Origin of the sequence: Pseudomonas sp. IPO3749 (assembly GCF_013386605.1) — a bacterium.
Classification (GTDB): domain Bacteria; phylum Pseudomonadota; class Gammaproteobacteria; order Pseudomonadales; family Pseudomonadaceae; genus Aquipseudomonas; species Aquipseudomonas azotoformans_A.
Genome location: NZ_JACARN010000035.1, coordinates 1 through 57,671 on the forward strand (window position 1 = coordinate 1; position 57,671 = coordinate 57,671).

Consider the following 57,671-nt stretch of genomic DNA (forward strand, 5'->3'; position numbering starts at 1 on the left):
CCGTAAGGGCGGAACCATAAGCCGCCATCACCCAAACAACGGATATGCCCTCAAAAACCCAGGCTCAACCCCGCCCATTCCCAATCTGCCAAACAAACGGCGGCTCCACCCCATTAACCACCCAATCCCCCACAATCCGCGCCTTATAAATCACCGGATTATGCGACGACACCGTCCGCGCATTCCGCCAATGCCGATCCAGCGCCTTCCCCTGCCGCACATCCGACGCCCCCAGCGCATTAAACAACTCACTGGTCGCCCGCTGAATCAACCCCGACACCACCACCTGCGCCGTAGCCGACTCAATCTCTGCCGCCACATTGGCTAAACGCTCAGCAGCCTCATCCCCCCCAAATCGCGCCACATACGCCCGTTGCGCCGGCAGCGTCGCCCTCAACGCACTCGCCTCAGCGGCATACACCAGCGCCGCCACTTCCCCCACCACCTGGAGAACCTGCGCATCCTGGCTCACATGCGCCGCATTACCATGACTGTAGATACGCTTACGGCTGCGTACCTGATGCGCCACATCGCGCAAGGCCGCACGCCCAATCCCCGCCAAACTGGCGAGCAACACCAACTGATAGAACGCCGTCTGGTATTTAAACCGGCTGGCAAAGTCGATGACGTTTTCCGCATCCACCACCGCGTCGGTAAAGCGCGACGTGCCGCTGCCGGTAGTGCGCTGGCCAAAGCCGTCCCAGTCATCGCTGTGCACCACCCCAGGCTGACGGGCGCGGGTGGCGGCAATCACATCGCCACCGGTGTCGCTGCGCTGGGCATACACGTCGATCCAGTCGGCGAAGATGCTGCCAGTGCTGTAAAACTTCTCTCCGTTGAGCTTCCAGCGGTCGCCGTCAGGGCTGACCTGGGTGACCACATCGCCGATCGCCACGTTGCCAATCTCGGTCCAGGCGCAGCCGACGATATCGCCGTCCACGAACCGCTTGAACCACAGATCCCGGCCAGCGCTGGGCGGCGCGTTCAGGCGGTCTTCGGCAAATGCGAAGTGCCCGCGCAGGGCCTGGGGCACGTTGGAGTCGGCTTCGGCCAGTTCGATCAGCAGTTCGAACAACTGCGGCAGGGAAGCACCGCCGCCGCCATATTCCACCGGCACGCGCACCGCGCCAAAACCGGCTTCCTTGAGCCACTGGATCGGTTCATGGGGCAGGATGCGGGACTGTTCGCGCTCTACGGCACCGTCGGCGATGCGTAGGAAAATCGGACGGAAGCGCGCGGCCAGCGTTGGATAGTCGACGCCAGTGGACAGTGGGTTGATGACGTGTTGTTCGGTCATGGGCAAGGTTCCTGGGCAGTGATCAATCCAAGGGGGATTGCACACTCCGTGCCGGGTATCTGCGCCCGTATTCATGGGCTAAAGCGTTCAGCCACTGTTGCCCTGGCAACAGCTGATCGACAAACCCGCACACTCTGCGACATCAATGCCGGCACGCAGTATTGTGTGCAACGCCCCTGGCCTGGGCGTTTCCCCGGTCTGGCACGCTTGCTGCTCAAGCCCTCGTTACATCCCTTTTGTGCGAGGTAACGCGAGATGAGCCAGCAAGCCGTGAAATTTGCCTACTGGGTGCCCAACGTCAGCGGTGGGTTGGTGGTCAGCAAGATCGAACAACGCACCCACTGGGGCATCGACTACAACCGCAAACTGGCGCAACTGGCGCAACTGGCGGAAGCGGCCGGCTTTGAATACGGCCTCACCCAGATCCGTTTTACTGCCGGCTACGGTGCCGAAAACCAGCATGAGTCCGTGGCATTCAGCCATGCGCTGCTGGCCGCGACCACCACGCTCAAGGTGATCGCCGCGATCCTGCCGGGCCCCTGGCAACCAGCGTTGGCGGCCAAGCAACTGGCGACGATCGACCAACTCACCAACGGCCGTATCGCCGTGAATATCGTCAGCGGTTGGTTTAAGGGCGAGTTCCAGGCCATCGGCGAACACTGGCTGGAGCACGATGAACGTTATCGCCGTTCCGAAGAGTTTATCCGGGCCCTCAAAGGCATCTGGACCCAGGACGATTTCACCTTCAAGGGCGACTTTTACCGCTTCAACAACTACACCCTCAAGCCCAAGCCATTGGGCCAACCGGAGGTGTTCCAGGGCGGCAGTTCGCGGGCCGCGCGGGACATGGCGGCGCGCGTGTCGGACTGGTACTTCACCAATGGCAACACCCCGGAAGGCATCAAGGCCCAGGTCGATGACATCCGCGCGAAAGCGGCGGCGAACAACCATTCGGTCAAAGTCGGCGTCAACGCCTTCGTGATCGCCCGCGACACCGAGGAAGAAGCCCGCGCCGTGCTGGCAGAGATCATCGACAAGGCCGACCCGGAGGCGGTGAACGCCTTTGGTGATGCGGCCAGGCAAGCGGGCAAGGCGTCACCGGAAGGCGAGGGCAACTGGGCCAAATCCAGTTTTGAAGACTTGGTGCAGTACAACGATGGCTTCAAGACCAACCTGATCGGTACGCCCCAGCAGATTGCCGAGCGCATCGTTGCGCTCAAGGCGGTGGGGGTGGATCTGCTGCTGGCGGGCTTCCTGCACTTCCAGGAGGAAGTCGAGTACTTCGGCAAACGTGTGTTGCCGCTGGTGCGCGAGCTGGAAGCCAAAGCGGCGATCAAGCAGGTGGCGTGAGCAGGGTTTTTTCCAGACGTATTGCCGCCGTCTGGTCTTCGTAATAGGCATCGATAAAGGCAAAGCGCCGATAACCGTTGCGCTCATAGAGGCTGAGAGCGCCGGGGTTGTCGGTGCGCACTTCCAGGCATAGGCGATTGCAACCCTGTGCCACGGCGCTAGCTTCAACGCGGCTCAGCAACTGTCTACCCAGCCCCATGCCACGCGCAGGCTCGGCAATGGCGATGGAATACAGACGCGCCAACGAGGTGCCACGGCGAAACAGCACCAGCGCGTAACCGAGCAATTGCCCGGCATTTTCCGCCACCAGCAACTCGCCGTGGGCGCGGCTGATCATCCACTGGAAACTGCGCCGTGACAGCCTGTCGGTGGTGAAGCAGTGCTGTTCCAAGGCCAGTAATTCAGGCATATCCAAGAGTGTTGCAACGCGAAAGCAAAGAGCCATATGACCGCCGTAAAAGTTGCGTAACGAAACGGGACTTCTCTAAAAGATCGTGCTTAATAGAAAAGGTCGAGTTCTCTAAAGCGGATCAAATATTATGTCGGCGGTACAAGGTCATTGGCGTGAAGTATCCGAGCAAACCCTCGCGGCGACAATAACCAATAAAGGTTATTTTTCCGCCCCCCCAAAAGGCAACAGTCAAGTCGTGATCATTGTCGAGCGCAAGGAAGATTGGGCCTCTTACTTCCCCAGCGAAGACATCGTCACTGCCCAGGAATACCTGGAGCAGACCCGCGAAAATGAGACCGGCAAGCGCGTACAGGTGATCAACCTGTGCCGCAGCTACAAGTACCTGGGACACGGTTATTACTGCTCGCTGCTGGCCGAAGCCCGTGGGCATAAGGTGATTCCGTCGGTGCGCACCATCAGCGAACTGACGAAGAAGTCGTTGTACGGCCTGGCCCTGGACGACCTGGATAAAACCCTCGATAAAGCCTTGAGTCATCACCTTTACAGCAATACCGAAGGATTTACCCTGACACTTTATTTTGGCCGGACCAATATAGAGCCGTTACAGGATTTGGCCCGTCAGTTGTTTGAGGCCTTTCCGTGTCCGATCCTGTTAGTGGAGTTCAAGAAGAATAACGGTTGGCATATCGAAGGCGTTAAATCCGGCGTATTGCACAAGTTACGCGATGATCAAGAGGATCAATTCGCCCACGCCCTGGATAACTTCAGCCGCAAGATCTGGCGCCAGCCGCGCTCACGTCGCCTGGCCCGTTATGACCTGGCCATCTTGCACGACCCCCAGGAACAGCTGCCGCCATCCAATGCCAAGGCCCTGGAGAATTTCATCCGCGTCGGCAAGGGCCTGGGCATCGATGTGGAGTTGATCGAACGCAAGGATTATTCACGCCTGGCTGAATACGACGCCTTGCTGATCCGCGAGACCACCAGCGTCGACAACCACACCTACCGTTTCGCCAAGAAAGCCGAAAGCGAGGGCCTGGTGGTGATGGACGACCCGGCGTCGATCCTGCGCTGCACCAACAAGGTCTACCTCACCGACCTGCTCAACAGTCACCAACTGGGCATGCCCGCCACCGAAATCCTCTACAAGGAGCGACCGGAAGACTTCGAACGGGTCGGTGAGCGTCTGGGGTTCCCGCTGGTGCTGAAGATCCCCGACGGCTGTTTTTCCCGTGGCGTAATCAAGGTCGAAAGCCAGGAAGCCTTGCTCAAGGCCACCGCCGAGTTGTTCGAGCATTCGGTGCTGTTGCTGGCCCAGGAGTTTTTCTACACCGAGTACGACTGGCGCATCGGCGTGCTCAACCGCAAGCCGATCTTTGCCTGCCAGTACTTTATGTCCAAAGGGCATTGGCAGATCTACAACCACAAGGCCATCGGCCAGGCCATCAACGGTGAATGCCGCACCCTGGCGGTCCACGAGGCGCCCAAGGCGGTGGTGGAACTGGCCGTGAAGACCGCCAACCTGATCGGCGATGGTCTCTACGGCGTCGACCTCAAGCAGTCCGGCGACAAGGTGGTGGTGATCGAAGTCAACGACAACCCCAACCTGGACGCGGGTATCGAAGATGCCTACTTGCAGGACGATTTGTACGGTTTGGTGCTGGAGGAGTTCGTGAGGCGCCTGGAGTTGAAGCGTCAGGGCCAGGTCTGGTGACCCGGCGATGATCCAGCGTTTCGAACTGATCGATGGCAAGCTGCACAGCGGGGAGCGTGACGATGCCCCAATCCAGTTGTTCAACAACCCTGACCTGGCCGAGCGCGAGTGGCTGCGCGACCACCATAAGCTGGACGAACACGCCCTGGCCTCTGCGCTGGACCCCGACGAAGTCTCGCGCATCGAGTTTCACCCGGACAATCTGTTCCTGATCTGGAAACGCCCGGAGAACTACTCCGGTGGCGGCAACCTGGTGTTCGAGGTGTCGTCCTGCGGCCTGCTGTTTTCACCGGGCCGCCTGCTGGTGATCGCCACCGACGAAACCCCGCTGACCGGCCTCGGCAAACGCCGCCCGCTGCACACGCCGCTGGATGTGTTGCTCGACTTGCTGCTTAACAACATCCATCACTACCTGGGCCATCTCAAGGTGATCAAGCTGGTCGCACGGGAATTGCAGCAGCAGTTCAATGCGTCCATGAGCAACCACCACCTGATGCAGATGTTCAGCCTCAGCGAAAGCCTGATCTATTACATCAACGCGCTGCACAGCAACGGCGCGGTGCTGTCGCGGTTGCGCAACCATGCGGAGAAGGAGCATTTCGGCGCAGAGATTTTGGCGCTGATCGACGACCTGATCATCGAGAACCACCAGTGCTACAAACAGGCGGAGATCTATTCCAACGTGTTTTCCGGGCTGATCGACGCCCGCGGCAACCTGATGAACAACAGCATGAACAACCTGTTGCGCAAGCTCACCTTGATCAACGTGGTGTTCCTGCCGCTCAACCTGATTGCGAGCATCGGCGGCATGTCGGAGTTCAGCATGATGACGGCGGGGACGCCGTGGTGGGTGTCTTACCCATTGTTTCTGGCGGCGATGGGGCTCGGGGCTGCTTTGATGGTCGTGGGGCTGAAGCGGATAGCGGGCGGCGCCAATGTCGTCTAAACCCTGTAGGAAGGTTGTAGGGTCAGCACTTCAAACCCATCCGCCGTCACCGCCACGGTATGTTCCCACTGTGCCGACAGGCTGCTGTCCTTGGTCACCACCGTCCAGCCATCCTTCAGGCTGCGCACTTTCGAGCTGCCCTGGTTGAGCATCGGCTCCACGGTAAACACCATGCCTTCGCGCAGTTCCAAGCCGGTGCCGGGGCGGCCGAAGTGCAGGATTTGCGGCTCTTCATGCATCTGCCGGCCGATACCGTGGCCGCAATACTCGCGGACCACGCTGTAGCCGTTGGCTTGCGCGTGGCTCTGGATAGCGTGGCCGATATCGCCCAGGCGCGCGCCGGGCTTGACCTGGCGGATGCCGGCCCACATCGCTTCGAAGGTTTTCTCGACCAGGCGCTGGGCCTTGGGCGCGACGCTGCCGATCATGTACATCTTGCTGGAGTCGGCAATAAAGCCACCTTTTTCCAGGGTGATGTCGATGTTGATGATGTCGCCGTCCTTGAGGATGTCCTTGGCGCTGGGCATGCCGTGGCACACCACCTCGTTGATCGAGGTGTTGATGGAGAAAGGGTAGTCATACTGGCCCAGGCTGGCGGGGCGGGCCTTGAGGTCGTTGCGGATGAAGGCTTCGACGGCGGCGTCCAGCTCCAGGGTGGAGCGGCCGGCGGCGACAAAGCCGTCGAGCAGGGTGAACACCTGGGCCAGCAGGCGCCCGGCTTCACGCATCACGGCCAGTTGGGCGGCAGTCTTGATCATCAACTGCGCCCTCGGATCAGATCGGGCTTGTCCAGCAACAGCTTGTTGATCAGCTCGTTGTAGGGCAGGTGGGGGTTGAGCTCGGCGAGCAGGCCGATCTTGATCCAGAATTCGGCCTGGGCATTGATGGAACGGTCCATCGCAGCGCTGGCCAGGCGCAGTTGTTCGTGCAGTTGGTCGGTGATCTTGACGATGCCCATGGGGTTCACTGTGCAGGTTTGATATACAAAGCGTATACGTTTCGTATGCTTGGAGTAAACCTTTTGTTGACGAGTCCCGTCGCGGCCGGTTAATTTCGTGACATGACCTTTCAAGCCTTTCGCAGCCAGCCAAGCATTATTACCGCCATTCCTCATTTGGCGGGATAGCGCACGGCTGTACCCAAACCCGCCCTAGAGGCGGGTTTTGTTTTTCCGTCTCCCGGGCCCCGAACAAGAAGCCAGGAGATACCCATGAGCACCTGTACCCCTACCGCTGACACAGGCTTGCTTGAGCACTATGTAAAGAAGATCCTCGCCGCGCCGGTCTACGACTTGGCAGTGCGCACGCCGTTGCAGGCGGCACCGGCGTTGTCGGCATTGTTGGGCAATCAGCTGCTGCTCAAGCGCGAAGATCTGCAACCGACGTTCTCGTTCAAGATCCGTGGTGCCTACAACAAATTGGTGCACTTGAGTGACGAGCAAAAGGCGCGCGGCGTGGTCACGGCATCGGCCGGCAACCATGCCCAGGGTGTGGCGCTGGCAGCCAGGGAATTGGGGATCCAGGCGCGGATCGTCATGCCCAGCACCACGCCAGAGTTGAAGGTGCTCGGCGTACGCTCCCGCGGTGCTGAAGCGGTCCTGCACGGCGAGAGCTTCCCTTTTGCCTTGGCCCACGCGCTGCAACTGGCCGAAACCTCAGGTTGCACCTTTGTCTCGCCCTTCGACGATCCGGAGGTGATCGCCGGACAAGGCACCGTGGCCATGGAAATCCTGCGCCAGCAACAAGGGTCCCTGGACGCGATCTTCGTGCCGGTGGGTGGGGGTGGCCTTGTCGCCGGGATCGCCGCCTACGTCAAATACCTGCGACCCGAGGTGCGCATCATTGGCGTCGAGCCTGAGGGCTCCAGTTGTCTGCTGGCGGCGCTGCGGGCGGGTGAACGCGTGGTGCTGCCCAGCGTCGACGGGTTTGCCGACGGCACGGCGGTGGCGCAAGTCGGCGCCTACGGGTTTGAAATCTGCCGGGACTGGGTGGATGACGTCATCACTGTCAGCAACGATGAACTGTGCAGCGCGATCAAGCTGATCTACGACGATACCCGTTCTATCACCGAGCCTTCCGGAGCCTTGGCGGTGGCAGGAGTGCGCAAGTATGTCGCCCGCCATCGACTGCGCGGGAAGACCCTGGTGGCAATCAATTCCGGGGCGAACATCAACTTCGATAGTTTGCGACATGTTGCTGAAAGGGTGGCTGCGCAAGGCGCCGTTGCCGTCGAGGCCTACAGTTAAACGTTTAATCGCAGCGGTTCGACGACGATTTAAACACGGCCGATTTACATATATAACCTGGCGCGCGGCTTATGAGGAAAAGTTACAACGAGGGCTGATTTTGCCGAGTAGGCTTGGGTGTTGTAAGCGTCTTCCAGGGTCGGCAAGACGCGACGAGCGAGCGCTCGTCGGACACATAAAAATCTGTTGGCAGTCTCAAGAAAGGAGAGGTTGACCATGCTTTCGGAATTAGAACTTCGCAGCATTATTGAAGGAAGTTTCCTGCCCAAACGGTGCGAATGCACCAAAGCCGAAGATGCTTCGCTGACGATCAAGGTCTACGACGACCGCGACCGTGACCGGGTGGATTTGGAAGTCAAAGGGATCAACGCGGACAAACTCGACAGCAGTCGAGCCATTTGCAACCTGATCACCGGGTTGCGTGAAGACCTCAAGCACAGCCATGCACCCGCCCTGCAAAGAGTGGGAGGGCGCGGCTACTACTAGGTAGATGCCTGGGGTTGGATGACCGAAGACCTGTGGGCCTGGATAAACGCCAGGCCCAATACGGTTTCCGTTGCCACTGCCAGCAGGATGCCGGGTCCGGCATTGCCGTTTATCCACTCACTGAACCCCAGTACCGCCAGCACCCAACAGCCAATGGTAAAACCGCAGGTCATGGCGCGTCGTGTGTCGCAAGGTGGTGCGTGGCGTGCGCGGTAGAACATCACGCCGATAGCCAGAAACAGTACGGCGTTACGCCGAGCCACCAGGCCAGTGGCATTTGAATATTCCACGCTCCACAGCCATAGCATCCATTCGGGGCGCAGGCCCCATGTCAGCGCCAGGGCAAAACAGAGCACGGCGGTAAAGAGGGCGAGCGTATGAAAGCGCAGCGGCATGGCGAATCCTTTCGGCACGGTTAACAGGTGCAAAAGGATACCGCGTGCACACGCGTTACGCCGCCCTTAATCAACATCATGTTCAGTTCTGGAACAAACAGGCCTCGGATAACTTCTTGTAGCTCACGTGCTGCACTTCACCGGCCTTGTCCAAAAACTTGATTTCGGCCTTGATGACCTTGCATTCACGGGTATCCGGTTCGGTCATGGCAATCACTTTCTGGATGTCCATGGGCATGCCGTACCGATAGGGCACAGCTTTGGATTCAGCCTGGGCCATGGCCGATACAGTGGTGAGGGCGAGGGTGCAGCCGAGCAGGAATACGTTGCGCATTTTCATGAGGTTTCTCCGTCAGTGGTCCGGTTCATCAGCGTGATGAGTCGGCGGCCGCACCTTCAGCCGATGGCCATCGAGGTGCGGTCGGAGCCACTGTTGTCTCCCAACCTTAACCATTGATTAAATTGGGGTTTTTGAGAAAAGTCCTACATGTTTTCGGATTGAATTCCCGCTGTATCGTCTGACGGCTTACGGCTCAGTTCTGGAAGTCGCAGGCCTCCGACATTTTCCGATAGCTTACGTCCTCAACCTTGCCCGCCTTATCCAGGAACTTGATATCCGCCTTGATGACCTTGCATTCATCGGTGGGTGTTTCGTTCATGGCCAGGACCTTGTCGATGTTCATTGGCATGCCGTACTGGTAAGGCACCGGTTTGACAGCGGCGCCTGGATCATCGGCCTGGGCCAGGCCGGATACTGCGGCCAGCGCCAGGGCGCTGCCGAGTAGTAATGTGCGCAGTTTCATGAGGGTTCTCCGCAACAAGTGAGTACAACCTCACTCTCGACTTGCGCGATTAACCATCGATTAATGTTTGCGTGGCTGACAAAACCTTCATGTTTACCAGCTCATGCGAACCCCGGCATTGCCGCTGACACCCTCCATCGCGTTGCCGTCCAGGTGGGTGTTGTAGTCTGCCGCGAGGTAGACGCTCACCGAAGACGACAGCCGCGCAACCACGCCGACTCCCACATCCGCCGTAGACGCTTTGTGATCGCTCTTGATGCGGTCCACATCATCGTAAGTCACCGTGTCGCTGCCACCGAACGTGCGCCAGGCATTGGCGCGCAGGTAAGGTTCGACAGGGGTGTTATTCACCAGGTAGCGCCCTTTGAGGCGGGCACCGAGGCGGCCGGTCCAGTAATCCTGGGAGTCGAACGATACCCTGGAAATACCGTCGTTCTGAGTGTCCAGGTCGATAGTCTGGCGGATGACCTGGGCCTGGGGTTCCACCACCCAATGCTCGGAAACGGCAATCGGGTAGCCGGCTTCGGCGGACAGCGCCAGCGCATGGCCCTTGGTGTCCATCTTTATGCCGCGCTCGGACTTGTTGTCGCCGTCCAGGCGCGTGCCCATCGCAACCAGCTCCACATACCAACCGGTCGGATCGGTGAGCGTCCAGTAGGCGCCGAAGTGATCGCCATCAAGTTTGACCCGTCCGGAACGATTGTTCTGCCAGCCCATCGAGAAACCTTTCACATCCCCGCTCAGGCGACTCTGGCCGATAAACAGCCCGAAGCGCTGGGTCTGCCCACCGCTGGTGTCGGATGCATACAGGTCATGACCCACCTGAAAGCCCCTGACCGTACCGTCGAAGCTCGGCGCCACGGTGCCCGACCAGTGCTTGTTGAAGTCGCTGCCATAGGCACGCCCCCAACCTGCCGGCACCGCACCGGTCTCGGTCAGCAGGCTTTGCTCGCCCTGGCGATCATGAAAGGTGCCCAGCGCTTGCAGGGTCATCAACTGGGCGGCGGGCACCACCACCGAATACACCGGCACTTCCAAGCGGTACAGCGGGATGGGCTCGGCACCGGCAATGGCGGTCGGCAGCGCCGGGTTGCTCGCGGCGGATTCCGGCGAGTTGCCTGCCGCCACCTGGCTGGGCGGCGGGGCGGGAGGCTCGACCGGCGCGACGGGTTGCGAAGTGGGTGGTTCCACGGGCGGCTCATCGGGGTCGACCACCGGCGGTGTCGCTGGAATGGGCGGTACGGGCACTACCACCGGTGGTGTCGGTGGCACCGTTGGCACCGCTGGCGGTTGCACGGCAACCACCGACGAGCGCAGGTACCAGTTGTTTTCGGTACCGGCCGTCACGCCGCCCTTGAACAGCAAATATTCATAGGCCCCGGCCGAGACCGAGCGCTTCAACGAGAAGGCATCGGTGCTGCTCACTGCGCCGTTGAGCGCCTGCACCACCTCAATCCCGTTGTTGCGGGTAAAGCCCCCGACGCCGCCAAGATTGCTCACGGCCAATTGGGTATGGCCACTCAGCGTGCCACCGGACACCACCAACTTGTCCGTCGCGGAGTTTTCATCGCCCAGCACGGTTTGCAGCCATAGCTGGCCGTTATTGCCCACGTAATTGCCATGCACCGTCAGTACGTCGTTGGCGGTGGCGCTGCCGGTGGTCATGTCGATCTTGCCGGCGTTGTTCAGGGTCGCCAGTTGGCCGGCGAGATAGGGCCGCACGCTGCCTTGGGTCACCGCCAGCGTACTGCTGCCGTCAATGTTCAAGGTGCCGGTAGTGCTTGCGCTGTCACCCAGGAAAAAATCTCCTGCCAGGTCCAAGCGCGAATTGTTGGTGAGATTGACCGTTTCCCAGCCGATATAGCGGGACGCCGTGCTGGACGTGGTGCCGTCGAAGGTCAGTTGATCGTTGTTCAGGCCGCCGTCGATAGAGGGCGTGGCCGCCAGCAGGCTTTCGCTGAGGCCGCGCAGCAGCGCGGTATCGTCGCCATCGCCCATCAGCACCGCCGATTTGATCTGGCCAGCATTGAGCCAGTTGAACCTGTCATTGCCGACGCTGGCGCGGATCTCGCCCTCGATCACGCCGCCACTGACCGTGATGCTATCGTCGCCGCCGCTGGTGCTGATATTGCCGCCGACGCTGCCGCCGGAGATGATGATCGTATCGGTACCGAAGGCGGTGACCAGATTATCGAGGATCGCGCCTCCAGACATGTCGTAGATGTTGTTGTCCAGCTTCATGTCAACGCGGCCGATGGTGCCGCCGGTTTGCTGCGCTACATCGCCGTCCTCGAACGCGTTGACGATGATGCCGCCCGTCATCAGGAAGGTGTCACGGCCGTCGCCCTGGGCCAGGGACTGGATTTGCCCGCCGGTCATGATGAAGTCATCGATACCGGCGCCTTGCTGGACAGCGCCGGTGATCAGGCCGGAATCGATCCGCACGGCATCCGTTCCCGGACCGAAGACGACGTTGCCGTTGATGGTGCCGCTGCCACCTGCTGGCAGGGTCAGGCTGTTATTGCCCAGGAGATCGGTCAGGCCGGCACTGGTGCCGCTGTCGCAAATAAATGTGTCGTTGCCCGGGCCGGGAGTGAGTACGCAAGCGGCGTAGGAGTGTTGTGGTGTGGTGTACTGCAGTGAGAGGAGGCCGACAGCTAAAACGGCGCGGGTTGAAAAACCGTTGCTCTTTTGCATGGGTCTGTCCTGCATCTATTGTAATTACTGCTCCTGTTGGGGTTTAGCACAGTTTTCCTACATGGCAATGTTTATATAAACGCGCGCAGGCCACGGAATACGTGGCCTGCGTGGTGGCACATTGGTCATGTTGCTGCCGGGTTCAGCTCACCTGATGGCGGTAAGGCAGGTCCGGACCGGTCTTGGTGCAGGTCAATGCAGCGGCGCGAACGGCAAAGCCCAGCATGCCATCGACCTGTGCCCGCGTGAGCTGTTGCAGGCCCTCTACCGAGTCGAGCCGCTGCTCGGTCAACCAAGCAATCAGCGCGGCCTGGAACGTATCACCCGCTCCCACGGTATCGGCCATTACCACCTTGATTGCCGGTGTGGACCAGTGGCCATGTTGACGGCTGAACACACTGGCGCCATCGCCGCCACGGGTGAGGAACACCAATTGGCAACGGTGTTGCAGCCAGCCCTGTAGCACGCTTTCTGGCGACTGCTCGGGATAGAGCAGGTGCAGGTCTTCGTCACTGACCTTGATCAGGTCGGCATGCTTGACCAGTTCCGCCACACGGTCGCGCCACAGTTGGATATCCGGCTGCGGGTTGAGCCGCACGTTGGGGTCGAGGCTGATCAGGCGCTTGCCGCTTTCACGCTTGACCAGGCTCAGCAGGGTGTCGCCGATGGGTTGCACCACCAGGGAGAACGAGCCGATGTGCAGGCCACGGATATCATCGCTCAGCTCGGGCAGGTGAGCGACCTCCAGCAGTCGGTCGGCGCAGCCTTCACCCCGGAAGTTGTACTGCGGTGAGCCATTGGCGCCCACGGCGACCATCGACAAAGTGGTCGGCGCGGCGAATTCCACCAGAAACTGTTCGCTGACGCCTTCACCCTTGAGTACCTGCAACAAGCGGCGGCCGAGGAAGTCGGTGGACAGCCCACCGAACAAGCCCGCCTCGACACCCAGGCGGCGCAAGCCTACGGCAACGTTGAACGGCGAACCGCCGGCAATCGCCTTGTAATTGACCTTGGACGCCTGCCCGCTGGCATCTTCCTCGCTGAAAAAATCAAACAGCGCTTCACCACACACCAGATACATAGTCGTTCGCTCTTAAAGGGTTGCCACAAGTTGCTGATAGCGCTCGTAGGCGTGTTGATACGCGCTGACGCTGGCCGCCACCGGCAGCGTGCGGCTGGCCGGGTCGACGCTCACACATTTGTCGCACAGGCTGGCCAGCGACTCGCCGGACTGGCTCCACGCCACCTGGATCGCCGCGCCCAGGGCGGCGGCTTCACTTTGTTCGGTGCAGACCACTTCGGTGTTCATGATATCGGCGACCATCTGCCGCCAGACCGGGCTTTTCGAGCCGCCGCCGATCAAGCGGATGCTCTGGCTTTGCAGGCCGGTCTGGCGCAGCAGGTCGAGGCCGTAGCGCAGGCCGAAGGTGGTGCCTTCGACCACCGCGCGGCACAGGTTGGCGCGGGTCAGGTTGGTCATGGTCAGGCCGTGCAGGCTGCCGGTGGCGTGGGGCAGGGCGGGCACACGTTCGCCGTTGAGGAACGGCAGCATGCTCACGCCGTCCGCGCCAATCGGCGCTTGTTCGACCAGGGCGTTGAATGAGGCCAGGTCGAGGTCGAACAACTCGCGGATCACCCCGGTGGCGTTGGTCAGGTTCATGGTGCAGATCAACGGCAACCAGCCACCGCTGGACGAGCAAAACGTCGCGACCGACGCCTGTGGGCTCACATTGGGCTGCTCGGCAAACGCGTACACAGTGCCCGACGAGCCCAGGCTCATGGTGATCACGCCAGGAGCAATGTTGCCGGTGCCGATGGCGCCCATCATGTTGTCGCCGCCACCGCTGGAGACGATGGCGTTGGGGTTGATACCCAGCCGTTCGGCAATCGCCGGAAGAACGGTGCCGACGCTCTGATCGGCCTCAATCAGCTGCGGAAGGGCCTTTTCAAGACGACCGCTCGGCTCGATGTGCCTGAGCAGCGCCACATCCCACTCACGGCTGCGCACGTTGAAGTACCCGGTGCCCGACGCATCGCCGTATTCCGCGACGGCGCGGCCGGTGAGCCAGTAGTTGAGGTAGTCGTGGGGCAGCAGGATATGCGCGATGCGCGCAAAGATGTCCGGGTGCTGTTCGCGGGTCCACAGCAGCTTGGACACGGTGTAGCCCGGTGCAATGGCCACGCCGAGGCGTTCCAGGGAGCCGCTTTCGCCACCCAGGTGCTGCAAGAGGCGGTCGTTCTCGGGCGTGGTCTCGGTGTCGCACCACAGTTTGGCCGGGCGCAGTACCTGGCCCTGGTCATCCAGCAGCACCAAACCATGTTGCTGGCCGGACACGCCGATGCCGAGGATATCCTGGCCGTCCACGCCGGCCTGTTGCAGGGCGCGGTGGGTGGCTTCGGTAAAGGCGTCCAGCCACTCCTGAGTGTGCTGCTCGCGGCGGCCATTGGCGCCGCTGATCAAAGTGTGTGCCGCTGCGCCCAAGCCCAGCACCTTGCCGCTGGTGGCGTCGAGGACGATGGCCTTGGTGCCTTGGGTGCCGCAGTCGATGCCGAGAAACAGGTTTTGCTGGGTCATGGGGAGGGCCTTCAATGGATGTTGGCGAGTAACCGTTCCAGGGTCCTGCTGACACCCACTTCCTGCAGGCTCCTGTAGCACCGCTCGAACGCTGCCACAAACTCAGGCGAATTGGGAATAGCCTTGCCAAAAATCTCTTCCACCCCCAGCAAACGTTGGCTGATCAACGCATCATCACTCACCAGCCCCTGGCAAAATGCTGCACGCGGATCCGGGATGGTGTAGCTCACCCCATTCTCGTCCACGCCCTTCAAATATAACGCCCACGCCGCAACGACCAACGCCGCGCGCTCAGTCTCGCGCCCATCGGCAATCAGGCGGTTGATGGTCGGCACGGTGAACTTGGGAAACTTCGACGAGCCATCCGAGCAAACGCGCTCCAACTGGTCGGCAATCGCCTGGTTGGAGAAGCGGTCCACCAGCGTCTGCTTGTAGTCCGTCAGGTCGATGCCTGGCACCGGCGCCAGGTTTGGCGTGACGTCCAGGTCCATGTAGGCGCGCATGTAGGCGACAAACACCGGGTCGTTCATGGTCTCGTGCACAAACCGATAACCCTTGAGAAACCCCAGGTAGGTCAGCGCCAGGTGGCTGCCGTTGAGCAGGCCGATCTTCATTTCTTCATAGGGCGTGACGTCATCGGTGAACTGCACACCGACCTGTTCCCAGGCCGGGCGACCGTTGACGAACTTGTCCTCCAGCACCCACTGCACAAAGGGTTCGCACACCACTGGCCAGGCATCGTCGATGCCGTGGTCATCATGCAACTGCAGGCGATGCGCGGTGCTGGTCATCGGTGTGATGCGGTCGACCATCGCATTCGGAAAGCTCACATTGGCCTTGATCCAATCGTGCAGCTCGGCGTTGTGCAACGCGGCAAACGCCAACAGGGCTTTACGCGTCACGGCGCCGTTGTGCGGCAGGTTATCGCAGGACATCACGGTAAATGCCGGGGTGCCGGCGGCGCGGCGTTGGGTCAGGGCGGCGCAGATAAAGCCAAACACGGTCTTGGGTGCGCTCGGGTGCGCCAGATCATGCTGGATCTGCGGCAGGTGGGCCATGAACTCGCCGTTGCTGTCGTCGATGCAGTAGCCGCCTTCGGTGATGGTCAGCGAGACGATACGGATCGCCGGGTCGGCCAGTTTGTCGATCAGCGCCTGGGCGCCGTCTTCGGCCAGCAGCATGTCACTGATCGAGCCGATCACGCGCACTTCGGTGTCGTCGGTATCGCCCAGCTCATACAGGGTGAACAGGTAGTCCTGGCCGGCCAGGTCGTCGCGGGCCTTGCGGTCTTCGGCACGCAGGCCGACACCGCAGATGCTCCAGTCCAGGCCAACGCCGGTGTTCATCAACGCGTCGGTGTAATAGGCCTGATGCGCGCGATGGAAACCGCCGACGCCGATATGGGCGATGCCTTGCGTGGTGCTGGCAATCGCGTAGGCGGGCAGTTTCACGTGCGGCGCCAACTGGGTGAGGTTCTGTTTATTCAGTTTCATCAGCAAAGTCTCGCGAAATCAGGCGGCAGCGCGCAGTGGGCGGGCCACGGCAACACCGTCGGTGTCGAACAGATGGCAGTGCGCCGGGTCCAGGTGCAGGTGCAGCGTCTCGCCGTACTGGCTGGCCATGTCGCCACGGATCCGCATGGTCAGCGGCTCGCCGTTGGCGGTGTTGACGTGGCAGAAGGTGTCGCTGCCCAGGCGCTCGCCGACGTCGGCGGTGACGGTGAGAGTGGTTTGGCCGGGCGCGGCGATTTCCAGGTGCTCCGGACGAATGCCCAGGGTCACCGCGCTGCCCACGCTCAAGGTGGCACCGCTCAGTGGCAGGGTGATCAGCGTGCCTGCATCCAACTGCACTTCGCAGCTTTGACTTTCAACACGGGTGACGTTGCCCTTGAGGAAACCCATCTTCGGCGTGCCGAGGAAACCCGCCACGAACAGGTTGGCCGGCTGGTGGTACAGCTCCAGCGGCGAGCCGACTTGCTCGATACGGCCGCTGTTCAGCACCACGACCTTGTCGGCCAGGGTCATCGCCTCAACCTGGTCGTGGGTCACGTAGATCATGGTCGCTTGCAGCTCTTTATGCAGGCGCGCCAGTTCCAGGCGCATCTGCACGCGCAGGGCGGCGTCGAGGTTGGACAGCGGTTCGTCGAACAGGAAGATCTTCGGGTTACGCACAATCGCGCGGCCGATAGCCACACGCTGGCGCTGGCCGCCGGACAGCTGCTTGGGCTTGCGCTCCAGCAACGGGCCCAGCTCCAGGATGCGCGCCGCTTCGCTGACCTTGCTCTCCACCAGCTTCTTGTCGACACCGGCCAGGTCCAGGGCGAACGACATGTTCTTGCGCACGCTCATGTGCGGGTACAGCGCGTAGGTCTGGAACACCATCGCCAGGTCACGCTTGGCCGGGGTCACTTCGGTGATGTCGCGACCGTCCAGTTCGATAGTGCCTTCGCTGACTTCTTCCAGGCCGGCGATCAGGCGCAGCAGGGTGGATTTACCGCAGCCCGACGGGCCGACGAACACCACGAACTCCTTGTCGTTCACTTCCAGGTCAATGCCCTTGATGATGGAAAAGCCTTCGAAGCCTTTTTGCAGATTCTTGATTTTCAGGTTGGCCATGATGGGCCTCCGCTAGGAATTATTATTTGACGGCGCCGAAGGACAACCCGCGCACCAGCTGTTTCTGGCTGATCCAGCCAAAGATCAGGATCGGCGCGCAGGCCAGGGTCGACACGGCGGACAATTTGGCCCAGAACAAGCCTTCGGGGCTGGAGTAGGAGGCGATCAACGCGGTCAACGGCGCAGCGGCGGACGAGGTCAGGTTCAGCGACCAGAACGCCTCGTTCCAGCACAGGATCAGCGACAGCAACACGGTGGAGGCCAGGCCGCCCTTGGCAATCGGCAGCAGCACGCGGACCATTTCCTGCCAGAGGGTGGCGCCATCCAGGCGGGCGGCTTCGAGGATGTCCTTGGGGATGTCCTTGAAGTAGGTGTAAACCATCCACACCACAATCGGCAGGTTGATCAAGGTGTAGATGATGATCAGCGCAATGCGCGTATCCAGCAGGCCCATGCTCTTGGCCAGCAGGTAGATCGGCATCAGCACGCCCACCGGCGGCAGCATCTTGGTGGACAGCATCCACAGCAGCGTGCCTTTGGTGCGTTGGGTTTCGTAGAAGGCCATGGAGTAGGCGGCCGGCACCGATATCAGTAGGCACAGCGCCGTTGCGCTGAAGGAAATCAGCACCGAGTTCCACGCATAGCTGAAGTAATTGCTGCGCTCGTTGATGTGCAGGTAGTTCTCCAGCGTCGGCGTGAAGATGAACTGCGGCGGCGTGGCGAACGCATCGATTTCGGTCTTGAAGCTGGTCAGCACCATCCAGAAGATCGGGAAGAAGATCAGGATCGCGATGGCCCAGGCCAACGTGCCGAGCAACAGGCTTTGCAGGCGGCGGGATTGTTGAAGCGTCATGGCGCGGCCCTCAAGGCTTGTCAGTCAGGTTTTTGCCGATCATCCGCACCAGGATGATCGCCGCGATATTGGCGATGACCACGGCAATCAAGCCGCCGGCCGAGGCCATGCCCACATCGAACTGCACCAGCGCCTGGTTGTAGATCAGGTAGGCGAGGTTGGTCGAGGCGTAGCCGGGGCCACCGTTGGTGGTGGTGAAGATCTCGGCGAACACCGAGAGCAAAAAGATCGTCTCGATCATCACCACCACGGCAATCGGGCGGGCCAGGTGCGGCAGGGTCAGGTGCCAGAAAATCGCGATGGCGCCGGCACCGTCCAGGCGTGCGGCTTCCTTTTGTTCCTGGTCGAGGGACTGCATGGCGGTCATCAGCAGCAGGATCGCGAACGGCAGCCACTGCCACGACACGATGATGATGATCGACAGCAACGGGTAGTGCGCCAGCCAGTCCACAGGTTCTGCGCCGAAGAACTTCCACACGGCGGCCAGGATTCCTGACACCGGATGGAAAATCAGGTTCTTCCAGATCAGCGCACCGACGGTGGGCATGATGAAGAACGGCGAAATCAGCAACACCCGCACCAGGCCGCGGCCGAAGAACTCACTGGCTTCCAGCAGGGCGCTGATCAGCACACCGAACACCACGCTGATCAGCAGCACACTGCCCACCAGCAACAAGGTATTGGTGGCGCCGGGCAGGAAGCCCGAATCGGTGATGAAATACGTGAAGTTTTCCAGCCCGACGAATTGGTTTTCGCCGGGGTAGAGCAAGTTGTAGCGGATCAGCGAAAAGTACAGGGTCATGCCCAGCGGCACGATCATCCACAGCAGCAGCAAGGCTACCGAGGGGCTGACAAGGAACCAGCCGGGGTTGGCCAGGCGGTTTTTGGCGGGTGTATTCATGGTATTCAGGGCCAATACAGAGCAAGAATCGGAGTGCGGTTAAATGTGGGAGCGAGCAAGCCCGCTCCCACATTTACAGTGGAAGGCTCACCTTATTTGGGATACCCGGCCCGCTTCATTTCCCGCTCGGTGGTGGTCTGCGCGGCAGTCAGTGCGGCATCCACCGTCTGCTGGCCGGTCAACGCACCCGAGAAGAACTTGCCGACCTGGGTCCCGATCGCCTGGAACTCAGGAATGGTCACCAACTGGATACCGACATACGGCACCGGCTTGAGCGTCGGCTTGGTCGGGTCCGCGACTTTCAGCGACTCCAGGGTCACCTTGGCAAACGGCGCGGCCTTCATGTACTCGTCGCTGTAGGTCGACTTGCGCGTGCCTGGCGGCACGTTGGCAATGCCATCGGTCTTGGCGACCAATGCGCCGTATTCCTTGGAAGTCGCCCAGCTGGTGAACACCTTGGCAGCATCCTTGGCCTTGGAGCTGGTCGGGATCGCCAGGCTCCAGGAGTACAGCCACGAAGTACCCTTATCGGTCTTCTCGTGCGGGGCAAAGGTAAAGCCGACATGGTCAGCCACTTTGCTCTGGGTCTTGTCGGTGACGAACGAGCCGGCCACGCTGGCGTCGACCCAGATCGCGCACTTGCCGCTGTTGAACAGCGCCAGGTTTTCGTTGAAACCGTTGCTGGAAGCACCCGGCGGGCCGGATTTCTTCATGTTGTCGACGTAGAAGTTCAGCGCGTCTTTCCATTCTGGACCGTTGAATTCCGGCTGCCACTTCTCATCGAACCAGCGCGCACCGTAGCCGTTGGCCAAGGTGGTGATCAGCGCCATGTTTTCGCCCCAACCGGCTTTGCCGCGCAGGCACAGGCCGTATTGTTCTTTGGTCTTGTCGGTGAGTTTGCTGGCGAATTCGCCGATCTGGGTCCAGGTCGGATGCTCGGGCATGGTCAGGCCGGCGTCCTTGAACAGGTCGGTACGGTAATAGGTGATCGAGCTTTCGGCGTAGAACGGCAGGGCGTACAGCGAGCCCTTGACGGACAAACCGTCACGCACCGAAGGGAATACATCATCGAGGTCGTAGGACGCCGGCAGGTCCTTCATCGGCTCCAGCCAGCCCTTGGCACCCCACAGTGCAGCTTCGTACATGCCGATGGTCAACACGTCGAACTGCCCACCCTGGGTGGCGATATCGGTGGTCAGGCGTTGGCGGAGGACGTTTTCTTCGAGCACCACCCAGTTCAGCTTGATCTCCGGATGCTCGGCCTCGAAGGTTTTCGAGAGCTTTTGCATGCGGATCATGTCGCTGTTATTGACGGTGGCAATGGTCAGGGTTTGCGCGCCAAGGCTGACGGCGCTGAGGGTCATGCAAGAAAAGGCAATTAGTGCTTTTGCTGTGAACTTCATCGCGCACTCCATCTCCGCGCCCAGGGGCTACGGAAGGACAGTTATTGTTGTTGTGTCTTCCACGACAGCTGGAAGAGTGTGCGTTGATTACAGCCTTCAAATGGCGTTGTGACAAATCCTTGGGAACACTGCGGCTGATACTTTTTTGCACTGGGCTTGCAAGGCGGGCACTACCACTCAGAGGGGGCGCCAACCTGTGAGTTCTGACAGTAGACGCTAAAAGGTCGCGGAGGGTTAATGGTATGGCACAACCCAACCAGGAGATGTTTATGAACTGTTCTCGTGTAAACCTCAAAAACAACACGCTTTATAAGATCGCATTGGGCTTGGTCGTTGCTGTTTCGATCAGTGCCTGTACAACAGAACCTACTCCCCCAGTCGAAACAAATGAGCTACCTTGTCGAGTGGCGGGCTATTTTAAAAGTCAAGATAGGGTCGGCGGGTTCTACCGCTGTGTTTGGAACGCTTCCATTAATCGGTGGATTCAATATCCGTATGATTGCCCCAGGGGCCTGGAATTCAGCGAACAGTTACAAGCGTGTGTAAAACCCTGATTTTTTCGCCAGGGTCTATTCATCGGTAGCATAAACAAGCGAGTGCACAGGGATCAGTACATGTACTGATCCCTGTTTTGCATTTGCCTCAAATCGGATAAGGGGTCTGGATAATGCAAATATCATCCAGGTCATAGACCCCGCCGGTGGTTGGGTTTCTGAAGGCTATCGACGCGACAAACGGGTTGCCGGGCAAGTAGCCGAGCGGGATGTCAACATTCAGCCAGGTATTGATCGCGGGGACCTGAGGCGAGCTACTCAGTGTGCCCAGCCGGATTTCAATGAACGTCGGCGCGCCAATGGCAGCAAACTTGTTGATCCGATACCTGAAACTGATCCGGTAATAGCCTGCGGTGGCAGGCGTCAAGGTTTTGTACAGACGGGCTCCTTGGCCAGTAAGGGGGCCTGCCTGCCAAAAGAAGTTACCATTGGGTTCGCGTCGGATGCCCACATTTGTCCACTCACTGAGCCAGTAATTCACGTAATTGTCAGTGAACGTCGTGCAGTCGTGGACCATCACGCTTCTTACCGTGTAACGCGTTGACGGAAACTCAATCGCCCGCCACTCATCCCTGATACCGTTGAGCGCCACCTTCAACTGCAGGGTCAGCATGCTGTTGTTTCCAAGGTTGTGCAGGTAACTGCTCAACACCGTTTCCAGGTGATAACGCTGGCTGATCCAGGCTGCGTCTACCTCGCCATCGACCGTACCGTCCAGCAGGGTCAAGTTGAGCGCCTTACCGTCGCGGTCGGTACCGAACAACTTGAGCCACACGGGTTGGTGCTTGGCAATGAATGGCCATATCCCTGCCCGAGCTGTGGCGTTGCCGACCGTATCCAAATCGATTATGCCGGCGGGTGTGGCTTCATCGATCTGCAGCACGGTTTTTTTCAGCTCGGCTTGAGACAACGGATCAAGATTCACCGTGAGCAAGACAGAGGGCCGGGTATCCGCACCTTTGGTTACCGTGTACCTGATCGTGAATTGGGTCCTGGTGCTGCCGATATTGGCAGCAATCAATGCGGCGCCCAGGGGCACATTGACGGTGCCATCAGTTTCCCCATAGATCGGCCCGATCGTAGCCGAGCCGGCGCCGGTGCTGCCTAGAACTTCGACATAGATCCTGTCGGTGGCGCTCATCGGACCATAGCTCACCCGCAGATTTGCACCGTATTGTGCATCCAGCGCCGCCAATGTCACCAGCGTGCCGGACCCGCTTGCTTCTTCCAAGATGGGCACCGGGTACTGTGCAGGCAAGGCCCTGACGGTGTAGTCGCGTTGCAAAAAACGTACGGCATTGGACAGGTCCGAGCTCTGGTCGAAGGTGACCGCACAGCGCATGCTCAATTGCGTGCCGTCCTTGAGCTTGCGTATTTCTGCAATGGGCGCCAGTGGATGGAGACCGTTCTGCTCGCCGTCCAGTCCTACCAGGTCGCCATAGTTGAAGGCGTGGTAGAACTGATTGCCGTCTGCATAGGTGCCGAACAGTTCGAACCACACCCGCTGAAAGTGATGGATGAAGAACCAGCGATCGGCAAGGGCGCGTTCGGTGCCCTTCAGTGTGCTGACGTCGAGTACCGCATCCAACGCATAGCCTTCCAGATAGGGTTTGGGGAATGGCGGTGGTAACAACTCCAGGTTCAACACCGGCGATGGCGTTTTGTGCAGGCCCCGGATTACGAAGTACTGCACCTGGATAAAGTGCCCCTGCGCCTGGATGTTGGCACCCACTATATCAGGGGCGATGTCGGTGTACACGACCTTCGATGTATTGCCATTCTGGGTTTCGCAATAGGTACCAATTCCCGGGATTCCGCTCCAGCAGGTCTCGACTTGGTCGGTGGGCCGCAATTGCGCAATATTGGCCACGACGGTCGCTCCCCCTGTTGCGGCAACTGCCGCCAGTTGGTCGGGGTAGCGGGTTGCTTCTGCGACTTCCGGTCGTATCAGTGTGAGCGCTTTTCCTACAGTGATAAGCAGAACATCGGAAAAGCGTTTCGGGCTGTTATCCGCCGGTTGCAGTGTGTAGCTGAGACGAATTTCCCCATCGTTATTGGCAATGGCATATTTCGCGTCTACCGGAACCACGACCTGCCTGCCTGCCGTCGATGAGTTCAGTTTTATGTCATCACTGGTGGAACCGTTGCTGGCAGAACCTCTCAAAAACCACTCGAAAATGTCGCCGGGCGCCGTACGCGTTTCGGTCAAGGTCAAGTTGAGCGTGGTGCCAATAATGCTATCAATGTCCAAATTGTTGAACAGGTCTACATATTGCAGTTTCGGTTCGGGCATCGAGCGTACGGCTGCGCCGAAGGTCACTTCCAGAACTTCGGACTTGCGTACCGTCTGAATGCCTGAGCCCATGATCCGCATCCGGCCATCGTTGAAGAGGTAGAACACGAGGACCGTTCCCAGTCCGATGAAAGGCGAGAACTGCGCCTGGAGCACTGTGCGAGGGAGCGGAGGTGGTTCTTTTGCGCCTGCGAGCAGTTCTTCAGTGTACTCAACCAACCGGCCTAACTGGTCAAGGGCTTGCATGACGAAGGTCACGCTCCAGTCAGCGTCATAGGGTGAAATTTCTTTCGGGAAAAAAGCCTGGAAGTAGGGGGTTGATGGGTCAATAAAACCACCTTCGTTTTTATCGATGGTCATTGCCGGCATCGATCGTTTAACGCCGCTCACGGTGACGTTCAAGCGCCTGGAAGTGCCGAGGAGGCTGCCAGTGGACGTTTTCAGCTCGTATTCGATCTCCAAGTGACCGCCGATCACGGCTTCTGCGTCTTTTTTGTCCACTGGGGTCGTAGCTGACCGATCGATCCGAGCAGGAAATGGCGTGAGAAGTACGGTAGTGCGTCCACCGTCAGAGTCGATTAGGGTCAGTTTCACGTGGATCATCGCGCCAGCCGGCGTAGACACGCCATTGGGCAGCGTTTTAGGAATGACCACTTCGACTTTCAGCGGTTTTTCCCCGTCTTTGTCGTAGTCCAATTCGTCGACCGAATCCTCATCGACGGTGAAGTGCGCTCGGTTGAGCAACAGTTTGTTCAGGTCGGTTTCCACCCTTATGGGCTTCGACCACTGCGGCACTTCTCCCGAATAGTTGAACACGATGTCAAAGACCCGGAAGTAAATCACCACCCAGCCACTGCCCCCGGCGATGATGGTTGACTCCGGCACATGCACGACAATCGGCTTGATACCGTCGAGGTGGTCTTGATCTATCTCCTGGAATACCTTAAACCCGTTCCACCAGGTCTCAATAGTGTCCCCCTTCGCCATTCTCGGATAAGGATCAACTGTCAAGTCCACGCCTTCCTCAGCCCGTTCGGGGTCGAGTACACCGTCCACCAGATCAGGCGGTAGATGGATGACCAGTCGCGAGTGATAGTAGGGATTGGTGCTGACGCCACCGGGGCGGTCGGTTTTGACAAGCCAGGTTTCATAAGGGGAGGTGCTCGGGGTGCCGCTGCCCACTCGTGTCACTTGGCCAAAACACGGATAAATATAGCCCCTCGGCACCAACCCTTCTGGTATCACCAGCGTGACAAAGTTCTTATCCGGATCCAAATCTTCTTGCCTGATTTCACCGGCGGCAATGGCGTAAGTGAAACTGCCCATGAATAACTTGAACGTGTCGCCCTTATTGAAGTTGAACCACTTGCTGAAACGTACGGTAAGCCAGGGCTGCACCAGTCGAATGTTCAAACCGATATCAGCGCCTGGAATCGGTTGCACTGCGTCGCTGACAAACGGGGAGTCCAGCGGGTCGGCAATGACGGGGGGCTTTGGCCCATGGCGATGGGGCTTGCAGACAGGGCAGGGCGGGTTGGAGGACGTGAGTTTTTTCATAGTGAGCGCTCCTTATGCAGCATAAAGCTGGGTAAGGAAATCACACACCCCTCGGTGTGGCGCGTATAGCTGTCAAAGTTGACAGTAGCGACGGGTGGTCAGGCCAGGTTCTGCTCCGTCAAGCGCTGTACTGCCAACCGACGGTAGTGCGACGGGGTCATGCCCTTGAGCTGCTGGAAGCGCCGATTGAAGTTGGAAATGTTGTTGAAGCCCGACTCGAAACACACATCGGTCACGGGTTTTTCGCCATCGGCGAGCAGTTCGCACGACTTGCTGATGCGCAGGCGGTTGACGAATTCAACGAAGGTACGCCCGGTGGCCTGCTTGAACACCCTGGAAAAATAGGTGGGTTTCATCCCCAGGTAATCCGCCACCTCTTCGAGCGGCAACTCGCGCGCGTAGTGGGCAAAGATGTAATCCACCGCGCGGTTGGTGCGGTCGATGCTGTGCTCGTCCGCCAGTTGTGGCGTAGTCACACCGGACAGTAGCTGGTAGTCCTCGCAGGCGCTCAGCACCTCCAGCAGGATAAAGAAATGCCCCAGGCGCGCCATGCCCTGGGCGTCTTCGATGCGCTGCATCAAAGTCATGGCTTGGGCGATGGTCTTTTTGCAGCGAAATTCGATGCCGTACTGAGCGCGCTCCAGCAACGGCGCCAGGCTCTTTAACTCGGTAAAAATGTGGCTGCCGTGCTCGAACAACTCATCGGTGAAGTTCACCAGCATGTCGCGCTTGGGCACCACCTCGTCTTCCTCCACCTGGCTGATCCAGTTATGGGGCAGGTTGGGGCCGGTGAGAAACAGACTTTCCGGGTAGAAGTTGCCGATGTAGTCGCCGATAAACACCTTGCCGGAACTGGCGACGATCAGGTGCAGCTCGTATTCCTTGTGGAAGTGCCAGCGCACCAGCGGGCAGGGAAAACCGTGCTGGCGATAGATGATGGACAGGCCGTTGTGGTCGTCCATCAACTCGTAGGAAGGGTCGGTAATACGCGTTGCTCGGGTCATGCTGCCGTCGCTTTATTGTGGTTGCTGCGTAGGATAATGCCCCGTCGCGCGCCACCTCGCCAGCGTTGGTGTTTATACGACGCGGTTTTTCGCCTCGATCCACTGAGACATGTACTGCGTACTTTTATGGGCGTGGTGGCGCAGCATGCTGCCGGTGAAGTTATCGCGGCGGTGGGCATTTAGTGTGCTGCGGCACTGTTCCAGGCGGGCCACCAGTGCAGGGCCATGGACGTTCTGGTCATAGCGGCGGGCCAACAGATGGCGGCCGTTTTCCTGGGCCTGGGTCCAGCGTTTGCGGTCCTGGTAGAGCGCTACCGCAGCCGCGGCCAGGGCCTGTGCGCTGTGTTCGATCACGCCCGGCCAGGGTTGCTCGTCGCCCATGGCCTCGGCGCCGATGGGCGTGGTGATATTCGGTGTGCCGCAGAGCATCGCGTCCGCCAGCTTGCCCTTGATGCCGGCGCCGAACCGCAAGGGCGCCAGGCAGATACGCGCGGCGGTCATGACTTGCAGGGCATCTTCGGCCCAGTTCATCACATGAAAGCCTTGGGCCGGGTTGTGCAAGGCGGTGGCTTTGGGCGGGGTGTAGGCACCGTAGATATGCAGCTGCGCGCCCGGCAATTGCTGGCGGATCAACGGCCACAGGCTGTTTTTCATCCAGAGCACCGCATCCCAGTTGGGCGCGTGGCGGAAGTTGCCGATGCTGAGGAAGTGCGCGCGGTCTTCAAACGGTGCGAACGGTTCGGTCGGCGGCTCCAGCATCAGTGGGCACCAGTGGAGCAGGGCGGCCGGCACTTTGAAATGCTCGGTGAGCAAGCGGATTTCCACATCCGAGATCATCAGGCTGATATCGCAGCGGTAGATCGCCGCGATCTCGCGTTTGGCCAGGTCGGTGTCGGCCATCAGTTGGAACTCGGCCTGCAGCGCGGGGGAGAACAGTGCGCTGAAATCGTCGCTGTCGGGGTGCGCCTTCAGGTGATCCTTGAAACGCTGGTGACGGGCGTCGCGCAGGCTCTGCAGGTCGGAGGTTTCCAGCACGCGCAGGGCGTTGGGGCAGCATTTCTCGACGCGCCAGCCGAACTGTTCCTCCATCATGAAACGGTCGAACAGCACGATGTCCGGGGCCAGTTCGCGGATAAAGTCGTCGAAACTGCTGTTATTGAGTTCGATGGCGCATTCGGCGATGCCCAGCGCAGGCAAGTCGGCCTTGTGTTCGCCAATAGTGGCGGGGCTGCTGAAGGTGATGTCCCAACCTTGCGTAAGAAAACTCTCAAGGATTTGCATCATATGCCCGCCTGCGGCCGAGGAACGGGGTTCCGGCCAGACGTATCCAATGACCAGGACTTTGGTGGCAGGGGCATTCATCGACATCGTTTTCCTTGAGGGGCAGGGCACAAAGCGCGCAATTAAACCATAACCTACGGCATGACAATTTATGTTTGGCGGTAGGTAGCCAACGTACTTTGTGGTTAACTTCGGCCTCTCGAATTCGTTAAACCCAAATCAGCATAAGGATTCCGTTCATGGCTCAAGTCACCCTTCGTGGTAACCCTGTCCAGGTTGAAGGCGAATTGCCGAAAACCGGTTCCACCGCTCCTGAGTTCAGCCTTGTTGCTGTCGACCTGTCGGAAGCGTCCCTGGAAACTTTCGCTGGCAAGCGCAAGGTTCTGAACATCTTCCCAAGCGTTGACACCCCGACCTGCGCCACTTCGGTACGCAAGTTCAACGCCCAGGCCAACGACCTGAGCAACACCGTGGTGCTGTGCATCTCCTCTGACCTGCCGTTTGCCCAGAAGCGTTTCTGCGGCACCGAAGGCCTGGACAACGTGCTGAGCCTGTCGGACTTCCGCAACGCCGACTTCGCAGTGGACTACGGCGTTTCGCTGGCCGACGGCCCTCTGCAAGGCCTGACCGCCCGCGCCGTAGTGGTGCTGGACGAGAACAACAACGTGCTGCACAGCGAACTGGTGCCCGAAATCGGCCAAGAGCCGAACTACGAAGCAGCCCTGGCTGTTTTGAAGTAACTGTTTCGGTACGTTACTGTCGTTTTGCAGTAACACGCTTGATGCATGATTGCGGCCTGGCCTAGTCCAGGCCGTTTTTATTTGTGGTTCAGATGCTTAGCGAAACGGTCGATGAACTAAGGTCAGAAGTTAAAAGTTGTAAGCCCAAGGTAAATAGCCGGTAAAGGCGCTTTTCTAAATGCGCCCCAGTGCTTATCTTTCAGCCTCCCAAAGAAGAAGCTCTCGCGCCCAATGGTTGATCACTCCATGCAATCCTCCCCCCGTAAGTCCCGCCGCTGGCTGTTCGCCCTGCTTGTGCTGGTGGTTGTCGCCGGTTTGTGCTGGAAATTCTGGCCTGGCAGCCATAAAGAAGGCGCCGAGAAGCCTGCGGGCCATGCCGGCAAAACGGGGATGATGCGCCCTGGCTTCGGTGGTTCTACGGGCCCGGTGCCGGTGCGCGTGGCGCCTGCGGTATTGGGCGAGTTCCCTGTGTACTACAAGGCCTTGGGCACGGTGACCGCGCTCAACACCATCAATGTGCGCAGCCGGGTGGGCGGCGAACTGGTGAAGATCGCCTTTGAAGAAGGGCAGATGGTCAAGGCTGGCGACCTGCTCGCAGAAATCGACCCACGCAGTTACCAGAACGCCTTGCTCCAGGCCCAGGGCACGCTGATGCAGAACCAGGCCCAGCTGAAAAACGCCCAGGTCGATGTGCAGCGTTACCGCGACCTGTACGCCCAGGACAGCATCGCCAAGCAGACCCTGGACACCGCCGAAGCGCTGGTCCTGCAATACCAGGGCACGGTCAAGACCAACCAGGGCGCGGTGGATGACGCCAAGCTCAACCTCGAATTCACCAAGATCCGTGCGCCGATCAGCGGCCGGGTCGGCCTGCGTCAGGTGGACGTGGGCAACCTGGTGGCGGCCAACGACACCACGTTCCTGGCCGTGATCACCCAGACCCAGCCGATCAGCGTGGCCTTCACCCTGCCGGAAAATACCCTGGAAACCGTACTCACCCGCTACCACGCCGGCAACAAGCTGCCCGTGGAAGCCTGGGACCGTGGCGATGTGAAGCAACAGGCCGTCGGCGTGTTGCAGAGCCTGGACAACCAGATCGACGTCACCACCGGCACCCTGAAATTCAAGGCGCGTTTCGATAACAAGGACCAGGCGCTGTTCCCCAACCAGTTTGTCAATGTGCACCTGCTGGCCGACACCCTGCATAACGTGGTGCTGGCGCCGTCGGCGGCGATCCAGTTCGGCAACACCGGTACTTTCGTCTACGTGCTCGACGGCGACAAGAAGGTCAAGGTGCAGCCGCTGGTGGTGGGAGATACCGACGGCGACAACACCGTGATCAAGGGAGGCCTCAAGGCCGGCGACCGCGTGGTACTGGAAGGCACCGACCGCTTGAAGGACGGCAGCGAAATCGAAGTGGTCAACGATAGCAGTGAAGTGCCGACCACGCCGACTGAACACCTGCAAGGCAAGCCTGCGGCGAAAGGGGAGACCGGCACCACCGCCAGCAAGGCGCAAAAGGTCGGTTCATGAACCTGTCGCGGCTGTTTATCCTTCGCCCGGTCGCCACCACGCTGAGCATGCTGGCCATTGTGTTGGCCGGCATCATCGCTTATCGCCTGTTGCCGGTGTCGGCGTTGCCCCAGGTGGATTACCCGACCATCCGCGTGATGACCCTGTACCCCGGCGCCAGCCCGGATGTAATGACCAGTGCGGTCACCGCGCCTCTGGAGCGCCAGTTCGGGCAAATGCCCGGCCTTACGCAGATGGCCTCCACCAGTTCTGGCGGTGCGTCGGTGCTGACCCTGCGTTTCAACCTCGACATCAATATGGATGTCGCCGAGCAGCAGGTGCAGGCCGCGATCAACGCCGCGACCAACCTGTTGCCCAAGGACCTGCCGGCGCCGCCGGTGTACAACAAGGTCAACCCGGCGGATACCCCGGTGCTGACCCTGGCAATCACGTCCAAGACCATGCTGCTGCCCAAGCTCAATGACCTGGTCGACACGCGCATGGCGCAGAAGATCGCGCAGATCAGCGGCGTCGGCATGGTCAGCATCGCCGGCGGCCAGCGCCAGGCCGTGCGCATCAAGGTCAACCCCGAGGCCCTGGCGGCCAATGGCTTGAACCTGTCGGACGTGCGCACCCTGATCGCCGCGTCCAACGTCAACCAGCCCAAGGGCAACTTCGACGGCCCCACCCGTGTGTCGATGCTCGACGCCAACGACCAGTTGGTCTCGCCCCAGCAATACGCCGAACTGATCCTCGCCTACAACAATGGCGCGCCGCTGCGCCTCAAAGACGTGGCCCAGATCGTCGACGGCGCCGAAAACGAACGCCTCGCCGCCTGGGCCAATGAAAACCAGGCCGTGCTGCTGAATATCCAGCGCCAGCCGGGCGCCAACGTGATCGAGGTGGTGGACCGCATCAAGGCGCTGCTGCCGAGCATCACCGACAACTTGCCCGCCGGCCTCGACGTGACGGTGCTAACCGACCGCACCCAGACCATCCGCGCCTCGGTCAAGGACGTGCAGCACGAATTGCTCATCGCCATTGCCCTGGTGGTGATGGTGACGTTCCTGTTCCTGCGCCGGGTCAGCGCCACGATCATTCCGTCCATTGCCGTGCCGCTGTCCCTGGTGGGCACCTTTGGCGTGATGTACCTGGCGGGATTCTCCATCAACAACCTGACGCTGATGGCCCTGACCATCGCCACCGGGTTTGTGGTGGACGATGCCATCGTGATGCTGGAGAACATTTCCCGTTACATCGAAGAAGGTGAAACCCCGCTGGCCGCCGCGCTCAAGGGCGCCAAGCAGATCGGCTTCACCCTGATTTCCCTGACGCTGTCGCTGATCGCGGTACTGATTCCGCTGCTGTTCATGGCCGACGTAGTCGGGCGCCTGTTCCGAGAGTTCGCCATCACCCTGGCGGTGGCGATCCTGATTTCCCTGGTGGTATCCCTGACCCTCACGCCCATGATGTGCGCGCGTTTGCTCAAGCGTGAGCCGAAGGAAGAGGAACAAAGCCGCTTTTACAAGGCCAGCGGCGCCTGGATCGATTGGTTGATCGCGCGTTACGCCAGCATGTTGCAGTGGGTACTCAAGCATCAGCCGCTGACCCTGCTGGTGGCCATCGCTACCTTGGGCCTCACCGTGTTCCTGTACCTGATCGTGCCCAAGGGCTTCTTCCCGGTGCAGGACACCGGTGTGATCCAGGGCATTTCCGAAGCGCCGCAGTCGATCTCCTTCGCGGCCATGAGCCAGCGCCAGCAGGAACTGGCCAAGATCATCCTGGCCGATCCGTCGGTGGAAAGCCTGTCTTCCTACATTGGTGTGGACGGAGACAACGCCACCCTCAACAGCGGGCGTTTGCTGATCAACCTCAAGGCCCACGGCCAGCGTGACTTGAGCGCGGCCCAGGTGATCACGCGTTTGCAGCCGGAAATCGACAAGCTGGTGGGGATCCGCCTGTTTATGCAGCCGGTGCAGGACCTGACCATCGAAGACCGTGTGAGCCGTACCCAGTACCAGTTCAGCATGTCGTCGCCGGATGCCGAGTTGCTGGCCCTGTGGAGCGACAAACTGGTCCACGCGTTGAGCCAATTGCCCGAACTCACTGACGTCGCCAGCGACCTGCAGGACAAGGGCCTGCAGGTGTACCTGGTGATCGACCGCGACGCGGCGTCGCGCCTGGGCGTCAGCGTGTCGACCATCACCGACGCGCTGTACGACGCCTTCGGCCAGCGGCAGATTTCCACGATCTACACCCAAGCCAGCCAGTACCGCGTGGTATTACAGGCCCAGTCCGGCGAAACCCTCGGCCCGGATGCATTGAATCAGATCCACGTGAAAACCACCGACGGCGGCCAGGTGCGTTTGTCCAGCCTGGCCCGTGTGGAGCAGCGCCAGGCGCAATTGGCGATTGCGCATATCGGCCAGTTCCCGGCAGTGATGATGTCGTTCAACCTGGCCCCCGGCGTTGCGCTGGGCAAAGGTGTGGAGCTGATCAACCAGACCCAGAAAGACATCGGCATGCCGGTGGGCGTGCAGACTCAGTTCCAGGGCGCGGCCCAGGCCTTCGAAGCCTCGCTGTCGAGTACGTTGCTGCTGATCCTGGCGGCGGTGGTCACCATGTATATAGTGCTGGGTGTGCTCTACGAGAGTTATATCCACCCGATCACTATTCTCTCGACCTTGCCGTCGGCAGCCGTCGGAGCGTTGTTGGCGTTGCTGCTCAGTGGCAATGACCTGGGCATGATCGCGATCATCGGCATCATCTTGTTGATCGGTATCGTCAAGAAGAACGCGATCATGATGATCGACTTCGCCCTCGACGCCGAACGCAACCAAGGCCTCGACCCGCAGACCGCGATCTACCAGGCGGCGCTGCTGCGCTTCCGGCCGATCCTGATGACCACGCTGGCCGCACTGTTCGGCGCGGTGCCGTTGATGCTGGCCACGGGTTCCGGCGCGGAACTGCGCCAGCCCCTGGGCCTGGTGATGGTCGGTGGTCTGCTGGTGAGCCAGGTGCTCACCCTGTTCACCACGCCGGTCATCTACCTGTACTTCGATCGCCTGGGCCGTCGCTGGCGCAAAGAGCCGCAAAGCCTGGAGCCGGTTGAGTCATGAACCTGTCCGGACCATTCATCCGCCGGCCGGTCGCGACCATGCTGTTGAGCCTGGCGATCCTGTTGCTGGGCGGCGTGAGCTTCAACCTGTTGCCGGTGTCGCCGCTGCCGCAGATCGACTTCCCGGTGATCGTGGTGTCGGCCAGCTTGCCCGGCGCGAGCCCCGAGGTGATGGCGTCTACCGTGGCGACGCCGCTGGAGCGCTCGTTCGGCGCGATTGCCGGCATCACCACTATGAGCAGCTCGTCGAGCCAGGGTTCTACGCGGGTGATCCTGGCGTTTGACTCCGACCGCGATATCAACGGCGCGGCGCGGGAAGTGCAGGCGGCGATCAATGCCTCGCGCAACCTGCTGCCCAGCGGTATGCGCAGCATGCCGACCTATAAGAAGATCAACCCGTCCCAGGCGCCGATCATGGTGCTGTCGCTGACCTCGGACGTGTTGCAGAAGGGCCAGCTGTACGATTTGGCCTCTACCATTCTGTCGCAGAGCCTGTCCCAGGTGCCTGGCGTCGGTGAAGTGCAGATCGGCGGCAGTTCCTTGCCGGCGGTGCGCATCGAACTCGAACCCAAGGCCCTCGACCAGTACGGCGTGGCCCTCGACGATGTGCGCAACACCATCGCCAACGCCAACCAGCGTCGGCCCAAGGGTTCCCTGGAAGACAGCCAGCGCAACTGGCAGATCCAGGCCAACGACCAGTTGGAAAAGGCCAAGGACTACGAGCCGCTGCTGATCCGCTACCAGAACGGCGCGGCCCTGCGCCTGGGCGATGTGGCCAAGATCAGTGACGGCGTGGAAGACCGCTACAACAGCGGGTTCTTCAACAACGAGCCGGCGGTGCTGCTGGTGATCAACCGCCAGTCTGGCGCCAACATCATCGAAACTGTCCGGCAAATCAAGGCGCAGTTGCCGGCGTTGCAGGCGGTGCTGCCGTCCAGCGTCAAGCTGAGCCTGGCCATGGACCGTTCGCCGGTGATCACCGCGACCTTGCATGAAGCCGAGATGACCTTGCTGATTGCCGTGGGCCTGGTGATCCTGGTGGTGTACCTGTTCCTGGGTAACTTCCGCGCCTCGCTGATCCCGACCCTGGCGGTGCCGGTGTCACTGGTGGGCACCTTTGCGGTGATGTACCTGTATGGGTTCTCGCTGAACAACTTCTCGTTGATGGCGTTGATCCTGGCCACCGGGTTGGTGGTGGACGATGCCATCGTGGTGCTGGAGAACATTTCCCGGCATATCGACGAAGGCGTGCCGCCAATGAAAGCGGCGTACCTGGGCGCCCAGGAAGTCGGCTTTACCTTGCTGTCGATGAACGTGTCGCTGGTGGCGGTGTTCCTGTCGATCCTGTTCATGGGCGGGATCGTCACCAACCTGTTCCGCGAGTTTTCCATCACCTTGTCGGCGGCGATCATTGTGTCGCTGATTGTTTCGCTGACCCTGACCCCGATGCTCTGCGCGCGCTGGCTCAAACCGCATGTAAAGGGTGAAATGACCGGTTTGCAGCGCTGGAGCCAGAAGGTCAACGACCGCATGGTCGCCGGCTACGCCACCAGCCTGGACTGGGTGCTGCGCCATCGACGCCTGACCTTGCTCAGCCTGTTGCTGACCATCGGCATGAACGTCGCGCTTTATGTGGTGGTGCCCAAGACCTTCATGCCCCAGCAGGACACCGGCCAGTTGATCGGTTTTGTGCGCGGTGATGACGGCCTGTCGTTCAGCGTGATGCAGCCGAAGATGGAAACCTTCCGCAAAGCGGTGCTCAAGGACCCGGCGGTACTCAGCGTGGCCGGCTTCATCGGCGGCAACAACGGCACCAACAATGCGGTGATGCTGGTGCGCCTTAAACCCATCAGCGAGCGCAAGGTTTCCGCCCAGGCGGTGATCGAGCGCCTGCGCAAGGACGTGCCGCTGGTGCCAGGCGGGCGGTTGTTCCTGATGGCTGACCAGGACCTGCAATTTGGCGGCAGCCGCGACCAGACCAGCGCGCAGTATTCCTACATCCTGCAAAGCGGCGACCTGGCGGCCTTGCGCCTGTGGTACCCGAAAGTGGTGGCCGCCTTGCGCGAGCTGCCGGAACTCACCGCCATCGACGCCCGCGAAGGCCGGGGCGCGGCGCAGGTCACGCTGATTGTCGACCGCGACCAGGCCAAGCGCCTGGGCATCGACATGGACATGGTCACGGCGGTGCTCAACAACGCCTACAGCCAGCGGCAGATTTCCACCATCTACGACAGCCTCAACCAGTACCAGGTGGTGATGGAGGTCAATCCCAAATACGCCCAGGACCCGATCACCCTCAACCAGATGCAGGTGATCACGGCCGATGGTGCGCGAGTGCCGTTGTCGACCATTGCCCACTATGAGAACAGCCTGGCCGACGACCGCGTCAGCCACGAAGGCCAGTTCGCCTCGGAAAACATCGCCTTCGACATGGCGCCCGGCGTGACGGTGGAGCAGGGCACGGCCGCCATCGAACGGGCGATTGCCAAGGTTGGCCTGCCGGAAGACGTGATCGCCAAGATGGCCGGCACCGCGGATGCCTTCGCCGCCACGCAGAAGGGCCAGCCGTTCATGATCCTCGGCGCGCTGGTGGCGGTTTACCTGGTGCTGGGCATTCTGTATGAGAGCTACATTCACCCGCTGACCATCCTCTCGACCTTGCCGTCGGCCGGTGTCGGCGCGATGCTCGCGATCTACCTGACCGGGGGCGAGTTCAGCCTGATCTCCTTGCTGGGCCTGTTCCTGCTGATCGGCGTGGTGAAGAAAAACGCGATCCTGATGATCGACCTGGCCTTGCAGCTGGAGCGCCACGACGGCTTGGGCCCGTTGGAATCGATCCGCAGCGCCTGCCTGTTGCGTTTGCGCCCGATTCTGATGACCACCCTGGCCGCCATCCTCGGTGCCTTGCCGTTGCTGCTGGGTGCGGGCGATGGTGCTGAAATGCGCCGTCCGTTGGGCCTGACGATTATCGGCGGCCTGGTGTTCAGCCAGGTCCTGACCCTTTACACCACTCCGGTGGTCTACCTCTATCTCGACCGCGCGCGCCATCGCTTCAATAAATGGCGCGGCGTGCGTACCGATGCTGCCCTGGACACTGCGCTATGACCGATTCAACCTTTGCCCGACTGGCCCTGTTCCGTGGCTCCCGTGTGGCGAGCCTGGTGCTGTGCGGCGTGCTGCTCAGCGCTTGCGCCGTCGGCCCTGACTACAAGCGCCCTGAAGTCATTGAACCGGCGCAATTCAAGGAAGCCCAGGGCTGGCGCCAGGCCACCCCCAGCGATTCCCTGGCCCGTGGCGCCTGGTGGGAGCTTTACGGCGACCGTCAGCTCAATGACCTGGTGGTGCGCCTGAACACGTCCAACCAAACCGTGGCGCAGGCCGAAGCGCGCTTTCGCCAGGCCCAGGCGCTGGTGCGCAGCTCCCGTGGCGCGTTTTACCCCACCGTTGACCTGAGCGCAGGGAAAACCCGCGCCAGCCAGGGCACCGGTAGCAGTAACGCCAGCCTGAGCAGTTCCAGCAGCGGTATCCGCGACACCCTCAATGCCCAGTTGGGCGTGAGCTGGGAAGCGGATATCTGGGGCAAATTGCGCCGGGGCCTGGAAGCCAACGAAGCCAGCGCTGAAGCCAGCTCGGCGGACCTGGCGGCGATGCGTCTGAGCCAGCAGTCCGAACTGGTGCAAAGCTACCTCCAACTGCGGGTCATGGATGAACAGACGCGCTTGCTGCAAGCCACGCTGGAGACCTATCAACGCTCCTTGCAAATGACCGAAAACCAGTACCGCGCCGGAGTCTCCGGCAAGGACGCGGTGGCCCAGGCACAAACCCAGCTCAAGACCACCCAGGCCAGCCTGATCGACCTGATCTGGCAGCGCGCCCAGCTGGAAAACGCGATTGCCGTGTTGATCGGCGAGGCGCCGGCCAATTTCAACCTGGCGGTGAGCAAGGACATCCCGGCATTGCCGCAGATTCCCGTGAGCCTGCCGTCGCAACTGCTGGAGCGCCGTCCGGACATTGCTTCGGCCGAACGCTCGGTGATCGCCGCCAATGCCAATATCGGCGTGGCCAAGGCTGCCTACTACCCGGACCTGAGCCTGAGCCTGGCCGGTGGTTACTCCAGCAGCACCTATGCCGACTGGATCAGCCTGCCGAATCGCTTCTGGTCGGTGGGGCCAAAGCTGGCCATGACGCTGTTTGACGGCGGCCAGCGTTCGGCGGAAGTCGACCGCACCGTGGCCAGCTACGACGAGACTGTCGCCAAGTACCGCCAGACCGTGCTGGATGGGTTCCGTGAAGTGGAAAACTACATGGTGCAACTCAAAGTGCTGGAAGACGAGGCGGTGGTCAGCAATGAAGCACTCGACGCCGCCCGTGAGTCGTTGCGCCTGACCCAGAACCAGTACAAGGCGGGGCTGATTGCTTACCTGGATGTGGTCACCACGCAAGCGACCGCACTGAGCAACGAACGCACGGTACTGACCCTTTTGCAGACGCGCCTGGTGGCCAGTGTGCAATTGATCGCGGCATTGGGCGGTGGTTGGGACGGGCAGACACCGATTGCCGAGAAGGACTGATTTTGGCGGGGTGTGCAGCCAGTTGATTGACGTCAAAATGCCACTAATGGCCCTCTGATAATTAATCAACTGCTCAAGAATTATTCTCGCTACAATCGCCCGCTTTGCCACCTGGCACGGGCTTCTCAGGCCCGCTGCGCACGAGAAGTCCCATGCTCATCGGTAGTTATTCCCCCTCACTGGTCGTGATTTCGCTGTTCGTTGCGATCCTGGCTTCCTACACCGCGTTGGACCTTTCCGGCCGCATTGCCACCGCCAAGGGGCGCGCCGTGTATTTGTGGATTGCCGGTGGGGCAATCGCCATGGGGATCGGCGTCTGGTCGATGCACTTCATCGGCATGCTGGCACTGCGCTTGCCGTTTGCCCTGGGCTTCGATTTGGGCATCACGGCGTTGTCGTTATTGATCGCGGTGTTGTCCAGCGGCTTTGCCTTGTGGCTGATCAGCCAGCCGCGTTTGCCCGCCTGGCAACTGGGGTTTGGCGCGCTGGTCATGGGCACCGGCATTGCGTGCATGCATTACACCGGCATGGCCGCCATGCGTATGACCCCAGGCATCGACTATGACCCCGCCTTGTTTGGCGCATCGTTGCTGATCGCGGTGGTCGCGTCTGGCGCGGCGTTGTGGATCGCCCACAATTTGCGTCGTAACACACCGTACGTGCGCCTTTTACGGGGGGGCGCAGCGGTGGTGATGGGCTTTGCCATCGTCGGCATGCATTACACCGGCATGGCCGCCGCACGTTTTGCCGATGAGAGTTTCTGCGGGGCCGCATTGAACGGCTTGAGCGGCAAGGGCCTGGATAACCTGGTATTGGTCACGACCCTGGCGGTACTGGCCATCGCCTTGCTCACCTCGTTGCTCGATGCGCGCCTGGAAGCGCGTACGGCGGTGCTGGCCGATTCCCTCACCCAAGCCAACCAGGAACTGACCCATCTGGCCCTGCACGACATGCTCACCGGCCTGCCCAACCGTACGTTGCTTGCGGACCGCATTCAGCAAGCCATGCAGGCCGTTAAAGAGCAGGGCGGTTGCTTCGCGCTGATGTTTATCGACCTCGATGGCTTCAAGCCAGTCAACGATGCGTTTGGTCACCATATGGGTGACCAGTTGCTGCGCGAAGTGGGCCTGCGCCTGCGCGAAGACTTGCGCAGCCAGGACACCTTGGCGCGTATCGGCGGCGACGAGTTTGTGTTGCTGGTGCAACTGACCCAGCCGGACGATGCCCTGGGCCTTGCCGAACGCCAGGTGATCCTGATCAACCGCGCCTTCCAGGTGGCCGAGCATGAGCTGAAGATCTCCGCCAGTGTCGGCATCGCGATGTTCCCGGGCAACGGCAACAACCCTCAGGAACTGTTGATGAACGCCGACGCCGCGATGTACCACGCCAAGGGCATGGGCAAGAACGGCTACAGCTTCTTTGATGCGTCGATGAATACCAACGCGCGCAAGCAATTGCAGTTGTTGCAGGACCTGCGCAATGCCGTGGAACAGGAACAGTTTCGCCTGTACTACCAACCCAAGTTCGACGCGGTCAGCGGTATTCCGGTCGGTGCCGAAGCCCTGCTGCGCTGGGAGCACCCGCAACAGGGGCTGCTGCTGCCGGCGATGTTTATCGAGTTGGCGGAAAAAACCGGGTTGATCATTCCCATCGGCGAATGGGTACTCAACGAAGCCTGCCGTCAAATGAGCCTGTGGTACGCCCAGGGTTATGAAGACTGGCGCATCGCCGTGAACCTCTCGGCCTTGCAGTTCTGCCACGCCGGGCTGGTCAAAAGTGTGGCGGTGGCGCTGGAACGGCACCAACTGCCGGCCAACAGCCTGACCCTGGAAATCACCGAAACCACGGCCATGAGCGACGCCGACGCGAGCATGACGGTGTTGCAGCAGCTGTCGGACATGGGCGTCGATTTGTCCATCGACGACTTTGGCACCGGCTACTCCAGTCTGATGTACCTCAAGCGCCTGCCGGCCAACGAGCTGAAGATCGACCGTGGCTTTGTGCGTGACCTGGAACACGACAGCGACGACGCGGCCATCGTCTCGGCCATCGTCGCCCTTGGCCAGGCCCTGGGATTACGGATTGTTGCCGAAGGTGTCGAGACGGATGTGCAGCAGAATTTCCTGACACGGCTTGGGTGCAATTCCCTACAGGGTTACCTGCTGGGTCACCCGTTGCCGGCAGAGGGCTTCATGGCGGATATCCAGCGCGCCGAAGAGGCCGTTGCGCCTGACAAAAGCCCTGCGTGACAGGTATTCTTGGATCCAACCCTAAACATCAGGTTGAATCAGGAGACCGCACGCATGGACAAAGTCGTCATCATCACCGGGGGCAGTCGTGGGATTGGCGCCGAGACGGCGTTGCTGGCCGCTCGCCAGGGCTATCGTATCTGCATCAACTACCAGTCCGACGAAGCGGCGGCCCACCGTGTGCTCGAACAGGTGCGTGCACTGGGCGCCCAAGCCATTGCCGTGCGGGCGGATGTGAGTATCGAAGATGAGGTGATCGCGCTGTTCAACCGGGTGGACGCCGAGCTGGGCCGTGTCACCGCACTGGTCAATAATGCGGGCACGGTGGGGCACAAGTCCCGCGTTGACGAGATGTCCGAATTCCGCATCCTGAAAATCATCAAGACCAACGTGCTCGGCCCGATCCTGTGTGCCAAGCATGCGGTGCTGCGTATGTCGCCCAAGCATGGCGGGCAGGGCGGCAGTATCGTCAACGTGTCGTCAGTGGCGGCGCGCCTGGGGTCGCCGGGTGAGTATGTCGACTACGCCGCGTCCAAAGGCGCACTCGACACCTTCACCATTGGGTTGTCGAAAGAGGTGGCGGGTGAAGGCATTCGGGTCAACGCGGTGCGCCCTGGCTATATCTTCACCGACTTCCACGCCTTGAGCGGCGACCCGGACCGCGTCAGCAAGTTGGAGTCCGGTATTCCCATGGCCCGTGGCGGGCGCCCGGATGAGGTGGCAGAGGCGATTATCTGGTTGCTGTCGGATAAGGCTTCGTACGCGACCGGGACGTTCCTCGATCTGGGCGGTGGACGTTAAGCACCCGCTTTTCAGGTCCGTAGATGGCGCAGCACGTCGTACCCTTTACGGGAAAATGCCTGTAGCAGGCTGGCTTCCGAATTGTCGAGGGTGCTGTAGCCATCACTGGCGACGCCGTCGACCTGTCCGTTACGGCTATGGCTGGCATTCAAGTGGCGGTCGTCCAGGTTGTCCAGAAAACGCAATACCTTGTCCAGGTCGAAGGCCGCATTGGCCCTGGCGTCCGGTTCCGGGTTGGCGGTGGTCCAGTCACCGACCTGCATCTTCAGGTCATCCAGTAAGTGGTCATGATTGCGGTCATCGAGCAAGTGCTGCAGAACGGGGCTTTGCTCGATGATTCTGTCTGCCGATCGATGATCGCCAGCGGGACGGCCCATGGGGCCTGTCATTTCGCGCACCTGTTGCTGTTCGGCCGCACGCATGTAGTGGGGTGGAACAGGTAGCTGTGCAGGAGTAGAGACGGCGGGCATGTGCATGAGAACCTCCAGGCGGAATTCGGCAAGGCGCATGTTCAGGCGTGATGCATGCGCTTTTTTGTGTGGCGCCTGGTGGCGTGGGGTTCCGGCTTAAAACGAGCGAACAATGCGCCCCAATGTTTCCATGGCTTTCTCCGACGCCTCAGTCCACGGGCTGCCGTAGTTCAAGCGAATGCAGTTCCGAAAGCGCTGGGTGGCCGAGAAGATCGGCCCCGGCGCGATGCTGATGCCTTGCGCCAACGCCATCTGGAACAACTTCAACGAATCTGTCTGCTCCGGCAGTTCCAGCCACAGGAAATACCCGCCGGCCGGTTGGCTGACCCGCGTTTGTGCCGGGAAATAGCGGGCGATAGCGGCCAGCATCGCGCTTTGCTGTTCCTCCAGGGCATAGCGCAGTTTGCGCAGGTGCCGGTCATAGCCGCCGTGCTGCAAGTAATCGGCAATCGCCGCCTGGGCCGGCATTGACGGGCAGAGCGAGGTCATCAGCTTCAGGCGTTCAACCTTCTGCGCAAAACGTCCGGCCGCCACCCAACCCACGCGATAGCCGGGGGCCAGGCTTTTGGCGAAGGAGCCGCAATGCATCACCAGGCCTTCGGTGTCGAAGGCCTTGGCGGGTTTCGGCGCCTGTTGGCCGTAATACAGTTCGGCGTACACATCGTCTTCGATCAGCGGCACCTGATGTCCGCGCAGCAGTTCCACCAGCGCCTGTTTCTTGGCTTCCGGCAGGGTCGCGCCCATGGGGTTCTGGAAGCTGGTCATGGTCCAGCAGGCCTTGATCGGGTAGCGCTCCAGGGTTTGCGCGAGGGCGTTGAGGTCGATGCCATCGCGCGGGTGCACGGGGATTTCCACGGCCTTGAGTTTCAAGCGCTCCAGCACTTGCAGGCAGGCGTAGAACGCCGGGGCCTCGATGGCCACCAGGTCACCCGGTTCGGTGACGGCTTGCAGGCAAAGGTTCAACGCCTCCAAGGCGCCGTTGGTGATCAGCAGTTCTTCCATGGGCAGCATCAGGCCGCCGACCATGTAGCGCAGGGCGATCTGCCGACGCAGTTGCGGGTTGCCCGGCGACATGTCGGTGACCACCAGGCGCGGGTCCATTTCGCGGCTGGCGCTGGCCAGGGAGCGGGCCAGGCGCGGTAGCGGGAACAGCATGGGGCTGGGGAACGCCGAGCCGAACGGTACGGTGTTAGGGTCTTTGATCGAGTCGAGTACCGAGAACACCAGTTCGCTAACGTCCACCTCGGTGGACTCATGCACCTGCTCGCTCACCACCGGCTCGGAAAACGGGCTGGGCGCATGGGTGTTGACGAAGTAGCCCGAACGCGGCCGCGCGCGGATCAGGCCACGGCGCTCCAGCAGGTAGTAGGCCTGGAATACCGTGGACGGGCTGATGCCGTAGGTCTGGCTGGCATAGCGTACCGACGGCACCCGCTGGCCGGGGCCGAGGACGCCGGAGCGGATCAGTTCTGCAATGTCGTCGGCGAATTTTTCGTAGCGTTTCATGGGGGCTCAGTCAGTGTGAGTGTTTTTATCGGTTCAACGGCGCCACAAAGCGGCTGTCGGCAATGCTGTAGATCCCCGGCTCATCCACGTCCGAGACTTTGAAACGCAAGGTCTGCGAACTGCTCGCCGGTTTATCCGCCAGCAATGCCACCGACACCGGCACATCGCTGATTTCCCCCGGCGCCAGGCTGATCTCGGTCTTGCCTTGCAACTGGAAGCCGTCGGCGTCCACCAGTTCCAGGCGATAGTCTTGGCGCTGCTGGGTCTTGTTGATCACTTTGAGGCTGTAGATGTTTTCGATCAAACCCTGGGCATTCTCGCGGAACATGCCACGGTCCTTGGTTACGTCCAGCGACACCATCGGCCGTTCCACCAGCGCCACCACCAACGCAGCAATCATCACCAGCAGCACGGCACTGTAGCCGATCAGGCGCGGCCTTAGCAGGTGCGTCTTGCCGCCTTGCAGTTGATGTTCGCTGGTGTAGCTCACCAGGCCACGCGGGTAGCCCATTTTGTCCATGATCGAATCGCAGGCGTCGATGCACGCCGCGCAGCCGATGCACTCCATTTGCAGGCCGTCGCGGATGTCGATGCCGGTGGGGCAGACCTGCACGCACAGCTGGCAGTCGATGCAGTCACCCAGGCCGACGTCGGCGGGTTTGACGTCACGTTTGCGCGGGCCACGGCTTTCGCCACGGGCCACGTCGTAGGAAATGGTCAGGGTGTCCTTGTCGAACATCACGCTCTGGAACCGCGCATACGGGCACATGTGCATGCACACCGCTTCGCGCAGCCAGCCGGCGTTGATGTAGGTGGCGCCGGTAAAAAACAGCACCCAGAACAAACTGACGCCGCCCATCTGCCAGGTCAACAGTTCAGCCGCCAAGGGGCGGATCGGCGTGAAATAACCGACAAAGGTCAGCCCCGTCAGCACGCTGATGCCCAGCCACAAGGTGTGCTTGGCCGAGCGTCGCGCCAGTTTGTTCAGGCTCCAGGGCGCCGCTTGCAGCTTGATACGTTGATTACGTTCGCCTTCGGTGACTTTTTCGCACCACATGAACAGCCAGGTAAACGAGCTCTGCGGGCAGGTGTAGCCGCACCACACACGGCCGGCAAACACGGTGATCGCAAACAGGCCGAAGGCGCAGATGATCAACAGCGCCGACAACAGGATGAAGTCCTGCGGCCAGAAGGTTGCGCCAAAGATATGGAATTTGCTTTCAGCCAGGTCCCACAGTACGGCCTGCCGATCGTCCCAGTTCAGCCACACGGTGCCGAAAAACGCCAGGAACAGGAAGGCTGCTCCGCTCACGCGCAAGGTACGGAACAGGCCGGTGAAACTGCGGGTATGAATCAGGTTGTCGCTGGATTTGGCCTTCACCTTCTTTGGGTGTGTAGGCTCAAAAATTTCCACGGTTGGGATGTGTTCGCTCATGGTCGTTCGCTCATCAGCCTCCATCAGGCGGATGAACTATGCGCGTCGCGCTGTTTGCATAACAGACTCAGGTATGACGATAAAAAGCGGATCAGATGGAGCGGTGAGTGCCCGCTGCGACAATGTGCTGCACCCCATGGCGCCAGGGGTGCAGCGTTATTTCGAGGGCGCTGACACAGATCAATTAAATCAGCGAACCAGGTTCTTCGGCCTTCACATGCTGGCGTCCGTCGTGGGCACCGGCCACTGTCAGGGCGTCGGCCTCGGCCTCGGTGATATAGATCCGTTCAGCGGCCAACTCCACGTAGGACATGGACTTGTCGAAGTCGGTAACAATATTGACCCGGGTCGCTGGCACGCTCTGTTCCTGTCCGTTGTCATCGAGCATGAAGTAGCACAGTTGGTTTTCGATACGAATGGGCATGCCGTTCTCCTGATTTATAGGCTAAGAGTTCTAGGGCTATGAGCGTTAGGGGGTAGCGATGTGACAGGGTTCCAGGCAACTGACTGGCGGTCGTCGCTGTCCACCCTTTACCAACCCAGATAAAGGACAGCCCAGATGGACGCGTGGTGGCATGAAGTGTGGCAAACCCTGCAGGCTGAATTCGCCGACATTGGCGACGCCAAGCAGCTCACCCAGATTACCGTGCGCCTGCTGATCGCCGCGATCCTGGGCGGCATTCTCGGCTTTGAGCGAGAGAGCAAGGGCAAGGCCGCCGGGGTGCGCACCCATATGCTGGTGGCGCTGGGCGCTGCCTTGTTTGTGATGGTGCCGCAAATGTCCGGTAATCAGGCGGACGCCATGAGCCGGGTGGTGCAGGGCGTGATTGCCGGGATCGGCTTCTTGGGCGCCGGTACGATCATCAAGGGCAAGGATGATGAAGAGGGCCACGTCAAAGGCCTGACCACCGCCGCCGGCTTGTGGATGACCGCTGCGATTGGGGTCTCGGCCGGGTTGGGCCGGGAATCGACAGCGGTGCTGAGTACCTTGCTGGCGCTGGCGGTGTTCAGCGTGATGCCAAAGATCGTCAAGCGTTTTGAGAAGGACTGACGATCACGGGCGGCATGGTCGTCGGCGGTTCTTCCACCGGTGGCGGTTCGTTCTCGGGTGGTTCTTGTTCCGGAATCGGTTCCGGTTCGGTCGGCGGCAGGGTGGGTTTGTCGATATTCGGGTCCGGCGTTTCCGCTGGGATCGGGATATTCATCGGTGTGGCCTCCTTTGTGCTTTGCTCTATCGGTGGACAGCCGCCGAGGCGAATTGATTCCCCGCCCGATGGCGGCACATCCAGCTGAACTTTTAACCGGAGCCCAGGCTCGGACCTATTACGGCTTTGCTCAGGAAGAGCCCGGCCGCCTCAGAATTCGGATCAAGCAAAGAGCGTCCACAGGGCGTAAGGGGAAGATGCTCGATGACTGCTGAAACAGACTCCTTGTTACCACTGTCCCAGGCACTGTTGCTGCCCAGGATCGCAATCGAAAGCACCACCCCCGTGATTGATGGCGGCGAATTTGCCGTCAAGGCCGTGGTCGGCCAGCGGGTCAATGTCACCAGCAAAGTGTTTGCCGACGGCCATGACAAGCTCGCCGTGCTGATCCGCTGGCGCCCGCTGCAAGACGAAAGCTGGCACAGCGTGGTCATGACCGACGTGGGCAACAACGGCTGGGAAGGCGCGTTTACCGTGGCCCAGCAAGGCCCTCACGAATACTGCATCGAAGCCTGGATCGATACCTTCGCCAGCTTTTGCTATGAGTTGCGCAAGAAGCATGAGGCCGGCGTGCCGGTCAGCCTGGAATTGCAGGAAGGCCGCAGCCTGGTGCTACTGGCCGCCGAGCGCAGTGACAACGAGCTGCGTGACCGCCTCATGCTGTTGCACCATGAACTCTCCGGCCTGCTGGAAACCGAGCAGGTTGCGCTGTTTTTGCACGAAGACAGTGCACACCTGATGACCCAGGCCGATCACCGCGCCTACCTGAGCATCAGCACCGTCTACCCGATTGATGTGGAGCGCGAGGCGGCGCTGTTTGCCAGCTGGTATGAGCTGTTCCCGCGCTCGATCACTGAAGATCCGGCGCGTCACGGCACCTTTAATGACGTGCATTCACGCTTGTCGATGATCCATGACATGGGTTTTGACGTGCTGTACTTCCCGCCGATCCACCCCATCGGCCGCAGCCACCGCAAAGGCAAGAACAATTCCCTGACCGCCGGCCCCGATGATCCGGGCAGCCCCTATGCCATCGGCAGCGAGGACGGCGGCCATGAAGCGATTCACCCGCAACTGGGCAGCCGCGATGATTTCCGCCGCCTGGTCCAGGCCGCCGCCGAGCATGGCCTGGAAATCGCCCTGGACTTCGCCATCCAGTGTTCCCAGGACCATCCATGGCTCAAGGAGCATCCGGGCTGGTTCAACTGGCGCCCGGACGGCACGATCAAATACGCGGAGAACCCGCCGAAGAAGTACCAGGACATCGTCAACGTCGACTTCTATGCGGCGGACGCCATTCCGAGTCTGTGGACCGAGCTACGCGACATCGTGGTGGGTTGGGTGGAAGAGGGCGTGAAGACCTTTCGCGTCGACAACCCCCACACCAAGCCGCTGCCGTTCTGGCAATGGCTGATCAGCGATGTGCGGTCCAAGTACCCGGACGTGATCTTCCTGGCCGAGGCCTTCACCACACCGGCGATGATGGCGCGCCTGGGCAAGGTCGGCTATTCACAGAGCTACACCTATTTCACTTGGCGCAATACCAAGGCTGAGTTGAGCGAATACCTGACCCAGCTGAACGAGTCGCCGTGGCGCGAATGCTACCGGCCGAATTTCTTCGTCAATACGCCGGACATCAACCCGGCCTTCCTGCACGACTCCGGCCGCCCTGGCTTCTTGATCCGTGCCGCGCTGGCCACCATGGGCTCGGGCCTGTGGGGCATGTATTCAGGCTTCGAACTCTGCGAGTCGGCGCCGGTGCCGGGCAAAGAGGAATACCTGGACTCGGAGAAATACGAGATCCGCCCACGGGACTTCACTGCGCCCGGCAACATCATTGCCGAGATCGCCCAGCTCAACCGCATCCGCCGGCAGAACCCGGCGCTGCAAACACATCTTGGGCTCAAGCTGTACAACGCCTGGAACGACAACATCCTGTATTTCGGCAAGCGCAGCGAAGATGGCAGCAACTTCATTCTGGTGGCGGTGAACCTGGATCCTTATAACGCTCAGGAAGCCAACTTTGAGTTGCCATTGTGGGAATTGGGGCTGCCGGACGATGCCCAGACCCAAGGTGAAGACCTGATGAACGGCCATCGCTGGACCTGGTACGGCAAGACCCAGTGGACACGACTCGATCCGCAGATGCCGTTTGGCATCTGGCGCATCACCCCATCGTCTTGAACCTTGCGATGCATTTTCCAGGAGTTTCCAATGGCGAAGAAACCCAACGCTGCCACCTTCATCAAAGACCCGCTCTGGTACAAGGACGCGGTGATTTACCAGGTTCACGTCAAATCCTATTTCGACTCCAACAACGACGGCATCGGTGATTTTCCCGGCCTGATCGCCAAGCTCGACTACATCGCTGACCTGGGCGTAAACACCATTTGGCTATTGCCGTTCTACCCATCGCCACGTCGCGACGACGGCTATGACATTGCCGAATACCGTGGTGTACACAGCGACTACGGGACCCTGGCCGACGCCAAGCGCTTTATTGCCGAGGCGCACAAGCGCGGGCTGCGGGTGATCACTGAGCTGGTGATCAATCACACCTCCGACCAGCACCCCTGGTTCCAGCGCGCGCGCAAGGCCAAGCCCGGCTCGGCGGCGCGGGATTTCTACGTATGGTCGGATGATGACCAGAAATACGACGGCACGCGCATCATCTTTCTCGACACCGAAAAGTCCAACTGGACCTGGGACCCGGTCGCCGGCCAATACTTCTGGCACCGTTTCTATTCCCACCAGCCCGATCTCAACTTCGACAACCCCCAGGTGATGAAAGCCGTGTTGTCGGTGATGCGCTACTGGCTGGACATGGGCATCGACGGCCTGCGCCTCGACGCCATCCCGTACCTGATCGAGCGCGACGGCACCAACAACGAAAACCTGCCTGAAACCCACGACGTGCTCAAGCAGATCCGCGCCGAGATCGACGCGCATTACCCGGACCGCATGCTATTGGCCGAAGCCAACCAGTGGCCGGAAGACACCCAGCTCTACTTTGGTGACAAAAAGGGCGACGACGGCGATGAGTGCCACATGGCCTTCCACTTCCCGCTGATGCCGCGCATGTACATGGCCCTGGCCCAGGAAGATCGCTTCCCGATCACCGATATCCTACGGCAGACCCCGGAGATTCCGGCCAACTGCCAATGGGCGATCTTCCTGCGCAACCACGATGAACTGACCCTGGAAATGGTCACCGACAAGGAGCGCGACTACCTGTGGAACTACTACGCCGCTGACCGTCGCGCGCGGATCAACCTGGGGATTCGTCGCCGTCTTGCGCCGTTGATGGAGCGTGATCGTCGTCGTGTGGAGTTGCTCAACAGCCTGTTGCTGTCGATGCCTGGCACGCCGACCCTCTACTACGGCGATGAGATCGGCATGGGCGATAACATCTACCTCGGCGACCGCGATGGCGTGCGTACCCCTATGCAATGGTCCATCGACCGCAACGGTGGTTTTTCCCGCGCCGATCCGGCCAGCCTGGTACTGCCGCCGATCATGGACCCGCAATACGGCTATCAATCGGTGAATGTCGAAACCCAGGCCCAGGACCCGCATTCGCTGCTGAACTGGACCCGGCGCATGCTGGCGGTGCGCAAGCAATCCAAGGCGTTTGGCCGTGGCAGCTTGAAAATGCTCTCACCGAGCAACCGCCGCATCCTGGCCTATACCCGTGAATTCACCGGCGAAGATGGGCGCAGCGAGATCATCCTCTGCGTGGCCAACGTGTCGCGCAGTGCCCAGGCGGCCGAGCTGGACCTGTCGGCATTCGCCGGCATGGTGCCGGTGGAGATGTTGGGCGGTAATGCTTTCCCACCTATCGGCCAGCTGAATTTCCTGCTGACCCTGGCGCCTTATGGCTTTTATTGGTTTGTGCTGGCGGCGGAAAACCAGATGCCCAGCTGGCACGTGGAGCCCGCCCAGAGCATGCCGGACTTCACCACATTGGTTTTGAAAAAGCGCATGGAAGAACTGCTGGACGAACCGTGCCGCACCTCCCTGGAACAGACGGTGCTGCCGGCCTGGCTGCCCAAGCGTCGCTGGTTCGCCGGCAAGGACACGGCCATCGACAGCGTGCGCATTGCCTACGGCGCACGCTTTGGCGATCCCCAGCATCCGGTGTTGCTCAGCGAGGTTGAAGTGACAGCCGGTGGTCAGGTCAGCCGTTATCAGCTGCCGTTGGGTTTTCTCGGTGAAGACCAGTTCACCAGTGCCTTGCCGCAACAGCTGGCGTTGGCCCGCGTAAGGCGGGTGCGCCAGGTGGGGTTGGTCACCGATGCCTTCAGCCTCGAACACTTTATCCGCGCGGTCATTCAGGGTTTGCAGGCGGGCACCGTGCTCAGCACCAACGAAGGCGAGCTGCGCTTTGCCGCCACGCCGCACCTGACCAAGCTGCAACTGACGGATGAGTCCGAAGTGCGCTACCTGTCGGCCGAGCAGTCCAACAGCTCGGTGGTGGTGGGTGAAAGCCTGGTGCTCAAACTGATCCGCAAAGTCGCTTCCGGCGTGCACCCGGAACTGGAAATGAGCGCCTACCTGACGGAAGCCGGCTATCCCAACATCTCGCCGCTGCTGGGCTCGATGGTGCGCCACGACGCCGAAGGGCAGGACAACCTGCTGATGATTGCCCAAGGCTATTTGAGCAACCAGGGAGACGCCTGGAGCTGGACCCAGAACAACCTGGAACGCGCGATCCGCGACGAGCTGGCTGAAGCCATCTCCGAGCAGGAGCAGCATTACAACGCCCTTGGCGAGCTGGCGGACTTTGCCGGTCTGCTCGGCCAGCGCCTTGGCGAAATGCACCGGGTGCTCGGCGCCAAGACCACCAACAAAGACTTCAAGCCAGAGGTCACCAGCGCCAAGGACACCCAGGCCTGGGCCAAGGACGTCGGCGCGCAGCTGGACCGCGCGTTGCAGTTGCTCAAACTTCATCAAAGCCAATTGAACCCGGCCGATCAAGCGCTGGTCAGTGATTTGCTGGCGCAGAAAAAAGCCATCGCCAGTCATGTACAGGCCTTGGCGAAAGCCACGGCGGGCGGGTTGCGCATTCGGGTGCATGGTGACTTGCATTTGGGCCAGGTGCTGGTGGTGAAAGGCGACGCCTACCTGATCGACTTTGAAGGCGAGCCGGCGCGGCCGCTGCACGAACGACGGGGCAAGCACAGCCCGTATAAAGATGTGAGCGGTGTGTTGCGCTCCTTCGACTACGCAGCGGCCATGGCCTTGAATGTGCAAGGGGTGGATCACTCGCCCGAAGCGGCGGTATCCCGTAAACGTGTAACCGATCGTTATCTGAAAGAAGCACGCCAGGCATTTATCCAGGCTTATCAGTCAGCTACGTCTACACTGGCGCATGACTGGCAGGATGCCAAAGGCCAGGACGCTGCGCTGACGTTGTTCAGCCTGGAGAAGGCCGCGTACGAAGTGGCCTACGAAGCAGAGAACCGTCCGACTTGGTTGCCGGTGCCCCTGCAAGGGTTGCACGGACTGTTGAGTGGGCTTGCACCTATATCTAAAACTGCACGCGGTGGGGAGACGTCATGAGCTTTACACATAAAGAACCGCTGCAAGCGAAACTGACTGCATTGCCGGCGTCCAAGGACGTCGAAGCGCTGGTACGCGCCGAACATCACGACCCTTTCTCGATTCTTGGGCCACACGATGATGATCACGGCGGCCAGTTTATCCGTGCATTTCTGCCGGAGGCCTTGAGTGTCCAAGTGTTGGCGCGCGACAGCGGCGAACAGATCGGCAGCCTCGAGGCGAGCCAGGTGCCGGGCCTGTTTGTCGGGCACTTCCACACGCGCCAGGCGTACCTGCTGAAAATCCAGTGGGCCGGGGGCGAGCAGATCACCGAAGACCCTTACAGCTTCCAGCAACTGTTGCTGGGTGAAATGGACCTGTACCTGTTCGCCGAAGGCAATCACCGCGACCTCGGCAGTTGCCTGGGCGCCCAGGTGACCAGCGTCGACGGCGTGCAAGGTGTGCGCTTTGCCGTATGGGCACCGAATGCGCGACGCGTGTCGGTGGTGGGCGATTTCAATATCTGGGACGGGCGCCGGCATCCGATGCGCCTGCGCCATCCTTCTGGCGTGTGGGAGATCTTTATCCCACGCCTGCAACCGGGCGCGGCCTACAAATACGAAGTGCTCGGCGCCAATGGGATCCTGCCGCTCAAGGCTGACCCCGTGGCGCTGGCGACTCAATTGCCGCCGGACACGGCTTCGAAGGTTGCCGAGCCGTTGCAGGTGGATTGGCAAGACCACGAATGGATGCAGTCGCGGGTCGAGAAGCAGAAGACCACCGCGCCGCTGTCGATCTATGAATTGCACGTGGGCTCCTGGCAGGCCGAGCTGGACGAGGCGGGCGAAGTGGCGCGTCAGTACAACTGGCGCGAACTGGCCGAGCGCCTGATTCCTTACGTGCAGCAGCTGGGCTTCACTCACATTGAACTGATGCCGATCATGGAACACCCGTTCGGCGGCTCCTGGGGCTATCAGGCCTTGTCACAATTCGCCCCGACGGCACGCTTCGGTTCGCCGCAGGATTTCGCCTATTTCGTCAACGCGCTGCACCAGGCGGATATCGGCGTGATCCTCGACTGGGTGCCGGCGCATTTCCCTACCGACACCCACGGCCTGGCGCAATTCGACGGCACGGCGCTGTACGAGTACGCCAACCCGCTGGAAGGTTTCCATCAGGATTGGGACACGCTGATCTACAACCTGGGCCGCACCGAAGTGCATGGCTTCATGCTGGCCTCGGCCTTGCACTGGCTCAAACACTTCCACATCGACGGCCTGCGCGTGGATGCCGTGGCCTCGATGCTCTACCGCGACTATTCACGCAAAGCCGGCGAATGGGTGCCCAATCGCCATGGCGGCCGCGAAAACCTCGAAGCCATCGACTTTTTGCGTCACCTCAACGATGTGGTCGCCATCGAGGCGCCCGGCGCGCTGGTGATCGCCGAAGAATCCACCGCCTGGCCTGGCGTCAGCCAGCCGACCCAGCAGGGCGGCCTGGGTTTCAACTACAAATGGAACATGGGCTGGATGCACGATTCCCTGCATTACATCCAGCAGGACCCGGTGTACCGCGCCCATCACCACAACGAGCTGAGTTTTGGCCTGGTGTATGCCTGGTCCGAGCGTTTCATCCTGCCGATCTCCCACGATGAAGTGGTGCACGGCAAGCATTCGCTGATCGACAAGATGCCTGGCGACCGTTGGCAGAAGTTTGCCAACCTGCGGGCTTACCTGGCGTTCATGTGGATGCACCCCGGCAAAAAGCTGTTGTTCATGGGCTGCGAATTCGGCCAATGGCGCGAGTGGAACCATGATCAGCAACTGGATTGGTACCTGCTGCAGTACGCCGAGCACAAAGGCGTGCAGAAGCTGGTAGGTGACCTGAACCGTCTATACCGCGAAGAACCAGCCCTGCATGAACAGGACGACGCGCCCCAAGGCTTCCAGTGGCTGATCGGTGACGATGCGATCAACAGCGTCTACGCTTGGCTACGTTGGAGCAAAGACGGCAAGCCGGTTCTGGTGGTCGCCAATTTCACTCCGGTGCCGCGTGAGGGCTATAAAGTCGGTGTGCCTTTCAGCGGGCGTTGGAGCGAAGTGATCAACAGTGATGCCGATATGTATGCAGGTTCCAATTACGGTAACGGGGGCGAGGTGTTTACCCAGGATGAGCCACATCATGGACAGGCCGTGTCGCTGTCGTTGAATTTGCCGCCGCTTGGCGTGCTGATTTTACGGCCGGAACCGCTTTAAAGGCTCTACCGTGCTGGATTCTGTTGTCCGCGCTAGTGGCAGGGTGCCACAATGGCGCCTTTGTCGTGGCAGTCGGATCAGGCGAATTTCATGAATGGCCTTGGGCGTGGGCAGGACCAGGATTGCTTTATAGAGGAGCAGGTGCGAACCGATCGTTTGCACCAGCTGTTCCGACAGTCATTCGCCGCGATTTTCGGTAGTTACCTGGCCGCGGTGATGCTGTGCTGGCTGTGCTGGGACCGGTTCGACCATCAGGTCATTCTGGTCTGGTTGGTGGTATTGGCAGCGACGTCCCTGTTTCGCATCAAGATGTTCATGGAGTGGTTCCGCTGCCCCAATGCCGAGCGCACGCCAGATCGGTGGGAGCGCCGCTACTGGGTCACGTTGATGCTGTCTGCCGCAACCTGGGGGCTGGGCGCCTTGGCGGTCATGCCCACCGATGATCGGTTGTCTCAGGTGTTGGTCATGCTGTTTACCGTGGGCATGTCGGTCAGCGCGGTGTCCTGCTACTCGGCTTATCGCTACATGACGCTGGCCTCCATGGCCGTGGTGCTGTTGCCGTGCACGTTGTGGCTGCTGTTCCAGCCGTCCTCGATGCAAGTGGGCGTGGCCATTGCGGTCCTGGTGTTTTCCACTTTTGTGGTGAGTGCCACGCGCAAACTGTCGGATGCCTTGGAAAAGGCCTTCCGCCTGACTCGCCAGATGGAACGTGCCCACAATATTTCCACCCGCGCCGCACAGACCGACGAACTCACAGGCCTGATGAACCGCCGTGCCTTCTTCGAACATGCCCAGTTGCTGTACGCGCAGTGCCGTCACAATCAGCAACCTTTGTGTGCGCTGATGATGGACATGGATCACTTCAAGGAAATCAACGACACCTATGGCCACCAGGCCGGTGACCAGGTGCTGCGCCAGATTGGCGGGGTGATCAGTGCCTCGTTCCGTCAGGCCGACGTGTATGGGCGCCTGGGCGGCGAGGAGTTTGCGGTGTTGCTGCCCAATACGTCACTGGAAACCGCACGGGACATTGCCGAGCAGTTGATCAAGGCCATCTCGGGCCTGGCCGCCGAGCCGGTGCATGGCTTGACCGCCAGCCTTGGCGTGGCGTCCACCCATACTCAGGACCAAGACCTGCATGGCCTGATGAACACCGCCGACAAGGCGCTGTACCGGGCCAAGGCCCAGGGGCGTAATCAGGTGGCTGTGGCGGAGTAGGACTCAGGGCATCGCTCTGGCGAGTGCCCGTGCGACCTGGTCGGCGGAGTAGGGCTTGGGCAGGAACTCGAACCCTTCATAACCACTCTCGGCCAGTTCCTCGCTGTAGCCGGAGGTGAGCACCACCGGCAAATCCGAGCGCCGTTGGCGCAGCACCTTGGCCATGGCCACGCCGGTCATGCCGGGCATCACCACATCGGAAAACACCCCGTCAAACGCCATGGCATCCGCGCCGGCTAATGCGAGCGCCTGTTCCGCATCGGTGGCCCAAGTGGTGCGGTATCCCAGGTCCTGCAGGATCTGGTTGGCGAAGCGGCCCACTTCGAGGTTGTCTTCCACGATCAGGATATGGCGCAGCGCTATGTCCTGGACCGGCAAGGGATCTTGCAGGCTTTGTTCTTGGGCTATTACCTGCGCCGCCACCTCCGGCAGGTACAAGGTAAATACAGTGCCTTGTCCCAGTGCGCTGGCCACATCGACGTTGCCACCAGACTGCTTGGCAAAGCCAAATACCTGGGATAACCCCAGCCCAGTACCTTTGCCCACGGCTTTGGTGGTAAAGAACGGCTCGAAAATGCGTTCGAACGTCTCGCCGGGAATGCCACTGCCGGTATCGGCCAGGGCGATGCTGACAAAGGGCTGGCGGCTTTCCTCATCGCCACGGATGCGCGGCATCGCGTCCACCGTGGCCACGCGCAAGCTTAGGGTGCCTTGCCCGTCCATGGCGTCTCGGGCATTCAGGGCGATATTGATCAGCGCGGTTTCAAACTGGCTGGCGTCGACGCGTATATGGCATGGACGGTCGGGCAATTGCACCTGCACGCGGATGCGCGCGCCGGTGACGCTTTCGAGCATCTCGCCGATGTTCTTGACCCGCAGGCCTGCATCGAAGACTTCCGGGTTGAGCGGTTGGCGTCGGGCGAAGGCGAGCAGTTGGCTGGTGAGTTTGCTCGCGCGGTCGACGGTGTCGGACACCGCGCTCATATAGCGTTGGCGACGCTCTTCGGACAGCCCCGGTTGGCGCAGGAAGTCCACCGACGAGCGGATGATGGTCAACAGGTTGTTGAAGTCATGGGCCACGCCGCCGGTCAATTGGCCGATGGCTTCGAGCTTCTGGGACTGGCGCAGCGCGGCCTCGGCCTGGGTGAGGGCATGGGTGCGCTCCTGCACCCGCTGTTCCAGGGTGGCGTTCAGCTCCGTGAAGGCGGCCAGGCCCTCGCGTACGGCGGCGTCGGCGCGGACCCGCTCGATATGCGCCCAGGAACGCTCGGTGACTTCCCCGACCAAGGCCAGGTCATAGGGCGACCAGATTCGCGCTGTCTTGTGGTGCACCGCCATCAAGGCGGTGAGGCGACCGTCCTTGATCAGCGGAAAGCACACGGTCGCCAAGGCGCCCAAGGCCTGATAACTGGCGGCTTCCTGCGGTGGGAACTCGACGCGGTTGTCCTGCACCACCAGCGGTTCTCCGGCACGTAGCTGCTGCACGGCCCGCGCGCCGAACGACGCCAGGCTGTAGTGCCCGACGATGCTCGGCGAGCCCGGCGCCGCCCAGTTGCCGCGAATGGTAAAGCCATCTTCATCGGCATCCATGTCGGCATAGGCGCAATTGGACACCTGCAAGTGTTCGGCCAGCAGGCGCGTGGTGGTGGACATGATGCTTTCGGCGTCAGTGGCATTGGCCACGGCGCTGCCCACCGCGTCCAGCACCGCCAGGCGGCGGTTGAGGAACACGGTGGCGGTGGTTTCGGTGACGGTGTCCAGCATGCCCACGACCTTACCCTCGGGGTCGCGGATAGGGCTGTAGCAAAAGGTGAAATAGGCTTGTTCGAGGCCAGCGCCGCGCTCGATCAGCAGGGGAAAATTCTCGATATAAGTGGCATGCCCCTCAAACGCCGCATTGGCGATGGGGCTCACGTCGTCCCAGACTTCACGCCACACCTCACTGAATGGACGACCCAATGCAAAGGGCTTGTCTCCCAGGATCGGAATGAACGCGTCGTTGTACAACGTGGTCAGGTGAGGCCCCCAAATGATTGATTGTGGGAAGCTCGACGCAAAACACAAGGCGACGGTGGTCTTGAGCACATCCGGCCACTGCTCCAGCGGCCCCAGGGGCGTACTTGCCCAATCATGCTGGCGAACCCGCTCAGCCATGTCGCTGCTGCTTTGCAGCCAATTCATCATTGCCAGAACACCTTGTTTGCAACGGTCTGTTTAACGCCTGAAAGGGGCGGCCCAACAAGCAACAGACCGGAATGCCCGCTGGCAGTTCAGCGGGATTATCGCGGTGATAGCAATTAGCTGCACTATCCATTTGGATAGATTTGCAGATTCTTTTATTGCGCGCCGAAAACCCCTGTCCAATAAATCCCGGCATCGCTCTTCGGGTCCATGGCATACGCCGCGCCCAGCTCACGAAATTGCGGGTTCATCAAGTTGGCGCAATGGCCCGGACTGGCAAGCCAACCGTCGACAACCTTGCGTGGCGTGTCCAGGCCGGCGGCGATGTTTTCGCCGATGTTCTTCGCGATATACCCGGCCAGTTCGGCGCGATCCCCAGGGGTGCGGCCGTCGTGGTCGAGGTGATCGAAGAAGTTGCCGTTGGCCATGTTGCGCGTGTGGCTGTTGGCTGCGCCGGCCAGGTCGTCATTCCAGGACAAAGGCGTAGTAGCCGTGAATGCCTGGGTGCCGCACTGGCGCGGCTGTGAACGCGCGGTGTTGATCAGGTTGAGCAGTTGCTTGCCTTCGGTCTGCCAATCGCCCAGGCCACTGGTGAGTAGCGGGCGGGCAAGCACGATGCGCCAGTCCTGGCCGCTGTTACTCACGCCGATATCGACAAATTGCGGGTCCAGCACCACGCGGCAGAAGCTTTCACGCACGGCCTTCATGGCCGCCCCGGCATCCTTGGGCCCGGACAGGCTGATGGCCTGCACGTTGACCATCGGGTACGCAGCCCGCGCCAGCGCCTGCTGCAGGTCGCCAACGTTGGTGGCCGGCAGCACCAGCCGCGTATCGCTGGCCAATGGCGGCAGTTCCTGGGACCCCTGGTCGCCGCAGCGTTGCACCTGGCTGCGGTATTGGTTGATCTGTTGTACCAACTGACTTTCTTCATTCGCCATCGCGCTGGCGCAGAACACCGTAGTGGCGGCCAGCGTCGTAAGACCCATCATCAATGACAGAACGCGCATGGACGTTACCCTTGAGCTTGAAAGTGCCCATGATGCGCGATGTAACCCGGTCTGGTGCAACGCCTTTTTTTGTTTTTTTGCCTCAATGGGTGTTCTGCAGGGGGGTGAAGGCACTGAAGCGGCGCCATGCCATCACGCATGCCAGCAGGATCATGGCCAGTGCGACGCCGAACGTTGTGTGCAGGCCATAGGCAATGGATTGGGGGAGGGCGCGGGTGACATCCGGGCTGGCCCAGGCGAATACCGCCCCCAATGCCCAGGCGCCGACAATCAGCCCGAGGTTGCGTGACAGGTTCAACAGGCCCGAGACCGTGCCACGTCGCGCACTCGCCACATCGCTCATCACGGCGGTGTTGTTGGCGGTCTGGAACAGGCTGTAGCCGGTGGTCAGGATCACCAGAGCACCCAGGTAGGCGAACAGGCCTGAAGCGAAGGCCAACAGCAGCGCGCCACCGGCCATCAGGCCCAGGCCGGAGAGGGT

The 57,671-nt window shown here is 60.8% G+C and carries 42 protein-coding genes and 2 pseudogenes (1 of these 44 running past the window's edge); 18 read left to right on the forward strand and 26 right to left on the reverse strand.

The features are described from left to right. Nucleotides 1–64 precede the first annotated feature (64 nt). A complete protein-coding gene (locus HX812_RS14495; RefSeq protein ID WP_038850221.1) occupies nt 65–1,297 on the reverse strand; it encodes an acyl-CoA dehydrogenase family protein in 1,233 nt (410 codons plus the stop codon). A gap of 255 nt (nt 1,298–1,552) precedes the next feature. On the opposite strand from HX812_RS14495, the gene sfnG reads away from it, so the two are divergent. Further along, the gene (gene sfnG, locus HX812_RS14500) at nt 1,553–2,647 is read left to right on the forward strand and encodes a dimethylsulfone monooxygenase SfnG (protein ID WP_038850220.1); all 1,095 of its coding nucleotides are present in this window, start codon (nt 1,553–1,555) and stop codon (nt 2,645–2,647) included. Here the strand turns inward: sfnG and HX812_RS14505 are convergent. Beyond that, nucleotides 2,646–3,092 (reverse strand): annotated as a pseudogene (locus tag HX812_RS14505) (GNAT family N-acetyltransferase); the annotation flags it as partial. The gene sfnG and the pseudogene HX812_RS14505 sit on opposite strands and share 2 nt — an antisense overlap. A gap of 94 nt (nt 3,093–3,186) precedes the next feature. Here HX812_RS14505 and HX812_RS14510 point away from each other — a divergent pair. Then, the gene (locus tag HX812_RS14510; protein WP_038850217.1) at nt 3,187–4,773 is read left to right on the forward strand and encodes a RimK family protein; all 1,587 of its coding nucleotides are present in this window, start codon (nt 3,187–3,189) and stop codon (nt 4,771–4,773) included. A 7-nt stretch (nt 4,774–4,780) separates the two neighbouring features. Next, on the forward strand, nt 4,781–5,719 hold the full coding sequence (locus HX812_RS14515; protein WP_038850216.1) for a magnesium transporter CorA family protein: 939 nt from the start codon (nt 4,781–4,783) through the stop codon (nt 5,717–5,719). On the opposite strand, the gene map is transcribed toward HX812_RS14515, so the two are convergent. Further along, a complete protein-coding gene (map, locus tag HX812_RS14520; protein ID WP_038850215.1) occupies nt 5,716–6,477 on the reverse strand; it encodes a type I methionyl aminopeptidase in 762 nt (253 codons plus the stop codon). The genes HX812_RS14515 and map overlap by 4 nt on opposite strands. Then, nucleotides 6,477–6,677: a ParD-like family protein gene (locus HX812_RS14525; protein WP_003190946.1), complete on the reverse strand. Its 201-nt coding sequence runs from the start codon at nt 6,675–6,677 to the stop codon at nt 6,477–6,479. Before HX812_RS14525 ends, map begins: the two co-directional genes overlap by 1 nt. A gap of 252 nt (nt 6,678–6,929) precedes the next feature. On the opposite strand from HX812_RS14525, the pseudogene ilvA reads away from it, so the two are divergent. Then, nucleotides 6,930–7,922, forward strand: a pseudogene (gene ilvA / locus HX812_RS14530) (threonine ammonia-lyase, biosynthetic); the annotation flags it as partial. A gap of 258 nt (nt 7,923–8,180) precedes the next feature. After that, nucleotides 8,181–8,450: a DUF1652 domain-containing protein gene (locus tag HX812_RS14535; RefSeq protein WP_033901501.1), complete on the forward strand. Its 270-nt coding sequence runs from the start codon at nt 8,181–8,183 to the stop codon at nt 8,448–8,450. On the opposite strand, the gene HX812_RS14540 is transcribed toward HX812_RS14535, so the two are convergent. From HX812_RS14540 to HX812_RS14590, 11 genes are all read right to left on the reverse strand, one after another. After that, nucleotides 8,447–8,845: a hypothetical protein gene (locus HX812_RS14540; protein ID WP_038850213.1), complete on the reverse strand. Its 399-nt coding sequence runs from the start codon at nt 8,843–8,845 to the stop codon at nt 8,447–8,449. The two genes, HX812_RS14535 and HX812_RS14540, sit on opposite strands and share 4 nt — an antisense overlap. An 82-nt stretch (nt 8,846–8,927) precedes the next feature. Next, nucleotides 8,928–9,185, reverse strand: coding sequence for a DUF2790 domain-containing protein (locus HX812_RS14545; RefSeq protein WP_033901499.1), 258 nt, complete (start codon nt 9,183–9,185; stop codon nt 8,928–8,930). 193 nt (nt 9,186–9,378) lie between these two features. Then, nucleotides 9,379–9,648 (reverse strand): DUF2790 domain-containing protein, encoded by a 270-nt coding sequence (locus tag HX812_RS14550; protein ID WP_038850212.1) that lies wholly within the window; start codon nt 9,646–9,648, stop codon nt 9,379–9,381. 93 nt (nt 9,649–9,741) lie between these two features. Further along, nucleotides 9,742–12,345 (reverse strand): autotransporter outer membrane beta-barrel domain-containing protein, encoded by a 2,604-nt coding sequence (locus HX812_RS14555; protein WP_038850210.1) that lies wholly within the window; start codon nt 12,343–12,345, stop codon nt 9,742–9,744. Nucleotides 12,346–12,487: 142 nt separating this feature from the next. Continuing rightward, nucleotides 12,488–13,426, reverse strand: a complete 939-nt coding sequence (locus HX812_RS14560; RefSeq protein WP_038850207.1) for a carbohydrate kinase — start codon at nt 13,424–13,426, stop codon at nt 12,488–12,490. A gap of 12 nt (nt 13,427–13,438) precedes the next feature. Then, complete coding sequence (xylB, locus tag HX812_RS14565) at nt 13,439–14,920, reverse strand: xylulokinase (protein WP_038850205.1); 1,482 nt, start codon at nt 14,918–14,920, stop codon at nt 13,439–13,441. Nucleotides 14,921–14,931: 11 nt separating this feature from the next. Beyond that, nucleotides 14,932–16,413 carry a mannitol dehydrogenase family protein gene (locus tag HX812_RS14570; RefSeq protein ID WP_038850204.1) on the reverse strand — a complete coding sequence of 494 codons (1,482 nt, stop codon included), beginning with the start codon at nt 16,411–16,413 and terminating at the stop codon, nt 14,932–14,934. A gap of 18 nt (nt 16,414–16,431) precedes the next feature. Further along, entirely contained in the window at nt 16,432–17,535 is a 1,104-nt protein-coding gene (locus HX812_RS14575) for an ABC transporter ATP-binding protein (RefSeq protein ID WP_038850202.1), read from the reverse strand. 22 nt (nt 17,536–17,557) lie between these two features. Further along, nucleotides 17,558–18,388 (reverse strand): carbohydrate ABC transporter permease, encoded by an 831-nt coding sequence (locus tag HX812_RS14580; protein ID WP_038850200.1) that lies wholly within the window; start codon nt 18,386–18,388, stop codon nt 17,558–17,560. Between the two features lie 10 nt (nt 18,389–18,398). Beyond that, on the reverse strand, nt 18,399–19,289 hold the full coding sequence (locus tag HX812_RS14585) for a carbohydrate ABC transporter permease (protein ID WP_032864136.1): 891 nt from the start codon (nt 19,287–19,289) through the stop codon (nt 18,399–18,401). Between the two features lie 92 nt (nt 19,290–19,381). Further along, entirely contained in the window at nt 19,382–20,653 is a 1,272-nt protein-coding gene (locus HX812_RS14590) for a sugar ABC transporter substrate-binding protein (protein WP_371317970.1), read from the reverse strand. Nucleotides 20,654–20,961: 308 nt separating this feature from the next. On the opposite strand from HX812_RS14590, the gene HX812_RS32415 reads away from it, so the two are divergent. After that, nucleotides 20,962–21,246, forward strand: coding sequence for a chitin-binding domain-containing protein (locus HX812_RS32415; RefSeq protein ID WP_372848851.1), 285 nt, complete (start codon nt 20,962–20,964; stop codon nt 21,244–21,246). Between the two features lie 88 nt (nt 21,247–21,334). Here the strand turns inward: HX812_RS32415 and HX812_RS14600 are convergent, their stop codons facing one another. The 3 genes from HX812_RS14600 to HX812_RS14610 form a co-directional block, all read right to left on the reverse strand. Beyond that, nucleotides 21,335–25,096 (reverse strand): hypothetical protein, encoded by a 3,762-nt coding sequence (locus HX812_RS14600; protein ID WP_038850199.1) that lies wholly within the window; start codon nt 25,094–25,096, stop codon nt 21,335–21,337. 98 nt (nt 25,097–25,194) lie between these two features. Continuing rightward, on the reverse strand, nt 25,195–26,100 hold the full coding sequence (locus tag HX812_RS14605; RefSeq protein ID WP_038850198.1) for an AraC family transcriptional regulator: 906 nt from the start codon (nt 26,098–26,100) through the stop codon (nt 25,195–25,197). A gap of 72 nt (nt 26,101–26,172) precedes the next feature. Further along, on the reverse strand, nt 26,173–27,462 hold the full coding sequence (locus tag HX812_RS14610) for a glycosyltransferase (protein ID WP_038850196.1): 1,290 nt from the start codon (nt 27,460–27,462) through the stop codon (nt 26,173–26,175). Nucleotides 27,463–27,620: 158 nt separating this feature from the next. Here HX812_RS14610 and tpx point away from each other — a divergent pair, with 158 nt between their 5' ends. The 7 genes from tpx (at nt 27,621) to HX812_RS14645 (ending at nt 40,372) form a co-directional block, all read left to right on the forward strand. Beyond that, nucleotides 27,621–28,121, forward strand: a complete 501-nt coding sequence (tpx, locus tag HX812_RS14615) for a thiol peroxidase (RefSeq protein WP_016980349.1) — start codon at nt 27,621–27,623, stop codon at nt 28,119–28,121. Between the two features lie 231 nt (nt 28,122–28,352). Then, the gene (locus HX812_RS14620; protein WP_038850195.1) at nt 28,353–29,654 is read left to right on the forward strand and encodes an MdtA/MuxA family multidrug efflux RND transporter periplasmic adaptor subunit; all 1,302 of its coding nucleotides are present in this window, start codon (nt 28,353–28,355) and stop codon (nt 29,652–29,654) included. Next, nucleotides 29,651–32,752 (forward strand): MdtB/MuxB family multidrug efflux RND transporter permease subunit, encoded by a 3,102-nt coding sequence (locus HX812_RS14625; protein ID WP_038850194.1) that lies wholly within the window; start codon nt 29,651–29,653, stop codon nt 32,750–32,752. The genes HX812_RS14620 and HX812_RS14625 overlap by 4 nt, the downstream gene beginning before the upstream one ends. Beyond that, nucleotides 32,749–35,856, forward strand: coding sequence for an efflux RND transporter permease subunit (locus HX812_RS14630; RefSeq protein WP_038850193.1), 3,108 nt, complete (start codon nt 32,749–32,751; stop codon nt 35,854–35,856). Before HX812_RS14625 ends, HX812_RS14630 begins: the two co-directional genes overlap by 4 nt. Then, entirely contained in the window at nt 35,853–37,322 is a 1,470-nt protein-coding gene (locus tag HX812_RS14635; protein ID WP_038850191.1) for an efflux transporter outer membrane subunit, read from the forward strand. Before HX812_RS14630 ends, HX812_RS14635 begins: the two co-directional genes overlap by 4 nt. Nucleotides 37,323–37,474: 152 nt before the next feature. Further along, nucleotides 37,475–39,571 (forward strand): bifunctional diguanylate cyclase/phosphodiesterase, encoded by a 2,097-nt coding sequence (locus HX812_RS14640; protein WP_038850189.1) that lies wholly within the window; start codon nt 37,475–37,477, stop codon nt 39,569–39,571. 54 nt (nt 39,572–39,625) lie between these two features. Then, entirely contained in the window at nt 39,626–40,372 is a 747-nt protein-coding gene (locus HX812_RS14645; RefSeq protein ID WP_038850188.1) for an SDR family oxidoreductase, read from the forward strand. A gap of 11 nt (nt 40,373–40,383) precedes the next feature. On the opposite strand, the gene HX812_RS14650 is transcribed toward HX812_RS14645, so the two are convergent. From HX812_RS14650 to HX812_RS14665, 4 genes are all read right to left on the reverse strand, one after another. Continuing rightward, nucleotides 40,384–40,848 (reverse strand): hypothetical protein, encoded by a 465-nt coding sequence (locus HX812_RS14650; RefSeq protein ID WP_038850186.1) that lies wholly within the window; start codon nt 40,846–40,848, stop codon nt 40,384–40,386. A gap of 90 nt (nt 40,849–40,938) precedes the next feature. Further along, entirely contained in the window at nt 40,939–42,348 is a 1,410-nt protein-coding gene (gene mapR / locus HX812_RS14655; protein ID WP_038850184.1) for a GntR family transcriptional regulator MpaR, read from the reverse strand. Between the two features lie 25 nt (nt 42,349–42,373). After that, complete coding sequence (ccoG, locus tag HX812_RS14660) at nt 42,374–43,783, reverse strand: cytochrome c oxidase accessory protein CcoG (RefSeq protein WP_038850182.1); 1,410 nt, start codon at nt 43,781–43,783, stop codon at nt 42,374–42,376. A gap of 184 nt (nt 43,784–43,967) precedes the next feature. Then, nucleotides 43,968–44,207 (reverse strand): DUF3203 family protein, encoded by a 240-nt coding sequence (locus HX812_RS14665; protein WP_038850180.1) that lies wholly within the window; start codon nt 44,205–44,207, stop codon nt 43,968–43,970. Nucleotides 44,208–44,342: 135 nt separating this feature from the next. On the opposite strand from HX812_RS14665, the gene HX812_RS14670 reads away from it, so the two are divergent. Next, on the forward strand, nt 44,343–44,834 hold the full coding sequence (locus HX812_RS14670) for an MgtC/SapB family protein (protein WP_012723945.1): 492 nt from the start codon (nt 44,343–44,345) through the stop codon (nt 44,832–44,834). Here HX812_RS14670 and HX812_RS14675 read toward each other — a convergent pair. Next, nucleotides 44,812–44,988, reverse strand: coding sequence for a hypothetical protein (locus HX812_RS14675; RefSeq protein WP_177128245.1), 177 nt, complete (start codon nt 44,986–44,988; stop codon nt 44,812–44,814). The two genes, HX812_RS14670 and HX812_RS14675, sit on opposite strands and share 23 nt — an antisense overlap. Nucleotides 44,989–45,192: 204 nt before the next feature. Here HX812_RS14675 and HX812_RS14680 point away from each other — a divergent pair, with 204 nt between their 5' ends. From HX812_RS14680 to HX812_RS14695, 4 genes are read left to right on the forward strand one after another with little or no spacing between them, the layout of a single operon-like run. Beyond that, a complete protein-coding gene (locus HX812_RS14680; RefSeq protein ID WP_038850177.1) occupies nt 45,193–47,172 on the forward strand; it encodes an alpha-1,4-glucan--maltose-1-phosphate maltosyltransferase in 1,980 nt (659 codons plus the stop codon). A gap of 30 nt (nt 47,173–47,202) precedes the next feature. Continuing rightward, nucleotides 47,203–50,550 carry a maltose alpha-D-glucosyltransferase gene (gene treS, locus HX812_RS14685; RefSeq protein ID WP_038850176.1) on the forward strand — a complete coding sequence of 1,116 codons (3,348 nt, stop codon included), beginning with the start codon at nt 47,203–47,205 and terminating at the stop codon, nt 50,548–50,550. Then, nucleotides 50,547–52,784, forward strand: a complete 2,238-nt coding sequence (glgB, locus tag HX812_RS14690; RefSeq protein WP_038850174.1) for a 1,4-alpha-glucan branching protein GlgB — start codon at nt 50,547–50,549, stop codon at nt 52,782–52,784. Before treS ends, glgB begins: the two co-directional genes overlap by 4 nt. Before the next feature lie 51 nt (nt 52,785–52,835). Next, nucleotides 52,836–54,002: a diguanylate cyclase gene (locus HX812_RS14695; RefSeq protein WP_038850172.1), complete on the forward strand. Its 1,167-nt coding sequence runs from the start codon at nt 52,836–52,838 to the stop codon at nt 54,000–54,002. Nucleotides 54,003–54,005: 3 nt separating this feature from the next. On the opposite strand, the gene HX812_RS14700 is transcribed toward HX812_RS14695, so the two are convergent. From HX812_RS14700 to HX812_RS14710, 3 genes are all read right to left on the reverse strand, one after another. Next, nucleotides 54,006–56,186, reverse strand: coding sequence for a GAF domain-containing protein (locus tag HX812_RS14700; RefSeq protein WP_038850170.1), 2,181 nt, complete (start codon nt 56,184–56,186; stop codon nt 54,006–54,008). Nucleotides 56,187–56,338: 152 nt separating this feature from the next. Beyond that, on the reverse strand, nt 56,339–57,190 hold the full coding sequence (locus HX812_RS14705; RefSeq protein ID WP_038850168.1) for a CAP domain-containing protein: 852 nt from the start codon (nt 57,188–57,190) through the stop codon (nt 56,339–56,341). Between the two features lie 82 nt (nt 57,191–57,272). Then, nucleotides 57,273–57,671, reverse strand: the final stretch of a protein-coding gene (locus HX812_RS14710) for an MFS transporter (RefSeq protein WP_038850166.1). The gene runs 816 nt beyond the window's last position; only the last 399 of its 1,215 coding nucleotides appear in the window; the start codon falls outside the window, past its right edge; it ends in the stop codon at nt 57,273–57,275.

Bases quoted from the DNA above. Each gene is read 5' to 3' on its own strand.
- HX812_RS14645 (WP_038850188.1), top strand. From the start codon at position 39,626: ATGGACAAAGTCGTCATCATCACCGGGGGCAGTCGTGGGATTGGCGCC.
- sfnG (WP_038850220.1), top strand. From the start codon at position 1,553: ATGAGCCAGCAAGCCGTGAAATTTGCCTACTGGGTGCCCAACGTCAGC.
- HX812_RS14670 (WP_012723945.1), top strand. From the start codon at position 44,343: ATGGACGCGTGGTGGCATGAAGTGTGGCAAACCCTGCAGGCTGAATTC.
- glgB (WP_038850174.1), top strand. From the start codon at position 50,547: ATGAGCTTTACACATAAAGAACCGCTGCAAGCGAAACTGACTGCATTG.
- HX812_RS14635 (WP_038850191.1), top strand. From the start codon at position 35,853: ATGACCGATTCAACCTTTGCCCGACTGGCCCTGTTCCGTGGCTCCCGT.
- HX812_RS14675 (WP_177128245.1), bottom strand. From the start codon at position 44,988: ATGAATATCCCGATCCCAGCGGAAACGCCGGACCCGAATATCGACAAA.
- HX812_RS14620 (WP_038850195.1), top strand. From the start codon at position 28,353: ATGGTTGATCACTCCATGCAATCCTCCCCCCGTAAGTCCCGCCGCTGG.
- HX812_RS14665 (WP_038850180.1), bottom strand. From the start codon at position 44,207: ATGCCCATTCGTATCGAAAACCAACTGTGCTACTTCATGCTCGATGAC.
- HX812_RS14545 (WP_033901499.1), bottom strand. From the start codon at position 9,185: ATGAAAATGCGCAACGTATTCCTGCTCGGCTGCACCCTCGCCCTCACC.
- HX812_RS14650 (WP_038850186.1), bottom strand. From the start codon at position 40,848: ATGCACATGCCCGCCGTCTCTACTCCTGCACAGCTACCTGTTCCACCC.
- HX812_RS14580 (WP_038850200.1), bottom strand. From the start codon at position 18,388: ATGACGCTTCAACAATCCCGCCGCCTGCAAAGCCTGTTGCTCGGCACG.
- HX812_RS14540 (WP_038850213.1), bottom strand. From the start codon at position 8,845: ATGCCGCTGCGCTTTCATACGCTCGCCCTCTTTACCGCCGTGCTCTGT.
- tpx (WP_016980349.1), top strand. From the start codon at position 27,621: ATGGCTCAAGTCACCCTTCGTGGTAACCCTGTCCAGGTTGAAGGCGAA.
- HX812_RS14560 (WP_038850207.1), bottom strand. From the start codon at position 13,426: ATGTATCTGGTGTGTGGTGAAGCGCTGTTTGATTTTTTCAGCGAGGAA.
- HX812_RS14495 (WP_038850221.1), bottom strand. From the start codon at position 1,297: ATGACCGAACAACACGTCATCAACCCACTGTCCACTGGCGTCGACTAT.
- map (WP_038850215.1), bottom strand. From the start codon at position 6,477: ATGATCAAGACTGCCGCCCAACTGGCCGTGATGCGTGAAGCCGGGCGC.
- HX812_RS14605 (WP_038850198.1), bottom strand. From the start codon at position 26,100: ATGACCCGAGCAACGCGTATTACCGACCCTTCCTACGAGTTGATGGAC.
- HX812_RS14640 (WP_038850189.1), top strand. From the start codon at position 37,475: ATGCTCATCGGTAGTTATTCCCCCTCACTGGTCGTGATTTCGCTGTTC.
- HX812_RS32415 (WP_372848851.1), top strand. From the start codon at position 20,962: ATGAACTGTTCTCGTGTAAACCTCAAAAACAACACGCTTTATAAGATC.
- HX812_RS14515 (WP_038850216.1), top strand. From the start codon at position 4,781: ATGATCCAGCGTTTCGAACTGATCGATGGCAAGCTGCACAGCGGGGAG.
- HX812_RS14525 (WP_003190946.1), bottom strand. From the start codon at position 6,677: ATGGGCATCGTCAAGATCACCGACCAACTGCACGAACAACTGCGCCTG.
- HX812_RS14585 (WP_032864136.1), bottom strand. From the start codon at position 19,289: ATGAATACACCCGCCAAAAACCGCCTGGCCAACCCCGGCTGGTTCCTT.
- HX812_RS14590 (WP_371317970.1), bottom strand. From the start codon at position 20,653: ATGACCCTCAGCGCCGTCAGCCTTGGCGCGCAAACCCTGACCATTGCC.
- HX812_RS14630 (WP_038850193.1), top strand. From the start codon at position 32,749: ATGAACCTGTCCGGACCATTCATCCGCCGGCCGGTCGCGACCATGCTG.
- ccoG (WP_038850182.1), bottom strand. From the start codon at position 43,783: ATGAGCGAACACATCCCAACCGTGGAAATTTTTGAGCCTACACACCCA.
- HX812_RS14625 (WP_038850194.1), top strand. From the start codon at position 29,651: ATGAACCTGTCGCGGCTGTTTATCCTTCGCCCGGTCGCCACCACGCTG.
- HX812_RS14700 (WP_038850170.1), bottom strand. From the start codon at position 56,186: ATGATGAATTGGCTGCAAAGCAGCAGCGACATGGCTGAGCGGGTTCGC.
- HX812_RS14600 (WP_038850199.1), bottom strand. From the start codon at position 25,096: ATGAAAAAACTCACGTCCTCCAACCCGCCCTGCCCTGTCTGCAAGCCC.
- HX812_RS14510 (WP_038850217.1), top strand. From the start codon at position 3,187: ATGTCGGCGGTACAAGGTCATTGGCGTGAAGTATCCGAGCAAACCCTC.
- HX812_RS14680 (WP_038850177.1), top strand. From the start codon at position 45,193: ATGACTGCTGAAACAGACTCCTTGTTACCACTGTCCCAGGCACTGTTG.
- HX812_RS14535 (WP_033901501.1), top strand. From the start codon at position 8,181: ATGCTTTCGGAATTAGAACTTCGCAGCATTATTGAAGGAAGTTTCCTG.
- HX812_RS14575 (WP_038850202.1), bottom strand. From the start codon at position 17,535: ATGGCCAACCTGAAAATCAAGAATCTGCAAAAAGGCTTCGAAGGCTTT.
- xylB (WP_038850205.1), bottom strand. From the start codon at position 14,920: ATGACCCAGCAAAACCTGTTTCTCGGCATCGACTGCGGCACCCAAGGC.
- HX812_RS14705 (WP_038850168.1), bottom strand. From the start codon at position 57,190: ATGCGCGTTCTGTCATTGATGATGGGTCTTACGACGCTGGCCGCCACT.
- HX812_RS14550 (WP_038850212.1), bottom strand. From the start codon at position 9,648: ATGAAACTGCGCACATTACTACTCGGCAGCGCCCTGGCGCTGGCCGCA.
- treS (WP_038850176.1), top strand. From the start codon at position 47,203: ATGGCGAAGAAACCCAACGCTGCCACCTTCATCAAAGACCCGCTCTGG.
- HX812_RS14610 (WP_038850196.1), bottom strand. From the start codon at position 27,462: ATGAATGCCCCTGCCACCAAAGTCCTGGTCATTGGATACGTCTGGCCG.
- HX812_RS14695 (WP_038850172.1), top strand. From the start codon at position 52,836: ATGGCGCCTTTGTCGTGGCAGTCGGATCAGGCGAATTTCATGAATGGC.
- HX812_RS14570 (WP_038850204.1), bottom strand. From the start codon at position 16,413: ATGAAACTGAATAAACAGAACCTCACCCAGTTGGCGCCGCACGTGAAA.
- mapR (WP_038850184.1), bottom strand. From the start codon at position 42,348: ATGAAACGCTACGAAAAATTCGCCGACGACATTGCAGAACTGATCCGC.
- HX812_RS14555 (WP_038850210.1), bottom strand. From the start codon at position 12,345: ATGCAAAAGAGCAACGGTTTTTCAACCCGCGCCGTTTTAGCTGTCGGC.